The 44,577-nt window shown below is 37.6% G+C and carries 40 protein-coding genes and 1 tRNA gene; 23 read left to right on the top strand and 18 right to left on the bottom strand.

The genetic code is table 11. The features are described 5' to 3' along the window. Positions 1-420 (bottom strand): transposase (locus ACWITO_RS10905; protein ID WP_448530024.1); only part of this gene is annotated, 420 nt, incomplete at its 3' end. A 211-nt stretch (positions 421-631) separates the two neighbouring features. Here ACWITO_RS10905 and ACWITO_RS10900 point away from each other — a divergent pair. From ACWITO_RS10900 to ACWITO_RS10880, 5 genes are all read left to right on the top strand, one after another. Next, complete coding sequence (locus ACWITO_RS10900; protein WP_448530023.1) at positions 632-2,005, top strand: 5-methylcytosine restriction system specificity protein McrC; 1,374 nt, start codon at positions 632-634, stop codon at positions 2,003-2,005. A 177-nt stretch (positions 2,006-2,182) separates the two neighbouring features. Then, complete coding sequence (locus ACWITO_RS10895) at positions 2,183-2,461, top strand: hypothetical protein (protein WP_448530022.1); 279 nt, start codon at positions 2,183-2,185, stop codon at positions 2,459-2,461. Positions 2,462-2,655: 194 nt separating this feature from the next. Further along, positions 2,656-3,033: a DUF1801 domain-containing protein gene (locus ACWITO_RS10890; protein ID WP_448530021.1), complete on the top strand. Its 378-nt coding sequence runs from the start codon at positions 2,656-2,658 to the stop codon at positions 3,031-3,033. A gap of 193 nt (positions 3,034-3,226) precedes the next feature. Then, the gene (locus tag ACWITO_RS10885) at positions 3,227-4,075 is read left to right on the top strand and encodes a DUF4249 family protein (RefSeq protein ID WP_448530020.1); all 849 of its coding nucleotides are present in this window, start codon (positions 3,227-3,229) and stop codon (positions 4,073-4,075) included. Positions 4,076-4,109: 34 nt separating this feature from the next. Continuing rightward, positions 4,110-5,165, top strand: a complete 1,056-nt coding sequence (locus ACWITO_RS10880; protein WP_448530019.1) for a COX15/CtaA family protein — start codon at positions 4,110-4,112, stop codon at positions 5,163-5,165. Here ACWITO_RS10880 and ACWITO_RS10875 read toward each other — a convergent pair. Then, entirely contained in the window at positions 5,155-5,871 is a 717-nt protein-coding gene (locus ACWITO_RS10875) for a hypothetical protein (protein WP_448530018.1), read from the bottom strand. The two genes, ACWITO_RS10880 and ACWITO_RS10875, sit on opposite strands and share 11 nt — an antisense overlap. 96 nt (positions 5,872-5,967) lie before the next feature. On the opposite strand from ACWITO_RS10875, the gene ACWITO_RS10870 reads away from it, so the two are divergent. The 5 genes from ACWITO_RS10870 to ACWITO_RS10850 all read left to right on the top strand — a co-directional run bounded on the left by ACWITO_RS10870 (position 5,968) and on the right by ACWITO_RS10850 (position 13,962). Then, positions 5,968-9,210 carry a ligand-binding sensor domain-containing protein gene (locus tag ACWITO_RS10870; protein ID WP_448530017.1) on the top strand — a complete coding sequence of 1,081 codons (3,243 nt, stop codon included), beginning with the start codon at positions 5,968-5,970 and terminating at the stop codon, positions 9,208-9,210. Further along, the gene (locus tag ACWITO_RS10865; protein WP_448530016.1) at positions 9,207-11,237 is read left to right on the top strand and encodes a sensor histidine kinase; all 2,031 of its coding nucleotides are present in this window, start codon (positions 9,207-9,209) and stop codon (positions 11,235-11,237) included. Before ACWITO_RS10870 ends, ACWITO_RS10865 begins: the two co-directional genes overlap by 4 nt. 138 nt (positions 11,238-11,375) lie before the next feature. After that, positions 11,376-12,338: a helix-hairpin-helix domain-containing protein gene (locus ACWITO_RS10860; RefSeq protein WP_448530015.1), complete on the top strand. Its 963-nt coding sequence runs from the start codon at positions 11,376-11,378 to the stop codon at positions 12,336-12,338. 82 nt (positions 12,339-12,420) lie between these two features. Next, positions 12,421-13,212 carry a M48 family metalloprotease gene (locus ACWITO_RS10855; RefSeq protein ID WP_448530014.1) on the top strand — a complete coding sequence of 264 codons (792 nt, stop codon included), beginning with the start codon at positions 12,421-12,423 and terminating at the stop codon, positions 13,210-13,212. 3 nt (positions 13,213-13,215) lie between these two features. Next, positions 13,216-13,962: a 5'-nucleotidase C-terminal domain-containing protein gene (locus tag ACWITO_RS10850; protein ID WP_448530013.1), complete on the top strand. Its 747-nt coding sequence runs from the start codon at positions 13,216-13,218 to the stop codon at positions 13,960-13,962. 48 nt (positions 13,963-14,010) lie between these two features. Here ACWITO_RS10850 and ACWITO_RS10845 read toward each other — a convergent pair whose 3' ends face one another. Beyond that, a complete protein-coding gene (locus ACWITO_RS10845) occupies positions 14,011-14,280 on the bottom strand; it encodes a hypothetical protein (RefSeq protein ID WP_448530012.1) in 270 nt (89 codons plus the stop codon). 262 nt (positions 14,281-14,542) lie between these two features. Between ACWITO_RS10845 and ACWITO_RS10840 the strand changes: the two genes are divergently transcribed. After that, positions 14,543-15,568 carry a rod shape-determining protein gene (locus tag ACWITO_RS10840; RefSeq protein ID WP_448530011.1) on the top strand — a complete coding sequence of 342 codons (1,026 nt, stop codon included), beginning with the start codon at positions 14,543-14,545 and terminating at the stop codon, positions 15,566-15,568. Positions 15,569-15,599: 31 nt separating this feature from the next. Beyond that, positions 15,600-16,469 (top strand): rod shape-determining protein MreC, encoded by an 870-nt coding sequence (gene mreC, locus ACWITO_RS10835; protein WP_448530010.1) that lies wholly within the window; start codon positions 15,600-15,602, stop codon positions 16,467-16,469. On the opposite strand, the gene bshA is transcribed toward mreC, so the two are convergent. The 5 genes from bshA to ACWITO_RS10810 form a co-directional block, all read right to left on the bottom strand. Beyond that, on the bottom strand, positions 16,462-17,616 hold the full coding sequence (bshA, locus tag ACWITO_RS10830) for an N-acetyl-alpha-D-glucosaminyl L-malate synthase BshA (RefSeq protein WP_448530009.1): 1,155 nt from the start codon (positions 17,614-17,616) through the stop codon (positions 16,462-16,464). The genes mreC and bshA overlap by 8 nt on opposite strands. Before the next feature lie 176 nt (positions 17,617-17,792). Then, a complete protein-coding gene (locus tag ACWITO_RS10825) occupies positions 17,793-18,296 on the bottom strand; it encodes a dihydrofolate reductase (protein ID WP_448530008.1) in 504 nt (167 codons plus the stop codon). Continuing rightward, complete coding sequence (gene fmt, locus ACWITO_RS10820; RefSeq protein ID WP_448530007.1) at positions 18,284-19,198, bottom strand: methionyl-tRNA formyltransferase; 915 nt, start codon at positions 19,196-19,198, stop codon at positions 18,284-18,286. Before fmt ends, ACWITO_RS10825 begins: the two co-directional genes overlap by 13 nt. After that, a complete protein-coding gene (locus ACWITO_RS10815; protein ID WP_448530006.1) occupies positions 19,198-20,535 on the bottom strand; it encodes a tetratricopeptide repeat protein in 1,338 nt (445 codons plus the stop codon). The genes fmt and ACWITO_RS10815 overlap by 1 nt, the downstream gene beginning before the upstream one ends. Before the next feature lie 54 nt (positions 20,536-20,589). Next, positions 20,590-21,837, bottom strand: a complete 1,248-nt coding sequence (locus ACWITO_RS10810; RefSeq protein ID WP_448530025.1) for an aminotransferase class I/II-fold pyridoxal phosphate-dependent enzyme — start codon at positions 21,835-21,837, stop codon at positions 20,590-20,592. Between the two features lie 214 nt (positions 21,838-22,051). On the opposite strand from ACWITO_RS10810, the gene ACWITO_RS10805 reads away from it, so the two are divergent. Beyond that, positions 22,052-22,447: an HIT family protein gene (locus ACWITO_RS10805; protein WP_448530005.1), complete on the top strand. Its 396-nt coding sequence runs from the start codon at positions 22,052-22,054 to the stop codon at positions 22,445-22,447. 14 nt (positions 22,448-22,461) lie between these two features. Continuing rightward, on the top strand, positions 22,462-23,412 hold the full coding sequence (locus tag ACWITO_RS10800; RefSeq protein ID WP_448530004.1) for an acetyl-CoA carboxylase carboxyltransferase subunit alpha: 951 nt from the start codon (positions 22,462-22,464) through the stop codon (positions 23,410-23,412). Between the two features lie 138 nt (positions 23,413-23,550). Here the strand turns inward: ACWITO_RS10800 and ACWITO_RS10795 are convergent, their stop codons facing one another. Then, positions 23,551-23,940, bottom strand: a complete 390-nt coding sequence (locus ACWITO_RS10795; RefSeq protein ID WP_448530003.1) for a hypothetical protein — start codon at positions 23,938-23,940, stop codon at positions 23,551-23,553. A 187-nt stretch (positions 23,941-24,127) separates the two neighbouring features. Between ACWITO_RS10795 and ACWITO_RS10790 the strand changes: the two genes are divergently transcribed. The 4 genes from ACWITO_RS10790 to ACWITO_RS10775 all read left to right on the top strand — a co-directional run bounded on the left by ACWITO_RS10790 (position 24,128) and on the right by ACWITO_RS10775 (position 29,132). Then, positions 24,128-24,994: a YitT family protein gene (locus tag ACWITO_RS10790; protein ID WP_448530002.1), complete on the top strand. Its 867-nt coding sequence runs from the start codon at positions 24,128-24,130 to the stop codon at positions 24,992-24,994. A 101-nt stretch (positions 24,995-25,095) separates the two neighbouring features. Then, entirely contained in the window at positions 25,096-25,722 is a 627-nt protein-coding gene (locus ACWITO_RS10785; RefSeq protein WP_448530001.1) for an RNA polymerase sigma factor, read from the top strand. Positions 25,723-25,730: 8 nt separating this feature from the next. Further along, positions 25,731-26,756: a carboxypeptidase-like regulatory domain-containing protein gene (locus ACWITO_RS10780; protein ID WP_448530000.1), complete on the top strand. Its 1,026-nt coding sequence runs from the start codon at positions 25,731-25,733 to the stop codon at positions 26,754-26,756. Positions 26,757-26,759: 3 nt separating this feature from the next. Further along, positions 26,760-29,132: a tetratricopeptide repeat protein gene (locus ACWITO_RS10775; RefSeq protein ID WP_448529999.1), complete on the top strand. Its 2,373-nt coding sequence runs from the start codon at positions 26,760-26,762 to the stop codon at positions 29,130-29,132. Between the two features lie 31 nt (positions 29,133-29,163). Here the strand turns inward: ACWITO_RS10775 and ACWITO_RS10770 are convergent, their stop codons facing one another. After that, complete coding sequence (locus ACWITO_RS10770; RefSeq protein WP_448529998.1) at positions 29,164-31,263, bottom strand: M1 family metallopeptidase; 2,100 nt, start codon at positions 31,261-31,263, stop codon at positions 29,164-29,166. Between the two features lie 122 nt (positions 31,264-31,385). Here ACWITO_RS10770 and ACWITO_RS10765 point away from each other — a divergent pair, with 122 nt between their 5' ends. Then, positions 31,386-32,531 carry a hypothetical protein gene (locus ACWITO_RS10765; RefSeq protein ID WP_448529997.1) on the top strand — a complete coding sequence of 382 codons (1,146 nt, stop codon included), beginning with the start codon at positions 31,386-31,388 and terminating at the stop codon, positions 32,529-32,531. Between the two features lie 207 nt (positions 32,532-32,738). Beyond that, entirely contained in the window at positions 32,739-34,082 is a 1,344-nt protein-coding gene (locus tag ACWITO_RS10760; protein ID WP_448529996.1) for an alkaline phosphatase D family protein, read from the top strand. Positions 34,083-34,141: 59 nt separating this feature from the next. On the opposite strand, the gene ACWITO_RS10755 is transcribed toward ACWITO_RS10760, so the two are convergent. Then, complete coding sequence (locus tag ACWITO_RS10755) at positions 34,142-35,323, bottom strand: peroxiredoxin family protein (protein ID WP_448529995.1); 1,182 nt, start codon at positions 35,321-35,323, stop codon at positions 34,142-34,144. Positions 35,324-35,459: 136 nt separating this feature from the next. Then, positions 35,460-35,532 (bottom strand) — tRNA-Lys (locus ACWITO_RS10750). Between the two features lie 73 nt (positions 35,533-35,605). Here ACWITO_RS10750 and ACWITO_RS10745 point away from each other — a divergent pair. Then, the gene (locus ACWITO_RS10745) at positions 35,606-36,337 is read left to right on the top strand and encodes a hypothetical protein (RefSeq protein WP_448529994.1); all 732 of its coding nucleotides are present in this window, start codon (positions 35,606-35,608) and stop codon (positions 36,335-36,337) included. Positions 36,338-36,411: 74 nt separating this feature from the next. Then, entirely contained in the window at positions 36,412-37,059 is a 648-nt protein-coding gene (gene plsY / locus ACWITO_RS10740; protein WP_448529993.1) for a glycerol-3-phosphate 1-O-acyltransferase PlsY, read from the top strand. Positions 37,060-37,085: 26 nt separating this feature from the next. Here the strand turns inward: plsY and ACWITO_RS10735 are convergent, their stop codons facing one another. The 3 genes from ACWITO_RS10735 to ACWITO_RS10725 all read right to left on the bottom strand — a co-directional run bounded on the left by ACWITO_RS10735 (position 37,086) and on the right by ACWITO_RS10725 (position 41,166). Continuing rightward, entirely contained in the window at positions 37,086-39,776 is a 2,691-nt protein-coding gene (locus ACWITO_RS10735) for a carboxypeptidase-like regulatory domain-containing protein (RefSeq protein ID WP_448529992.1), read from the bottom strand. 98 nt (positions 39,777-39,874) lie between these two features. Beyond that, a complete protein-coding gene (locus tag ACWITO_RS10730) occupies positions 39,875-40,546 on the bottom strand; it encodes a GLPGLI family protein (protein ID WP_448529991.1) in 672 nt (223 codons plus the stop codon). A 278-nt stretch (positions 40,547-40,824) separates the two neighbouring features. Beyond that, positions 40,825-41,166, bottom strand: coding sequence for a hypothetical protein (locus tag ACWITO_RS10725; RefSeq protein ID WP_448529990.1), 342 nt, complete (start codon positions 41,164-41,166; stop codon positions 40,825-40,827). 271 nt (positions 41,167-41,437) lie between these two features. Between ACWITO_RS10725 and ACWITO_RS10720 the strand changes: the two genes are divergently transcribed. Then, positions 41,438-42,184 (top strand): beta-ketoacyl-ACP reductase, encoded by a 747-nt coding sequence (locus ACWITO_RS10720; protein WP_448529989.1) that lies wholly within the window; start codon positions 41,438-41,440, stop codon positions 42,182-42,184. Here ACWITO_RS10720 and ACWITO_RS10715 read toward each other — a convergent pair. From ACWITO_RS10715 to trpS, 3 genes are all read right to left on the bottom strand, one after another. Continuing rightward, positions 42,181-43,245, bottom strand: coding sequence for a VWA domain-containing protein (locus tag ACWITO_RS10715; protein ID WP_448529988.1), 1,065 nt, complete (start codon positions 43,243-43,245; stop codon positions 42,181-42,183). The genes ACWITO_RS10720 and ACWITO_RS10715 overlap by 4 nt on opposite strands. Then, entirely contained in the window at positions 43,242-43,832 is a 591-nt protein-coding gene (purN, locus tag ACWITO_RS10710) for a phosphoribosylglycinamide formyltransferase (RefSeq protein WP_448529987.1), read from the bottom strand. The genes ACWITO_RS10715 and purN overlap by 4 nt, the downstream gene beginning before the upstream one ends. Positions 43,833-43,844: 12 nt before the next feature. Further along, a partial coding sequence (trpS, locus tag ACWITO_RS10705; protein WP_448529986.1) for a tryptophan--tRNA ligase occupies positions 43,845-44,577 on the bottom strand: 733 nt, incomplete at its 5' end.

Below are 44,577 nucleotides of genomic sequence, written 5' to 3'. Positions count from 1 at the left end.
ACTCTCTTCTACTGCTTCCTTGTGCAACGCTACGCTCTGCTCAAATATCAACTTTATCCCTTCTTGCCCTATCCGGTGACGAAAATGTACCAAATCCGAAGCCGCACAAGGAGCTTGCCAAGAAAAGTATATTCCGCCTGTAAAATACTGATAGTAAGGATTTTCTACCCAAGCCTCTACCACTCGCTCATCGGATAAATTGTACAAGTGTTTCAGTATCAGCAAACCTACCATCAGACGAATAGGTTTGGAAGGTGCCCCCATTGTGGAATAATATCCCTTAAACGATTCCTCTAAAAAATCCCAGTTGATTTCTTTGCCTAATGCTATCAATGAATGATGGGGATTGATAATATCTTGCAGAGGGGATACATACAAATTCAACTGAAATTCCTTTTGATTGGGACTTTTGCCTAACATAGTTTTGCAAGGTTTTTGGCAAATTTAGCAAATTTCTTGCAAATTTGTACCATATTTTTTCACTATTTTTTGATTATATCTATTTGATTAACAATAACTTGGAGACTTTTTAAGGGACGACTAAAGAATATCTGCAAGAAGGACTTTTAAGAAATGCCAAAGAAGAGTTCAATAACTATTTCTCTACAAGAATAAATCTATCTCTTTTCGAATGACAAAACCATTAGATGTTTTTTGCGAAATTCCTTGCCTGACTGAACAATCAAAACAGCTCAGTGGAATTGCTTTGCAAAAAAAGTGGTTCAAATCAGCAGATAAAAGAATTATTGGGCAATACCTACAGAAATTCATTGATTACAACTCTGAACAATTTAAATTCCTTGGTGTTAAACCATATATCATTGGTTCAGACCAAAACATCGCACTTGCATTTCGTACATCTGGCTTCATTGGCACTATTCCTTTGAGGGCTCCTGACACCGGAAAGCAAATTGGTGATTTTGTAGTTATGCCTCGGTTCACTGGGCGTGATAGATTTGAGGACTATATTGAAATTCTAAATATACTGGGCACTGAAATAAGTCCAGAAGTAATTGATAGTTTACCATTGGCATCAGGTAAGAATTTCAGGCCACCGTTGTATTTGGAAGCGGTAAAATTCATAGCAGCTCTTGAAAAACTGACAATGAGACCGTGGAGAAAGTTTGACAATATTGAAAAGGTATCAAGTCAGCCTACTGGTCAAATCAATTGGACAAAATATATAAACAACGAATTCAAAGTCGAAAACAGGTTAAAATTTCCAGCAAGAACAAATGTATTGAGTGAATTTCATTCTGAATATTCCGAAATTAGATATGTCTTTGATATTTGTAAAAGTGAATTACTTTCAGCTAATACACCGCAGAGAATTAAGAATACTTTACGAACCAAATTGAGTTTCCTTGAAGAACGTTTGTATAATCATAAACCAAAAGCAACTAATAAAATCATAATCCGATTTTCCGATAGTCCAACTGTGAAGGTCTGCAAAGAACAGGCGAATAGGATTTTAAACTTTAACCTTGTAGACAGCACAGCTTGGCGAGTGGACTTTTCAGATGTATTCGAGAAATTTATTCAACGTATTTTTAAAGAAACTTCAAAAGAAACAGGCGGACGACTTTATTCAAACTTTAAGTTTCATTCCAGGACTTCAAAACATTATGCCTGGGAATTAAAGCATATCGAGCCGGACGCAATTTTTCAGAAGGAGAATGTTTTGGTTTTCATAGACGCCAAATACAAATCGAATTTATACAACAAGTTTGACCAAAGTGAAGTACTGAAAGAAGATCATAGACACGATTTACATCAAATAATGGCATACTCTTCATTCAGTAACGCAGATTTAAAATATGGTTTTTTGTGTTACCCATCAGACCAAATCGAACTAAAAAGTATTCAATACAAAAACGGCATAAACGAAGCCACAAATACCATATTGATTTTGGGTGTTCCTTTAAGGAAGGACAGCATTAACGAGACAAAAAGGCTTCTGACAAATGAGCTTAACGAAATTGAAAAAAGAACAATGACGCGGTAACAGCCGCTTGCCACAATAGGGGCTGAAGTGGTTAAATCAAGTGCAGTGCTTCTATAAACATTTGTGATTAGTTGACAGTGAAGTAATCCGAAGCACCCTACTACGCCAAACCGCAAACCGTTTGCCGCAAGTAGCAGTAACGTACTCTTTTGTTATTTTTGTATAAAAAAGTTTTGTATGGTAATAAAAACAAAAGGTTTACCAGATGGAAAGGGAAACCCTGATAGGATTTATGAATTTAATATAGATAAAAAACATATATCTATTCCTGGATATTACTATGGGAGAGATATGATGGGAGAACCTTATTTTCCTGAGCAGAAAATGTGGTTAATTAACCTTCCCCCTCTCATAAATATTAAAGAAGTTTGGTATGGCTGGTTTGAATGTGCTACCGATGAAGATATTAGTAAGTTGATTGCAATACTAGAACCTATTGCAATAAAAGAATTGTAGTTTTTAGATAATGTTTTACGAGTTAAAAATTAAATATCAATGCTTTGCAAAGATATTTTCTTTTTACAGATTTCTGCATTTAAGCATACCAAACTTTACGAGCCAAAAGAAAGCTAAATCAAAAATATAATTGTATCTAAATATATATAAGTGCCTTTTTATCAAATACTTGCATTCAAAAAACATTATCTAATATGGAAAAAGAATTAAAAGACTTTTTTGAGCAGTTCACCACCGAAGTTGCAGACATCGGCAAAACCCTTTTTGAACTAACAGAAAAAGTATTGCTTCCAGAAAAGAAAATGTGGATAGACCACGCAGACAAAATGATAACTTTTGGAACAGAAAAAAATATGAAAGGTGAAATCTGTTACATTAAGCCACTCAAAGACTCTGTAAATCTTGGATTTTTTCACGGTACCAACTTAAAAGACCCTAATAAACTACTTCAAGGAACAGGAAAATTTTTAAGACATATAAAGTTCAAAAAGAAAGAAAATATTGATATCAATGCAATAAAGGAACTTTTAGAAATAGCCTTGAAAGAACACAATGACCGACAGAAAAAATGAACGCCGAACCAGCTACAGCCGTTTCACTAAAACTATTTCGCAATACAATTATCTATAAAATTTGTTTCTTTCTCTCGCCAAATCAGATATAGGCAATGACAGATAAGGCTTAAAAACACTTTTAGCAAAGAACAAAAAGCATAGACTCAAAAAACTTTTTCCCTTGCCAAAACGTTATTTTGCAAAAAAATCTATGAAACCTGCTACTTTTCGCTTATGGCAATTTTGGCTTTTGGCTATAATGTTCCTTTCTGCTTGCGGCTTGGAACGTGATATAGACCTCAAACTGCCTGAATATGAAAAAAAATTAGTTGTAGAATGTTACTTAGAACGTGGGAAGCCCATTCGCTTACTTCTTACTGAAAGTCAAGATTTTTTAGATAATAGCTTTCAAATTCCCGAAGTAAAAGACGCCCAGATTGTAGTGAAAAATGGAAGTACCATTTATCCTTTGCACTACGAAGTGCAGTTAGATACACTCTATCGTAAAGCCTATAATTATGTTTCAGATGTATCTTTGCCTGCAAACCCCACAGGAGAATTTCACTTAGAAATTATAGATAGCAAAGGCAGAAAAGTAACAGGGAAAACGCAATTTTTAGAAGAATTACCTATCAAAGAAACGCTTTGGCAGTTTGAAGATGCCGATAAAGAACCTAAAATTGATACTGCCAAGGCATACGTGCTTATTCGGCACAATGTTTCGCCCAGCGGAAACTTTTATCGGTTCATTATCAACAAAAAGAAAGGTAATGAACTTATCAATCAGTTGGATTTTATTTACAGAGGTATTACGGCTACCAATGGAGAGGTAAGCATAGGCACTTCTTATCGCTTCAAAAATAAAGATACTTTGCAAGTATTACTCTTTCACATTGAAAGACAATTTTACAACTATTTGAGAAGTGTAGAAGATGCTCGCGATGCGGCAGGCAACCCATTTGCACAACCTTCGCCTATTATTTCGGGGGTGCAAGGAGGTATAGGCATTTTTACTACTATCCAAAAAGATGAGCAGTGGATTGTAATCAAGAAAAATTGATTTTTTTGTAACTTGCAAGCAAAATTTTCTGCAAATGCGAAAAAATTTTGTTCAGTTTAGCTGGGTAACTATTTTAGCAGTGTATCTGCTCATTTTAGTTGGCGGTATTGTACGAAGTACAGGTTCAGGTATGGGTTGCCCCGATTGGCCCAAATGTTTCGGAAAAATTGTACCTCCCACCGATATAAGGGAACTTCCCGAAAATTACAAAGAAATTTACGCCCAAAAACGCAAAGAAAAAAACTTGCGTTTAGTCGGTTTTCTGAAATCTATTGGAATGAAGGACGCCGCCCAAAGGGTTCAAAATGATGAAACTATTTATATTGAAGAGGATTTTAATGTTCAAAAAACTTGGATTGAGTATCTCAACCGGCTTTTGGGTGTTCTGATTGGCTTGCTTATTTTCGTTACTTTTATCACTTCTTTAAGCTATCTTAAAACCAAACCTATTGTAAGCATTTTATCCTTCGTAGCTTTGCTACTGGTAGGTTTTCAGGGATGGATTGGTTCTATTGTAGTTTCCACCAATCTTTTGGAAGGAATGATAACCCTACATATGTTTTTGGCAGTGGTGCAAGTACTTCTAATGGCTTATACCGTGCATTTGGCTCAAAGCTCTTTACAGGCGGCGGGCAGTCCCAACGACTTTTCTGTGAGCAATTTTACAAAATTTCTACTTATTCTGAATTTGGTGTTTTCTTTGGGGCAAGTGCTTTTGGGTACGCAGGTACGTGAGCAAATTGATACCTTTGCCCGAGAGGTTGCCAATCGGTCTTATTGGATTGAAAAATTAGATATTCGCTTTTACATTCATCGTTCTTATTCGCTTTTTTTACTGGCTCTAAATGTTTTTCTGCTTTATAGGCTCAAAAAGGAAAATACTTTTTCAGTTATCCAAAAACCTTATTTTTTGCTTTTGGGCGTGCTTATTGTTTCTACAATTACGGGAGCAATAATGGCATATTTCGCTATGCCTGCATTCTTACAACCCATTCATTTACTTTTGGCAGTGGCAATGATGGGTTTGGAATGGGAAATTTGGTTACGTTTGAAATCAAAAGGGAAATCATCAGCCCAAACTACATTCTAATTCTGGCTTCTTGATTGAATTTATTTCTTTCAAAAGTGGGTGGCTTTTGTTGAATGATTGGTGTGCTATTTTTGATAGTTTCAACTTTTTCAGGTTTCTTTTTAGGCTGTGGCGGCGGTACATACATTTTTTGAGTAAATTCGGTGATATTTTTTTTCATATCCTCTTCACTACCCAAATCATCATCAGGAGAATGTTTGATAGGAATATCCAAGGCGTGAAAATGGTTTGTCCTATTTTTAGCAATTCTCCCTTCGTACAAATTAGCTCTATTGATAGATTTCGGAGGCTTCACAAAATGAATTTCGTAGGTGAGCATTTTATTCAAAGGCATTCTGAAATAAATACTTGGTTTGCCTATTGATTTGAGAGAGTAAAGTACCAAAGAGTCGCCGATACGAATGTTTTTCATATCAACCATTTCATAAAACTCATTTTCATTTTCAGTGTTTTCCAAGCAATAGGGATAAGCCCCTTGTGGAGCAGGAGCGTGCAATTCAACACTTGTATATTGGCTTACTGCATAATACCTAAAAAACACAACCAAGCTATCTTTGCGATACTCTATTTTATCAATAATGTAATTACGTTGCCATTGCTTGTAAGTTGGTTTGAAATCCGTGTAATAGTGCTTCTTTTTTTGGGCAAAAAGAAAAGAAACCGCAAAGAAACACCAATAAGCACTCAAACCAACAACTTTCCCCATAAATCATTTGATTTTTAGCAATTTACGAAAAAAGATGTGTATTTCCAAGAGAGATAGGAAATTTTTTTTATCTTTGCATAAAAGCTATTCTAAAAGATGATGGTGTTAGCACGATATTGTGTGATGAGTTGTATGCTGGCTCTTCTGGCAATTTCTATGACTTTTGCCCAACAATATCGTTTTGTAACTTACGGCATAGAAAATGGCTTGCCTCAGTCAGAGGTTACAGATATTTTGCAGGATAGTCGTGGAATGATTTGGATAGCTACCAATGGTGGTGGAGTAGCTCGCTTCAATGGTAAATCTTTCAAAGTTATCAACAAAAACAATGGTTTGCTGAACGATAGAGTAAAAAAAATCTACGAAGATAAAAACAAAAACCTATGGTTTTTTACTGAAAAAGGAATTACCATTTACAATGGTAGAACCTTTCAGAAAATAGCTGATGCCGAAGGTTTTGTGATTGGAGAAGGTTATGAAGTAGTAGAAACTAGCGACACGCATCTTTGGGTGCTTGTCAAGACTTTTCAGGGGAAAAAGAAAATTTTGCATTGGAACGGAGAGCGATTTGTGGATTTTACTGCCCAAAACCTCAAACTTTTGCAAAACAATGATGTATGGGCAATAGCCGTAGATAAGCAAAACTCTCTTTTCATACAGACAGAGCAAGGTTTTTTTGAATACGCTCACGAAAAGTTGAAAATTTCTGAAATCAATAAATTTTTACCTCCTCATTCTCAGATACTGCTACTAAATAGCAATTTGCACAAAGAGCCTCGTTTTTTGATAGAGCAAAATAATCAGCTTTTTCTATTTGCTTTCAAAAGTAATAATTTTGAGATTTTACACAAACTTGCCAGCGTACCACTCAACGATTTCCTTTACCTCACCGAAGATGAGCAAGGCAATATTTTCTTTTCTACTCAAAAAAGAGGTTTTTCTATTATTGAAAGCAATGGAAAAATAACCAATTTCAATACATCTAATGGCTTGCCTTCGGCGAATGTATATGTAATTTTCAAAGATAGCCGAAATAATATTTGGCTAAGCTCTTACGGAAAAGGGCTTATTCGGTATATGGGCGAAGATTTTATTCAGTTTCATACCGAAGTAGGGTTTGAAACAGGGATTATCTGGGGGATACACCAAGATAAAGAAGGCAAGCTATGGGTTGCTGAAAATGGTGATAGACCGCTTGGCTTTTTTGAAAATAAAAGTTTTAGAACAATACCCGTAGCAACAGAAAAATATGTAAAAAGAGGCTGTGGAATAACTATCAATGATAAAAACGAAGTATTTATGAGTAGTACCCGAGGCTTGTGGCAAGTGCAAGCAGGCAAACTCGTAAATGTTTCTAAAAAATTTGGCTTACCCGAAGATATTTACACCAACGCCATTCGGCACACTACCAAAGGGCTATGGATAGCGACTTACCAAGATGGTTTATATTTTTATGATTATCAAAGTCAGAAAACAAAATGGCTCAACGCACAAAATAGCAATTTGGTAAGCAATTTAGTCAATGATGTTTTTGAAGACTCCGAAGGTAAAACTTGGATTTGCACCAATCACGGCATATCGGTCTATGACGGCAAGCAAATGCTTAATTATGATAAAAAACACAAATTACACTTGGATTACATTATTTCCGCCGCCGAAGACAAGCAAAAAAACTTGTGGTTTGCTACTTTTGGCGGATTAGTAAAATTCAATAAAAGTACCGAAACCTTTGAAATTTATGATGAAAGAGCGGGAATTAGCTCGGCTACCATTTATTCGGTTTTGGTTGATAGACGAAATTGGGTTTGGTTGGGTACGCAAAATGGTATCAATATTCTGCAACTCAATGAAAAAGGCGAAATCCAAAAAATTAAAACTTACAGCCAAGACAATAATTTTGCCAGTATTGAAGCTAACGAAAGAGCAATTTTTGAAGATAAAGACGGCAACGTGTGGATAGGCACCGTCAAAGGGCTCATTAAATGCCAACCAGATTTTGTGAATTTTGATACCCAAATTCCTGCCGCCCATCTCATAGATTTAGACCTCAATTTGCAAAAAACCGATTGGCTTGCCAAAGATTTACAAAAACATCATCAGGGCTTGCAGGATTGGGAGTTTGTACCAAGAAATCTAAAATTACCTCACAACTACAATTATCTGACTTTTCATTTTGAAACACTGGATTATTCTGACGAAAATCTTTTTTTCCAATGGAAACTTGAAGGCATAGAAAGCGAATGGAGCAAGCCTTCTCGTAAAAATGAAGCCATTTACACCAATCTACCACCCCGAAATTACCGCTTTCTTGTAAGAACTTGTTTGCCTAATGGCAAATGCAGTGAGCAGATAGCTTCTTATAGTTTTACCATAATGCCAGCCTTTTGGCAAACTTGGTGGTTTTCGGTGCTGATTGCTACTTTTATCATTGCTTTTATCGCCTTTGTAATAATGCAACGCATCAAAGCGATTGAAGCACAGAAAAGGCTTTTGGAAGAAAAAGTACAAGAAGCTCGCAAGGCTTTACTTCTGCAAAATCAAGACCTTTTGAAGAAAAATGAAGAAATTGAAAAACAAAAAGCAGAGCTACAACAACTCAATGTTACCAAAGATAAGTTCTTTTCTATTTTAGCTCACGACATCAAAGGACCGCTCAATTCGCTTACAGCTTTTTTAAGCATAATGTCCGAACACTTGGACGCAATGAGCCGTGAAGATATTTTATTTATGAGCGAAAATTTGAGCAAATCCGTAAAAAATCTATACGGATTGCTGGAAAACGTCCTTTCTTGGTCGCGTTCGCAAATGGGCGTTTTGGAGTATAAGCCTGACAAATTGTGCCTGCACACACTAACCGAAGAAAACTTGCAACTACTCGCCATTTCAGCCCAAAATAAAGGCATAGAACTTATCAATTTGGTAGAAAAGGAAACTTTCGCTTACGCAGATGCCAATTCTATCAAGGCTGTTTTGCGTAATCTTATTTCCAATGCCATTAAATTTACTTCCACTGATGGGAAAATCATCATTTCAGCCAAAGCAGATAAAAATGAAATTGTTGTGAGCGTAGAAGATACAGGTGTAGGAATGAACGAAATTGCTTTGAGCAAAATTTTTGATATATCGGCACGTTATTCTACCAAAGGCACTGCCAATGAAGTAGGCACGGGTTTAGGACTTGTGCTTGTAAAAGAATTTGTTGAAAAAAACAAAGGAAAAGTTTTTGTAAAAAGTGAAGAAGGTGTAGGTACTTGTTTTTCTTTTACTTTGCCAAAGTTTGATAGCAACGAAAATCATACAATATCAGAACAAACTATTCAAATGGATTTGGAACAATGAAATTTTTTATTCTGTGGCTTGTTTTAGCTTGCAACCTCGCTTGGGCAAATAATGATGTCCTTGTGCTGGACAAAAAGAACGATAAAAAATTTATCACCTCTTATTTTCAGATGTTTGAGGATAAGAGCAATAAACTTTCTTTACAAGAAATTTTTGAGGAAAATGTAAAATTTGAGCCTATACAAACACGAAACCATTTGCATTTGGGAGTTTCCAATTCAACTTTTTGGCTGAAAAGCAATCTGTATGTGCCTCAAACGCATCAAAGTAGCACCAATTACATTCTAACTATTACCGACCCTTCGGTCAATTTTGTAGATTTTTTTATTGTGGATAGCAATGGGAAAATAATCTCTCAGCAAAAAAGTGGCTCGGCTATCAAACCCATAGAACGCTCTATTAGCAACAACCAAATTGCTTTCAACCTCAACGGCTTGAAAGAAGGTAGACACTGGTTAGTGTTGAAAGTTCGTTCAAGGGCTTTCCTGAATATTCCCATACAATTAGAACTTGATGAAACTTTTCAGAAAGACAGTCTGATTATTTATTTGCTCTTGGGCGGCTTTTATTCTGTGATGCTCTTGCTGATATTCTACAACCTTGCCGCTTTCCTGATAACCCAAGAGAAAATTTTATTTTATTCCTTTGCAAGCTCTGTACTTTTTACGTTTGCTTTATCTACTTATGATGGCATTTTGGGCTTTTATACACCTTTGGTAAGAGTCCTACAGCCTTATATTTCATTAGAAGCCTTATTTTTAAGCTCGGGAATGGTGTTTTTACTGCTTTTCAATAAAAACTTTCTAAAACTTCCCGCCGATGCTTTTCTGACAAAGTTGTTGAATGTGTGTATTATTGGCTTTATTGCCAACTTTGCTCTTTCTTTTGCAGATAATGTTTCTGCGATTTATTTACTCGTAACAATGGTGCCTTTGTGCCTTGTGCCTATTTTGTGGAGTTTCGTTTGGGCATATAAAAATCAAGTACCGATGTCCTCGTATTTGCTTACTGCAAATATATTTCTCACCATTGGCGTAATCATTAGTCTTTTGCCTTCTTTTTCACATATTATTCCTGCGTGGTGGGCGGTTTATGGCTTACACATTGGCTATATTTTGTACGTGCTTACTATTTCTTTGGGGCTTTTGGTACGTTTTCATAAAACACGTTTGGAAGTTGTACGCAAAGAAACGCAAATTTTGAAAGAGAAAGATAAAAAACGAATGGAAGCCGAAAAAAATGCCGCTTTGCAACGCATTATGGAAGAAAAAACAGCCGATTTATTGCGACAAAACGAGGAATTGAAAAAGCTAAATGAAGAATTGGATAGATTTGTGTATAGCATTTCTCACGAATTAAGCTCGCCACTCAAATCGCTCATCGGACTAATACAACTAATGAAGCAAGATAAAAATCAAGATAACCTGATGATGTATTTGGAAATGCAAGAGCGAAGCATCAGAAAATTAGACCTATATACCAAAGAACTCACCGATTTGCTCAGAAATGCCCGTGTAGATGTTTCAAAAGTTCATATCTCTTTCCGAGAACTGCTCAATGAGGTGCTGAACCAGCGAAAAACTGATGTAGGCTACGATAAAGTCAAGAAAATCATTAGTATCCGTCAGGATTTGCCTTTTGTTTCCGATAGAAACAGGATTGCCATTATACTCAACAATATCATTAGCAATAGCATACAATATCATCGCGAAAATGTACAAGCTCACGTAAAAATTCAGGTGGAAGTAAGCAGAGAAAAAGCAAGTATCACTATCTCTGATAATGGACAAGGCATTGGCAAAGACCATTTGGGCAAAGTGTTTAATATGTTTTATAGAGCTACCGAAAAAAGCCAAGGGGCTGGTTTAGGGCTTTTTATTGTGAAAGAAACTATTACCAAACTGCAAGGCTCAATAGATATGCACTCCGAAATAAATGTAGGTACAATTTTTAAGATTGAAATTCCTAATTTGCTGGACGAAACAGAAAAAAACATACACTATCAGACCAACGGACATTCTACCTAATGTGAATGATAAAAGTCAAAAGTTTGAAAGTTCTAAGTTTGAATTTTGGGAGTTCAAAGGTGTAAAATATACATCTGCTTTCTAAAAACCCTTTTTTCTGTTTCAAGTGCAAGTTGTGCCACCAAAATCTCAAATGGTATGCTTTCTTATCTGCAAAAAGTTATCCGAAATGCTTTTGGTTTTTCGCAAAAGGAAACCAATGGCACAATATTACTTTTTGCAATTGTTGGGCTTTTGCTTTTTTTGCCTTTTATGCAAACTTTGCTCATCAGGCAAAGATTTGAAAATTCAGCTAATAAGTTTTTTCAGGATAGCATAGTAGCTTATTTGGAAAACTTACAACCCAACAACGAACCCATTTTCCCTGAAATTGAGCTATCCCCTTTTGACCCCAACAAAATTTCCAAAGAGGAGTGGCTCAAATTGGGTTTGAGCGAAAAGGTTGCCCAACGCATTGAAAATTACCGAAAAAAAGGTGGCAAATTTCGTAAAAAAGAAGATTTACTTCGCGTATATGATTTCCCCGAAGACCTTTACCAAACTCTTGAACCCTTCATTACCATAGAAAATGTAAGTTGGCAGAAAAAAAACGAAAAAAAATCATTTAGGCAATATACAAGAGAAAATAAGCAAGAGTACTCCGAAAGAAAATTCATCTATAAAGACAGCCTCCAAAACAGAAAAGATTTTCAACAAAAAATAAGCAAATTTGACTTGAACCAAGCCGATACCGCCCGCCTGAAAAAACTACGAGGCATCGGCGAAAAAAGAGCTATGAATATCATCAAATACAGAGAAAAATTAGGCGGATTTGCAAGTATGGAGCAAATCGGTGAAGTATGGGGCTTGGATAGTATTTCTATCAGCAGTCTGAAAAAATACGCTTATATCTCGCCTAATTCTTGGAAAAAAATCGCTATCAACACCGCTAGCACAGAGGATTTGAAAAATCACCCTTACATTGGTTTTCGTTTGGCAAATACCATTGTAAATTATCGTCTGCAACACGGCAAATTCAAAGATGAAACAGATTTTGCGAAAATCAAAGCCATTGATGAAACTACACTACAAAAACTCAAACCCTATCTACTTTTTGATTGATTTTCGGAAAGTTTTTTTAACTTTGCCACATAGCACTAAAACGCATAAACCTAACAACATCAACCTCAAAACTCAACCAACAATGAAACGTGCTATTGCCTTGTTCGTTTTTTTGAGCTTTACTTTGCTCATTTTGCAATCTTGCAAAAAGCCGCTTATTTTTGGCATAGAATACCAAAAAAATCTGGGCTTGCAAGTAAGAGACCAAATTTTATCGGACCCGCAAACCTACCCTGTTCTTGATGAAAAACGCTACCCCGAAGCCTATCGGCATATCAACCGCATTACACAAAATATTCTCAATTCAGGAAAAGTAGAACTCAAAGACCGCTTCAATTGGGAAGTGAGAATTATTCAAGACGATAAAACGCTGAATGCTTTTTGTACGCCCGGTGGATACATTTTTGTTTATACGGGGCTTATCAAATATCTGGAAACCGAAGACCAACTTGCAGGCGTTATGGGACACGAAATTGCCCACGCCGACCGCCAACATTCTGCACGACAGCTGGAAAAACAATTTGGTGTAGCTTTACTCGTAGAAATTGCTTTAGGGCAAAGAGGCGGGCAAGACCTGAAAAACCTTGCTAATGCTCTTGCAGGTTTGCGTTTCAGTCGCGACCACGAGTACGAAGCCGATGCCTTTTCGGTAGAATACTTATCGGGTACGCAATATCGTTGCAATGGTGCCGCCGATTTTTTTATTAAACTTACTCAAAGCGGAGCCCAAACGCCCCCCGAATTTTTAAGCACACACCCCAATCCCGGCAACCGAGTAGAGGCTATCAATCAGAAGGCTCAGGCTATCAATTGCCCTACCAATAAACCCGATAGTAAAGCCGAATATCAAAAATTCAAAGCCAGTTTGCCATAAGCTATGAAAAAGTTTGTTTTTCTTTTGTGGGTTTTTCTTGCAGTTGCTTGCAAACCCTCTTTGTATCAAATTTCACAAAGAAATGTTCAATTTACCGAAGTAAATGCCTCGGTAAAAGAAGATGCCCAAACTCTACAAACTATTGAGCCTTACAAAAAGCAGTTAGATGCTCAAATGCAAAGAGTGATTGGCTATGCCGAAACAGAAATTGCGAATGGCAGAAAAGTAAATGAAACCCCTTTGGGTAATCTCGTGGCAGATATGTGCCAACAGCGGGCTAACCGAGAACTTGGTAAAAAAGTAGATTTGGGCTTTGTAACTTTTGGCGGCTTACGAACCAGCATACCCGCAGGAGCTATTAAAGTCAGCGATATTTTTGAGCTAATGCCCTTTGAAAATGAACTTGTTGTTCTGGAAATAGACGGCAAAACAATGCGAAAACTTTTTGAATACTTGGTGGCAGTTCGCAATATTGCTATTTCCAACTCAAAAGTGCTTATTCAGGGTGGAAAGCTCAAAGATGTGCTTATCAATAACGAACCCATTGAAGATAATAAAATCTACCGAGTAGCCACTTCCGATTATTTGGCAAGTGGCGGCGATAGTATGGATTTTCTGAAAGAAGCCAAAAGTATGCACTTTACCAACGTAAAGTACAGAGATATGATAATCCAAGAAATAGAAAACTTACACAAGCAAGGAAAGAAAGTAACAGCAAGTGTGGGGGGAAGAGTAGAAGAAAGACCTTGATTCATCAAAAAACCTATAAGAGTTTCCCCTTATAGGTTTTTTTCTTGCCTAATCCTTGCCTTTGGTTGCCGCCCATTTACGGATTTCAGTACGGAACCACTCATCAGCTTCTTCTGTCCATTTGAAATTCTCGCGAATGTACGCCATTGTGTCTTTTTCAATGTCGGTGTAAGAATTGCCATCTTTCACCTTGTCTAAAAGCACTTGGGCATCTTTCAAAGAAATACGTCCATCGCCCTGACCTTTTACGGCTTCTTCGGCGGCTTTGAGAAGCTCGTCATCATACTTTTTGCCGTCAATAATTCTGTAATAAGACATAATCGTAAGGGGTTTGTTTGAATGAGCAGAAATTTAAGTATAATTTTTGAAGCAAACAAATTTTTGAGGAAAAATCTTACACGTTAAGCTCAGCAGAGCAAAAAGTAAAACATTTTTTTTCACAAATGTTGTTTTGCAAAAAAAACTCTGTATTTTTGCACGAATTTAAGCCTTTTGAGGTTTTCTTATCCTGATTTTGGGTAAAACAAGAAACTTTTTCCACAATATTTCGTAATTCTAATAAAAGCCTTTTTTTGTAACAATGGGAATTTTTGATTTTTTTTCAGGAGATATAGCCATAGATTTAGGCACTGCCAATACACTTATCATTTACAAAGATAAAATTGTGGTAGATGAGCCTTCTATTATTGCCATAGACCGCAAAACAGGCAAAGTGCTTGCCATTGGCAGAATGGCTATGCAAATGCACGAAAAAACGCATAGCGAAATTAAAACCATTCGCCCTCTGAAAGATGGCGTAATTGCCGATTTTACCGCCGCCGAACAGATGATTCGCGGTATGATAAAAATGGTAGATTCTCGCCGAAAACTCTTTCAGCCTTCATACCGAATGGTAATTTGTATCCCTTCGGGTATTACAGAGGTAGAAAAAAGGGCAGTAAAAGACTCTGCCGAACACGCAGGGGCAAAAGAAGTTTATATGATTTATGAGCCTATTGCCGCCGCTATCGGTATAGGCATAGATATTGAGCAACCCGTAGGCTCAATGATTGTAGATATTGGTGGAGGTACTACCGAAATTGCGGTTATTGCCCTTTCGGGAATTGTTTGCGACCAATCTATACGTGTAGCAGGTGATGTATTCACACGCGATATTGCCGACTATATGCGAAGACAGCATAATTTGCTTGTGGGAGAAAGAACTGCCGAAAAAATTAAAATGGAAGTAGGTTCGGCACTTGCCGAGCTGGACAATCCCCCACCCGAATATGAAGTAAGAGGTAGAGATTTGATGACAGGTATTCCCAAAGTAATCAAGGTAAGCTATCAGGAAATAGCTTTCTGCTTGGATAAATCCATTTCTAAGATTGAAGATGCCGTGCTAAATGCTTTGGAAATGTCGCCGCCAGAGCTTTCTTCCGATATTTACCAAAATGGTATTCATTTGACAGGCGGAGGGGCTTTGCTCAAAGGTTTGGATAAGCGTCTTTCTCAAAAAACCAAGTTAGCCGTACACGTTGCCGAAGACCCCTTGCGAGCTGTGGTAAGAGGTACAGGCATTGCCCTAAAAAATCTACAAGCCTATAAAAAGGTACTGATGACCTAAAAGGCTCTTTGAGCCGCTTCAAATTTGAGCAATGCAAGCCATTTTTGATTTCATCTATCGCTTTCGGGCAACTTTCTTGTTTCTGATTTTGCAAATCATTTGCTTTTTGATGATTGTCAGGTTCAACAATTATCAAAAAGCATATTTTTTGAATACGGCTTCTGCTTTCTCAGGAAAGCTCAACGCTTGGGCAAATGAATTAAATAGCTATTTCCATTTGCGACAGGTCAATCAGGCTTTGAGCGAAGAAAATGCCCGCCTCAATAACGAGCTGATGCGTCTGAAGCAAAGTCGCTTTGAAAGCCTCACCCCTATTCGCAACGAAGCAATTATTTCCAAATACCAATTTGAGCCTGCCAAAGTTGTCAATAAAACCATTCACAAACTTCGCAATTTCATAACCATTGAAAAAGGTTCTGCCGACGGCATTCAGAAAGATATGGGTGTTATCACTTCGGAAGGTATTGTGGGTAGAGTAATAGAGGTTTCAGAGCATTATGCAGTGGTTTCTACTATTCTACATAACCAAAGCACTTTTTCTGTAAAAGTAAAGCTCAAAAATTTGCAAGGCGAACCTTATTTGAGCTATATTCAGTGGGATAGTCGTAATTTTCGTTATACCAAGCTCAAAGATATTCCGCTTTCAATTCCAGTGGCAATAGGCGATACCGTAATTACTTCGGGCTATAATGTGTTTTTCCCCGAAAAAATTATGGTGGGCGTGGTAGAACGCATCAACCCACAAAAAACTTCAACTTTTCACGATATTGATGTACGCCTTTCTACCGACTTCAATACACTAAGCTATGTGTATGTAGTAAAAAATAAATTGCAACAAGAACAAACCGAGTTGGAAAAAGACACAACCAATATCCCTCGTAATACCAGAGGCGTTAGATAGATTTTGGCAAACTGCTTTCGGCGTGTATTCTTTCCAAAACTTTTTCGTAATAACTTTCGTACAAAGGTACAATTTTAGAAATTTCAAATTCTTTGGCACGAGCAAAGGCATTGGCACGAAAAGTAGGTAGATTTTCATCTTTCAAAACAAAAAGTGTTTTTTCTACCATATCTTTTACATCACCTACATTGCTCAGAAAGCCTGTAACCCCTTGAATATTCAGTTCGGGTAAGCCCCCAGCGTTAGAAGAAATGACAGGCACTTCGCAAGCCATTGCTTCCAGTGCCGCCAGTCCAAAACTTTCAGTTTCCGAAGGCATCAGAAAAATATCAGCTACCGAAAGCACCTCTTCTACGGCATCTAATTTCCCTAAGAAATGCACACAGCGACTGATTTCCAAATCGCGACACAATTGCTCTATTTTAGGTCTTTCGGGTCCATCGCCCACCAAAAGCAGTTTGGCAGGGATTTGCTTTTTTACTTCTGCAAAAACAGCAATTACATCTTCAATTCGCTTGACTTTACGAAAGTTGGAGGTATGAATAAGCAATTTCTCGTCATTGGGGCAAATAGCTTTTTTGAAATGCTCTTTTTTCTGCCTTTTGAATTTGCTTAAATCTATGAAGTTGGGGATTACTTCAATTTCTTGGGTAACTTCAAAATGGGCATAGGTGTCTTTTTTCAAACTTTCTGAAACAGTAGTTACGCCGTCAGAAAGATTGATGCTATGCGTAACAACAGGCTTAAAAGAAGGATCTTTCCCTACCAATGTTATATCCGTGCCGTGTAAGGTAGTAATTACAGGCAGGCTGATACCTTTGGTAGCCAATATTTGCCTTGCCAAAATACCCGCCGAAGCGTGAGGAATTGCATAATGTACGTGCAGAAGGTCTAACTCAATATTGGTCGCTACATCAACAATTTTACTTGTCAGAGCCAATTCGTAGGGAGCGTGCTGAAAAAGCGGGTAACTCGGGATATATACTTCGTGGTAGTAGATATTTTCGTTGAAAAAATCTAACCTTACAGGTTGCGAATAGGTAATAAAATGTATCTGATGACCTTTTTGAGCCAAAGCCTTGCCCAGTTCCGTAGCTACTACACCACTGCCTCCGAAGGTTGGATAGCAAACAATACCGATTTTCATATCAAAAAATATGTTCCAAGATTGAATTTTACAAGATTTACAGGATTTGCGTTCCTGATTTGTAAAAAAGAAGTTGTGGTAAAAAATGATTAAGCCAAAAACTTCTATTAGCTAAACGCAAGAAAAATTTTTTTGTTTCAAAAATGTACCTTTTTTGAGCGAAGCAATAGAATTTTTTAGCCAACTCTTTCGTATTCAATAATATCAAAGGGAAATTCGTTGTTTTCGTTTTTAGGAAAAGAGGTACGGGTTACTTCTTGCCAATCTTTGGGAGAAATTTCAGGGAAAAAGGTATCGCCTTCAACGTGAGCCTTTACGCGTGTGAGGTAAATTTTATTGACAGCCTTCTTTTTGATAGCTTGTTCGTAAATAGAGCCTCCGCCAATAATAAAAATCTGCTTGCCCAAAAAAGTTCGGGCAAAATCAATGGCTTCATCTAAAATATTGATAACATAGCAATTCTCGTCAGCAACATCATAGTTTTTATCACGCGAAACAATGATATGCACCCGATTGGGAAGCACTTTGGGCAGAGATTCAAAGGTTTTTCTGCCCATAATAAGTACGTGTGAAGTAGTAAGTTTTTTGAAAAACTGCATATCATCTTTCAGACGCCAAGGGAGTTTGCCTTCCTTACCAATCACATTATTTTCCGAAGCCGCAACAATCAAACTAACCATTCCCGAAAACCATTAAGAAATTCTTGTGTGTTCATACGCTTTTTGCCTTCCAGCTGTAATTGCAGAACTTCTATCCAACCTTCTTGGCTCATAAAAGCAAGTTTATTTCCTTGAACGCTGAAAGAACCTATTTCCGCTTTAAGTTCCCAATCTAATACTTTTGGATTGATTTGAAAAATTTTGCAATATTTTTCTTTTAGCAAAGTCCAGGCAGTAGGGTAAGGAGCAAGCCCCCTGACGAAATTATACAATTGTAAGGCTGATTTATTCCAATCAATTTGGCAAGTTTCTTTGAAAATCTTGGGAGCGTGGCTTACCTCTCCCTTCTGCTCATAAGTTTGCAAGTTTCCCTTTTCAATCGCCTGAACGGTTCTAAGCACAAGTTCTGCCCCTTTATGCATAAGCCTTTCGTAGAGCGTTCCTGCGGTATCTTCAAAGTAAATGGGTTCTTTTTCTTGGAAAATGATGTTTCCTGTATCTATTTCGTGTTTGAGAAAAAAAGTGGTAACCCCTGTTTCTGTTTCTCCATTGATAATTGCCCAATTGATAGGAGCGGCACCTCGGTATTTGGGGAGCAAAGAAGCGTGTAAATTAAATGTTCCTAAGGGAGGCATTGCCCACACCACTTCGGGTAGCATACGAAAAGCCACCACTACTTGCAAATCGGCTTGCAAATTTTTTAACTCCTCAATAAATTCAGGACTTTTGAGATTGGTAGGTTGGAGCAAAGGTAAATTTTTGCTCAAAGCATAGGCTTTTACTTCCGACATCTGTAATTGTTTCCCCCTGCCTGCGGGTTTGTCAGGTGCAGTAATCACTCCTACAATAGAATACCGATTTTCTACCAAAATTTTAAGTGAAGGAACAGCAAATTCGGGTGTTCCCATAAAAACAATTTTCATCAAGATGGCTTACTTTGGTTGGCTTGGTTCAATTTCTCTTTCAGTTGGGATTGCCTGTAATAGAAAAACGCCGAAACTACCGCTAAAAATATAACAAAGCCTGCAAAGCCCCAAAAAATTCGGTTTTCTTGCTCTCGGATAGTAGCTTCGTAACGCAATTTATCTATTTCCTTCTGATATTTTTCGCTTTCATATTTGCTAGTAAGGCTATTGATAACTCGCAAATTCTCCAAATCGTTGAGTTGTTTTTCTAAAACATTGGAAGCAAGCAAGTCGGTATAAGCACTCTGAAAATCGCCCTTTTGGGCATAGATTTTTGAACGCTCCCTGAAAATGAGAAATAGCTCTTGCTTGGCTTGGGCTTCATCAGCAATTTCTAAGGCTTTTTCATAAAAACGCAAGGCATCGTTCCATTGTTCTTTTTCGCCATAAAGGCGTGCCAGATTGGCATAAGTATTGGCTAATCCTTGCTTTTCTTTGCAAAGCACAGCACTTTCCAAAGATTTTTCATAATATTTTTGTGCTTTTTCGTAATCTTTTTGGCTTTGAGCCAAAATTCCCAAATTGTTGAGGGTGCGTGAAATGGCAAAATGGTCTTGCAGTTCCTCGCTAATTTTCAAGGAACGATTGTAGTAATCAATAATTTGAGAAAAATCAGGAGTGGCATTTCCAGAGGTTTGCAGTTGTAATTTGAGCGAAGAAGCCAAATTATCTAAAACGCCTGCAATTTCACGCTTTTTTTTGAGTTTTTCGTAAATATTTAGGGCTTTGGTGTATTCTACAACGGCTTGTTTGTAGTCGCCGAGTGCATCATAAATAATCCCTGCGGTATTGTAACAACGAGCTTTGCCGTACTCATCTTGGTATTTTTCACGAATTTTCAAGGATTCCAAATTCAGCAGAGAAGCCTCTTTATACTCGCCCCATTGAAAATAAACATTGGCTAAACCACTTAAAGTTTTTGCTTTGGCTTTTTGGGCTTGCTCCGAACTATTTTTTTCAAGCAAATTGAGAGCTTGTGTATAATTTTTATACGCCTCCTGAATATCTTTGGCTTCACTTCTTTGCAAATAAGCATTGGCAAGATGGGTATGCGAGGAAGCCATTAAAATTTTGTTTTCAAGGGTTTGGGCTTTTTTCAGAGCTTCTTGGGCGTATCGGATAGCCTTTGGGGTATCAAAACCTAAAAATTCATCATTGAGTTGAAGTAAAATCTGGATTTGGCTTTCGGTATGGGCATTGGGTAAAGTATTTTGAAGGCTATCAATTTTGGAAATATCTTGAGCCCAAAGAGAAAAGCTAATCCATTGAAATAAAGCGATAAAGCGTTTTGTCATAGGTATATTTTTTAGCCCTCTTGCCAAAGACACAAGAGGGCTATGAAAGAATATTTAGACCATTGGAACGGCAATCGTATCGCCCGCATAGGCACCATCTTTGAGCTTTACGGCAACTTCTTCAAAAGCGGCAATAGTTTCAGCTACATCTTCCAAAGTATGCACCGCCGTAGGTATCAGGCGAAGCATAATTCTATCTTTGGGAATAACAGGATAAGCTACCACAGAGCAGAAAATATTGTAGTTTTCTCTCAAATCCATAGCCATTTTGGTAGCCTCACCTTTACCACCTTGGAAAAACACAGGAGTAACAGGGGAAACGGTTCTACCAATATTAAAGCCCTTTTCTTTCAGACCGCTTTGCAGAGCATTTACAATTTTCCAAAGATTTTCACGCAATTCGGGACGAGTTTGCAGGAGTTCCAAACGTTTCAAAGCACCTTCTACAAGTACCATAGGCAAGGTTTTAGCAAAAATTTGCGAACGCATATTGTAGCGAAGGAAATCGCAAACTTGGGCATCAGCGGCTAAAAATGCCCCGATACTTGCCATAGATTTAGCAAAAGTAGAAAAATAAATATCAATGCCGTCTTGTACGCCCTGATGCTCGCCTGTACCTGCACCTGTTTTGCCCATTGTACCAAAGCCGTGAGCATCATCAACCATAAGGCGGAACTCGTATTTCTTTTTGAGAGCAACAATTTCTTTCAGATTACCCGTAGTACCTTCCATTCCAAAAACGCCTTCGGTAATTACCAAAATAGAGCCACCTGTTTGCTCAATGATACGAGTAGCTCTTTGGAGTTGCTTTTCCAAAGATTCCATATCGTTGTGAGGATAAACAAAACGCTTACCCAAGTGCAAGCGTACCCCATCAATGATACAAGCGTGAGAAAGTGAATCATATACAATTACATCGTGGCGAGTCATTAGAGCATCAATCGCCGACATAATGCCCTGATAGCCATAATTTAGCAAAACTACATCTTCTTTGCCTACAAATTTGGCAAGACGTTTTTCAAGTTCTTCGTGCAAATCTGAGTTACCCGACATCATTCTTGCTCCCATAGGATAAGCAAGTCCCCATTTGGCGGCAGACTCGGCATCAGCTTTGCGTACTTCGGGGTGATTGGCAAGCCCCAGATAATTGTTCAAACTCCAAGTAAGCACTTCTTTGCCCCTGAATTTCATTCTTGGAGCTATTTCCCCCTCTAATTTGGGAAAAGTAAAATACCCGTGAGCCTCTTTGGAATGTTGTCCGAGAGGTCCTCTATCTTTCAGCAAACGTTCAAATAAATCCACAGCAGTAAAAATTTTTAGTGAAAAACCACGCAAAATTACAAAATTTTTACACAAATAAAGATAGATTGATGATTTTTTGTTAGAAGCCCCCAAATGCTCCAATCGCCATAAGATTTGTTTTTTTTGTGCAAAAGTGCTAATTTGGCGAAAATTTTTGAGTGGCTTTTTTGAGCAAAAGCAATATCTTGTAAAAAATTATCTAAAATCTGAACCAATGGCTTCTATTTTTAGTAAAATCGTTGCAGGCGAAATTCCTTGCCACAAAATTGCCGAAAACGAACATTATCTGGCATTTTTGGATATATTTCCCGTTAGTAAAGGACATACGCTGGTAATTCCTAAAAAAGAAATTGACTATATTTTTGATTTAGATGATGAAACGCTGGCAGGTTTGCACGTTTTCGCTAAAAAAGTAGCTTTAGCCATTCAAAAAGCTGTCCCTTGCGAAAGAATTGGGGTAGCGATAGTGGGTTTGGAAGTTCCTCACGCACACGTACATCTGATTCCCATCAATAGTATGGCAGATATGAATTTTGCCAACAAAAGAGCCGCTTCACAAGAAGAACTTGCCCAAGTGGCTGAAACTATTCGTAAATTTTGGAACAATTAAACTCAAAAAAATCAATGGTACTATTAGATTTTGAGCAACCTATTGCCGAATTGGAGGCAAAAATATTGGAAATGAAGCAACTCGCCGAAAATAGTAAAGTAGATTTGACTTCGGCAATTGCGGCAGTAGAAGAGCAACTCATCAACCTCAAAAAAGAAACCTACCAAAATCTAACACGCTGGCAAAGAGTACAACTTTCTCGCCACCCCGAACGCCCTTATTCGCTGGATTACATTGAAAATATGTGCGAGGAATTTATTGAACTACACGGCGACCGAAACGTAGGTGATGATAAAGCTATGATAGGCGGTTTCGGTAGAATTGGCGAGCAAACTATTATGTTTATAGGGCAACAAAAAGGCAGAAATACCAAACAACGTCAGTACAGAAATTTTGGTATGCCCAATCCCGAAGGTTATCGCAAAGCCTTACGCCTAATGAAACTCGCCGAAAAGTTCAAAAAGCCTATCGTTACGTTCATTGATACACCTGGGGCTTTTCCGGGCATTGAAGCCGAGGAGCGAGGACAAGGCGAAGCCATTGCCCGAAATCTGAAAGAAATGATGATGCTGAAAGTTCCTGTTATTTGCATAATTATTGGCGAAGGAGCTTCGGGGGGAGCATTGGGCATTGGTATTGGCGATAAAGTGCTTATGCTGGAAAATACTTGGTATTCGGTAATTTCTCCTGAAAGTTGCAGTTCTATTCTTTGGCGTAGTTGGGACTACAAAGAGCAAGCCGCCGAAGCATTGAGCCTTACTGCCTCCGATATGCTGAAGCATAAACTCATTGATGGTATCATTGAAGAGCCTTTGGGCGGGGCTCATACAAACCCACAGAAAATGTACGCTACCCTGAAAAAGGTGATTTTAGAAAATATCAAAAAGTTAGAAAAAATTGAACCTGAAAAGCGTATTGAACAACGCATTGAAAAGTTCTGTAAAATGGGAGTTGTGGTAGAGTGATTTTTTTGTAATGATGTAAAATAAAACTCACCCAAAACGCTTACACACCTTTGCCCCTTTTGGATTGGAACTAATCCATAAATATCCTGAAAGGGGCAAAATTTAATAGGCAAGCATAGCTTTTAAGGCTACAAAGTTTTACTGCTTACCAAAACTGATGCGTTTGATAGTTTTGTAAGTTAGAGCAACTCTTGGGGCTTCCGAATCTAAAAAACCTTCTTTGACTTCCAAGAAATTGCCATTTTGCACTACATACAAAGTAGTTTGCAAACCTCCCCAAAAGCCATAGCAGGCGGTGAGTGCATTAGACGGAATTTTGTAGTTTTTATCTTTGTAATTGGATTTGGGTATTTCCTGAAACCCTCCTGAACCATTCTTGATAAAATGTTTTCTACCATTTACTTCCAAAGAGATAGCTGTCTGCAACATTCCTGTATCATTTTCCTTGCTTTCAAATAGCCAAGAAATTTTTTGAGCCTCTACTGCAAAGCCCAAAAGAAAAAACAAAGACGCAAAGATTAGTTTCATTTTGATAAATTTTTAGCCAAAATAATAATTTACCGAAAAATGCGTATTCATTTTTTACAAAATATAGATTTTTCTTTACGAAAAGCCACCAAGAGCCTCAAAAACTTTCTAATGTTTGAACATAAATCAGGCAATTTTTAGTAAAATAGAAAATTATCACTTAATTTTGAATGAAACTCATCAATCAATGAAAACTCGTTTTGCAAACTTTGTCAAAAAAATACTGCTCATTGGTTTGGGAATTATTTCAGCGGGGTTTGGGCTAAAAGGTTTCTTACTACCCAATCAGTTTATTGATGGCGGTGTTACGGGAATTTCAATGCTGACAGCCAAATTTACTCCGCTTTCTTTGCCTATTTTGCTCATACTCATCAACATTCCATTTTTAGTTTTAAGTTTGAAGCAGATTGGGAAAGGTTTTACCATTAGCAGTGTGCTTGCTATTGTAGGTTTGGCACTTGCAGTGGCTTTTTTCCCTTATCCTACCATTACTTCCGACAAATTGCTTGTAGCGGCTTTTGGTGGATTTTTTTTAGGCGGTGGAATTGGCTTGGCAGTGCGAGGCGGGGCAGTTCTGGACGGAACAGAGGTGCTGGCAATTTATTTGAGCAAAAAAACAGGACTTACCGTCGGCGATGTGATTTTGATTTTCAATATTATCATTTTTTCAGTTGCCGCCTACTTGCTTTCTATTGAAACAGCTCTGTATGCCATTCTTACCTACCTTGCCGCTTCACGCACCGTAGATTTCGTTTTGGAAGGTATTGAAGAATACACGGGTGTTACGATTATTTCTAAATTTAGCGAGGAAATTCGTATGATGATCATTCACAAAATGGGCAGAGGTGTAACCATCTATCAGGGGAAACGAGGTTATACCCCCGAAAATACTCCACCTGCCCCGATTGATGTAATTTTCACGGTCATTACACGCTTGGAAGTAGCTCGTTTGCAATCGGAAGTAGAACAAATTGACCCCGAAGCCTTTATCATTATGCACAGCATCAAAGATACACGCGGGGGAATGATAAAAAAACGCCCTCACAAACATTAACGTATTGGAGAGTAGCAACAAGATATTAGACATCACGAACCCAAATTCGTTTTTAGAGGTTTTTTTTGCAAATATTTGAAAGTCAATAAATTTTTGTAGAAGTGGTTTTTCTTAAAACCAAAAAATATGAAAATCTTTCCGATGAAGCACTTTTGACGCAATTTCGTCAGAAGCAAGATATGAATTTGCTTGGCATTTTGTATGAACGCTATATGACACTCCTATACGGCTTGTGCCTCAAATATTTCAAAGACCGTGAGCAAGCCAAAGATATGGTAATGCAAATTTTTGAAAAACTTGCTCAAAAAGCCTCACAAACAGAAGTTAGCAATTTCAAATCTTGGCTTTATGTACTGGCTCGGAATGAGTGCTTAATGGCACTTCGCAAGAAAAATCAAATCTTTTTACAAGAATTTTGGTTAGATAGTGAAGAAGAAAATATGGAAAAACCTGCCTTTTGGCATCTTACGAGTGAAGACCCTGATGAAAGTGAAAATGCCTTGCAAATATTAGAAAAAGGCTTGGAAATGCTTTCTGATGAGCAAAAAATTTGTATCAAGCTATTTTATTTGGAAAAGAAAAGCTATCAGGAAATTTGCCAGCAGACAGGCTACGAAATGAGTAAAGTAAAAAGCTACATACAAAATGGCAAAAGGAACTTACGAATTTTTATGGAAAAAAATGGCTTTCAGTACATTTGGATTGTACTCTTGTGGAATATTTTGTAAGCGAACCAATGGATAAAAGCAAAAAACATATTGATTTTGAACAAAAATTAGAAAAGTTTTGGCAAAAAGGCTTTGATGAGCAAGAAAAAGCCAACTTTGAGCAATTTCTTTCAGAAAACCCTTTTGAACAAGAAGCCTTTGAAGGTTTGCAAAGTCTTGATAAAGCAACTTTCAAGGCAGATATTGCCGAACTTACACAAAAACTGCCTCAATACCAACGTAAAAATGTATCTTGGCGGGCTATTGCCGCTTCGGTTGCTATTTTACTGGGCATTTTAGGCATTATTGTATGGCTTTCCCAAGAAGTGAGCATAGAAACCCCAATTGCCTTAGAGAAAAGCGAACCCAACGTCAATCAGCATCAGCAAGAACCCAAACTAACTCCTCAAACAACAGAAGCACAAAAAAATATTGAAGAAAGGCAAAACTCTACGCAAAGAATGGAAATTCAAACTATTCGCCCTCCCAAAGAAACAAGTTCTGCTCAAAGAAACTACATAGACGGAACAGAGGCTCAGCCTTTGCAAAAGATACAGGAAACTCCACCCGAAATCAAACAAGATGATGCCTCTATTATTGAAAGCAGAAAAGAAACAGAAAAAAATGTAACTCCTAAGCAAGAAACCAGAGAAGTAGAGGAAATTCAGTCTGCTTTTGCAGAAAAAGATGATAAAAAAGTAAAACAAGAGCAAATTGAAAAAAAACAAAGAGCTACAAACCGCCCTCAAAAGTTCAAGGCAGACAAGGAAAGCCGAGCCTTTAATACTGAGCAAGCCGCAGGGCTAAACGCATCAGAAATTTGGCAAGCCCAAGTATTAGATGCCGTTACGGGTAAGCCTTTGCAAGGTGTGGTAGTATTTTTAGAAAAATCGCCACACACACAACTCACCACCGATAAAGAAGGCAATTTTTCTTTACAAGTTCCTTTGAATGAAAAAAATATCTTACATTTGCAGAAAAAGGGCTACAAATCTCTACAAGTAGAAATTCAGGACTTGCTCACTAAAACCTTTTACCTACAACCCGAAAAATAAAGTATGAAGTGGTTTTGGTTACTCTTGTGGAGTAATGTTATCTTTTCGCTTCAAGCACAGACTTTGGCTGAAGTTGAAAAGAAAATCTCAGAAAATACTCAAAAAGATACCAACTGGGTGCTTCTGCTTATCAGGGCGGGGGATTTGCACACCGATAACAGAAACTTCGTGAAAGCTCACGAGTATTTTCAACAGGCTCTTCAACACTCTCAGAAAATCAAATACACCAATGGGCTTATCAGAAGTTATTATTTTGAGGGCTTGGCTTATCGGAATGAAGGGAACTATAAACTTTCAGAAGAAAATCATCTCAAAGCCATAGAGTTTGCCCAAAAACAAAAAAACGAAGACCAATTGATGCGAAGTTATCTAAATTTGGGGAATACCTACCGAAATTTAGGAACTTATGATAAGTCTTTGGATTGCTATCTGAAAAGCCTTGAACTCTCTAAAAAACTCGGAAATAAACGTATTGAAGCCGCTAACTACAACAATATCGGTGAAATTTATCGTTTTCAAAACAATAGCTCTTGGGCATTGGAATTTTATGAGAAAGCCCTGAAAATTAGTCGTGAAATTAAAGATGAAAGGCAAATAGCTTCTAATCTGAACAACATCGGAATTATTTATTTCAAAGAAAAAGAACTCTTGAAAGCAGAAGAGTATTTGAAAGAAAGTTTGGCTTTGAGTGGAAAAATCAATAACAAGCGTCTGCAAATGCTCAATTATATCAACTTGGGCAATATTTTTCTTAAAAAATCAAAAGGCGATGAAGGTATAGAAATAACTATGAAGTATTTGAATAATGCCATTCTGCTTGCAGAAGAGCTGAAAGACCAGTACAATCTCTCTATTGCCAAACGTAATTTGGCAAGGTGTTATATGTTGCAAAAAGATTACAATAAAGCCGAAGAACTTATACAAGAAGCCTTATCAATTGCTGAAAAAATAGGTGCCCGAAACGAAAAAGTTGGTGGCTACTACGATATGATTTTACTAAAAATACAGCGAGGTGCAAGTATCAGAGATATAGTTGAGTATGAAATGCGTTACCAAGACGAACTTAACCAAATACAAAACGAGGAGCTAACAGCCAATATGGCAAAACTTCAAAACACTTACGAGTACAAACAAAAAGAGATAGAAAATAATCTGCTACGCAAAGAAAATGAAATCAAAAAATTGCAGATGTTGGAGGCTCAAATGCTTCAAAAACAGCAAAAACAAGAAAATGAGTTATTAGCTTCGCAGAACAATCTGCTTGTAATGGAGAATAAAATCAAAGAAAATGCTTTGGAAAAAGAGCGAATACTAAAAGAAGAAGCACGCATCAAGGCTGAAAAAGAACGCAAAGAAAAAGAACTTTTTGAAAAAGATGCTTTACTAAAAAAACAAACCCTTGAAAAACAGAGTTACCTGATTATTGGAATAGCCCTTATTGCAATTCTTACTGCTTTGCTTGCCTTTGGCTTGGGACGGGCTTACCTCAATAGAAAACGCTTTGCTCAAACGCTCCAACTCAAAAATAAAGAAATAGAACAACAAAAAGAAGAAATTCTTACCCAAAGAGATTTGCTTGATGAGCAAAATAAGCTACTTGCCTACCAAAAAGATGAAATTTTGGCAAGTATTCGTTATGCTAAAAATATACAGACCGCTCTTTTGCCTTACAAAAAAAGAGTTTTAAGTTTTTTCAAAGGTTTTTGGGTGTTTTATCAGCCACGTGATATTGTGAGCGGCGATTTTTACTATTTCATTGAACGGAATGGTAAAGCCTTTTTGGCACTTGCCGATTGTACAGGGCACGGCGTTCCTGGGGCATTTATGAGCAGTTTAGGAATATCTATTTTGGAAAATACGATTGTAGCTAAAAATATTACCCAAGCGGCTCAAATTTTACAAGAATTGGATTATACACTCTACAAATCTTTGAACCAAGAAGGAACAAACCAACAACAAGACGGAATGGAAATAGCTTTGTGCGTAATTGATAAAAATGAAAAAACAATTGAGTTTGCAGGAGCTAATCGTCCTGCATTTTTGGTAATAGATGACCAAAAAGTTCAGGAAATCAGCCCAAATAAGCAAGGCATAGGCGGAGAAAGAGCAAATGAATTACAATCTTTTGGTAGTCAGATAATTCATTTTGAGAAAAATTGCAAGATTTACCTTTTTTCCGATGGCTATCAAGACCAGTTTGGCGGCGAAAAAAACAAAAAAATGGGTAAAAGAGCTTTTCAAGATATTCTACTGCAAGCCATTCAGTTGCCTTTTGAAGAGCAAGAAAAGTTTTTACAAGAAAAATTTGAGTCTTGGAAAGGTAAAAATGAGCAGATTGATGATGTTTCTGTATTAGGTGCTTGGGTAGAAGCATAAAAAAGCCCTCGGAATGAGGGCTTTGGCATTTCTATTTTTTTCTTTTTCTTTTTTTATCCTTACCGCTTTCGTTTTCTTCGGCAGGTTGCTCTTTTTTAATCAAAAGTTCTTCTAATATTTTTTCTCTTTCTTCCTGCTTGCGTTTTTCTTCTCTCATTTGCTTTTCTTTGGCTTCTTCCTCTGCCTTACGTTTTGCTCCTATTTCGGGTGTCCATACATCATTATCTCCCGCTATATCAGGAAGTTTTTTATCAGGATCTATTTCGGCTTTAATTACTTTTTTGGTAGTATAAGTACGGATAGCTTTGATATTGGTTTTTTGCCAGATTTCCACAGGCAGGTTCATACGCGTTTTTTTACCGTCTTCTTCGGTTACCTCTAAAACAAGGGGCATTACATCACCATTATTTTTAATAACTACCACAGCTCCATTCTTGAAATCATCTTTGAAAGGGGCGACATTGGTAACTTCAAAATCTATGGTACCTGTGCCATAGAACCAAGCCTTCCAGAACCAGCCAAGCTCTTCGCCTGCGGCATTGTTCATAAAATTGAAAAAATCAAAAGGTTGAGGGTGTTTGAAAGCCCAAGTTTTGATGTAACTACGGAAAGCATAATCAAAACGCTCAGGTCCTAAAATGTATTCACGAAGCAAATACATACCAATACCCGGTTTGTAATAAGCTGTTATCCCCAAATTTCTGTCTTGTACTACATCAGGATACGTGCTGATAGCTTCCCTACGTGGATTGGTGAATAGCATTACAAGTTGGCGTAAATTATCAAAATCCCTTTCATTAAACTCTCCGTTATTGAACTCACGAGTGCTGTAAATATTGATAAAGGTATTAAAACCTTCGTCCATCCAAGGGTAAAGTCTTTCATTATTGCCCACAATCATTGGAAACCAGTTATGCCCAAATTCGTGGTCAGTTACGCCCCAAAGACTTGCCCCTTTGGAACGATAACTGCAAAAACTTAGTCCGGGATATTCCATTCCACCGATATTACCCGCAATATTTACTGCGGTAGGATAAGGGAACTCATACCACATTTTGGAATAATGCTCAATAGCGGCTTTGGTGTATTCGGTAGAGCGTTCCCAACCGCCACCTTTGGCATTTCTATCAACACTTTCTTGGGTATAACCTGAAATAGCAAGAATTTTTTTGCCGCTGGGCAAATTGATACGAGCCGCATCTACAATAAAGGCTTCAGAAGCACCAAAAGCCGCATCGCGGGTGTTTTCTATTTTATAGTGCCAAGTAATTTTGCTCTTACCCGCAGGACGCGAAGCTGGTGTTCCAACTTCATTTTCGGCAATAATATCTACGGTTTTGTCGCTATTGCGAGCTTGCTCCCAACGTTTAAGCTGTTCGGCAGTCCAACATTCAGCAGGGTTTTGCAAAGCTCCTGAACCTAAAACTACTACACTGGCAGGAGCAGTAACTTTGTATTCAATATTTCCATATTCCAAATAAAACTCTCCTGAACCTAAATAAGGCTCAACGTTCCAGCCTTTGATGTCGTCATACACACACATACGAGGAAACCATTGGGCGATGTTGTAAATCCAGCCTTTTGCCATTTTGATACGTCCTGTGCGGTCGGCACCGTATTCGGGTATTTCAAAGGAATAAGAGCCTTCAATATCAATTTTTCCACCTTTAGCTTTCAAAGGAGCATCTAAACGGATTTGCATACGCGAGTCGTCAACGATAAATTTCACAGGTTTGCCTGCGGCACGCAAGTTTTCAATTTTGTACCCTTCGGTGGCATCGGCACGGTTTCTGCTACCTTCTAAGGCTTGTACCAAAGTACCACGCGAATCGGCTTTGAATTTGTTTTGGTCTAATTGTACCCACAAGAAAGGCAGATTATCGGGTGAGTTGTTGGTATAAGTGATTTTGAAAGTGCCTTTGATTTGGTGTTTTTCAATATCCAACTCTACATTCAAAACGTAATCGGCACGATTTTGCCAATAGGCTTCGCCGGGCATACCGCTTGCCGAACGGGTAGGAGTAGCTCGAAAATCAAATACAGGCTCAAATTTTGACTGATTGTTTTGTAATTGAGCCATTGAAACTGCCGCCCAAAGGCTCAAAAACAGACTGCACACTATTTTTTTCATTGCTTCTTGGATTTTGTTTCAGAAAAATTAAACGCAATAATAACGCTTTTCTTGCAAATTCATTGCAAAAATGAATTTTTTTTCGTCTTTTTTCGTATCTTGCCAAAAAATCCTATATTTTTATGAAAAAACTTTTGTATGTAATCGCCATATTTTCTTCTTTACACGCCTCTGGGCAAAATGAGGTAGTTTTGAAAAAGTATTTTGACCTCACCAAAAACACTTACGACTCGCTTCAAATTTTGCAAAAACAATATTTCCAAATAAAATTGGAAACAGAAAAAGAAGCACGTACTTTATACGAAAAAAATACCGAAAGTTTGCGAAAAACTGCGGGGGCTGTTGATGCTCTGAACAAAAGTCTTTCGGCTCTGAAAGCATCTCTTTCGGCTACGGAGTATTTTTCGGCAGTTGCCGCCCTCAACAACCCCACCAACGAAGACTTAGGCTTTCGTTTGGAAAGTGAAATTTTGAAGGTGATAGATGAAAAAGTGTTGAAAAAAGCCAAATTAGGTACTAAAAAAATATCGCGTTTTCGTCAGATAGTTTCCAATATCATCAACAACCCCATTACCAATCTGATTACCAGCAATATCCCTGTGGTAAATTCCATTACTTCGGTAGTCAATTTGGTCAATCACACCATTATTGATGAAGACAGCGTTACACCAGACGACTTGAAGATTTTTAATCAAGAAATCAAGAAATATGTAGCTCATTACGAAAATTTGGCTCGTATTTCGTCAGAGCTTGAAAAGCAAAGTCAAGAGTTCCATATCAAAATTGAGGCAGTAGAAAGCTTGCTCAACGATTTTGTAAAAAATGCTACCTCCGACCTTTTTCCCGAAGCTAAAAATTTAGACAATCAAAGCACCAACGACCTGATACGTAGCTATTTCAATTATGCCAAAATTGATGCGACTATCAAAAACATTGAAAAAAAATACACCCAAGCAGGTAAAATTGATTATGTAAAAATTTTTGAAGACGGCAGGGTGCATTATTCCATAGTAGGCAGACAGAAATTAGACTTTCTGGGAGATGAAATTAGCCGAATAGCAGGCGAATATCTCAATTCTTTGGAAAATTATCACAAAAACCTGATAGAAACTTTGCAGAAAGCCAATGAACTTTCGCCCGACAAAACAAAAATTTCTCAAAAAATAGAGAGCCTCAACAAGCAATACAAAAATTTACGTAGCAGTTTTGAGCAAAACTTAGACCTCAAAACGATGCGTAGCCGTATTGCAGAAGTGCCAAAATACTAAAAATCAGCAATTTCTTTTAAGTTCAATTTTCAGAAAAGAAACAAGATTTTTTGAACAATTGATGTCAGATGCAAAAAAAATCCTTAAAGTCTTGAACGCCATACCTGAATTTTTGGAGCGTAAATAATTACAAAAACCAAAAAAATCATCTTGAATTAACACTTGCTTGATGTGTTTTGCTATTTTTGCAGGCAAACAAACGTTTATATGGTTATGCTGAAAAACTATTTCACCATTTTGCTCTCTTGCTTATGGATACAAGGAGTTTTTGCTCAGGCAAACCTTTTGCAATCGGGTCCTATGGTAGGATATTCGGAAATGAAAGAAGTTTTGCTATGGGTACAAACCAAAAGCAGTGCAAAAGTTAAATTTGCCTATTGGGAAAAAGGTAATGCAAGTCAAAAGAAATTTACAGACGAAGTAAGCACCAAAGCCGATGAGGCTTTCACGGCTCGGCTCGTTGCCAACCAAGTAGAACCGGGCAAGCGTTACGAATACGAGCTTTACATCAATAACCAAAAAGTAAGCCGTTCTTATCCTTTGGAGTTTCAGACACAAGTTTTATGGCAATATCGTACTGAGCCACCCAATTTCAAATTTGCTACGGGCAGTTGCTTGTACATCAACGATACCCCCTACGACCGTCCAGGCAAACCTTATGGAAGTAATTACGAAATCCTAACACGTATCTATGAGCAAAAGCCCGATTTTATGCTTTGGCTCGGCGATAATATCTATTTGCGTGAAGTAGATTGGGGAACAAAAACAGGCATTTTCTATCGTAATACGCATACACGCTCAACCCCCGAACTACAAGCTCTTTTAGGTTCGGTGCATCATTATGCCATTTGGGACGACCACGACTACGGACCCAATGACTCCGACAAAAGCTATCCACATAAAGATTTGACTTTGGAAGCTTTTAAGCTATTCTGGGGTAATCCGAATTATGGAATAGCCAATCCGCAAGGAAAGGGCATTACAGGTACTTTTGTTTGGGGTGATGTCCAATTTTTCTTACTTGACGACCGATATTTCCGTACCGCCAACAACAATTTCGCAGGAAATAGATGTATTCTCTGCGAAGAGCAAGTAGAGTGGCTCATCAATGCTTTGGCTTCCAGTCAGGCTTCTTTCAAGATAATTGCCGTAGGTAGCCAGTTTTTGAGCTTATCCAAAACCAAAGAAAACTTTATCAATTTCCCCGAAGAGCGTCAGAAAATTCTTGATGCCATTGTAAAAAATAAAATTTCAGGAGTTGTTTTCCTAACAGGCGACCGCCATTTCACAGAACTTTCCAAAACGAATACCAATCCGCCCATTTACGATTTGACCGTTTCGCCACTCACTTCGGGTACTTTCAACCCCGAAAAAGAACAAAACGAATTGCGTGTGCCAAATACATTGGTTACAGAACACAATTTTGCTTTGATAGAAGTAACTGGCAAACGCAAAGAACGTGTGATGAGTATCAAAATTTTCAATAAAGACGGCAAAGAGCTTTGGAAGCAGGAAATTCAGGAAAAAGAGTTGCTGTATTCAAGAAATTGAGTTACTCTCTCATCGTTCAAAAAAAGCCCTTATTGGATAAGGGCTTTTTTTGTGAAAAATTATTTAGAAGCAAATACTTCGTTTAGTGCTTGTTCTAATGCAGGTCCTCGTAGATTTTTAGCCAAAATTCTGCCGTCTTTGTCCAAAAGAAAGTTCATTGGAATTGCATTGATTTCATAAATAGGCAGAATCGCCGAATCCCACATTTTAAGGTCGGAAACGTGTGTCCAGGTAAGTTCATCTTTTTCAATGGCTTTGAGCCATTTTTCTTTGTCATCATCAAGCGAAACGCCTAAAATATCAAATCCTTTATGCTTAAATTTTTTGTAAGCGGCAACTACATTCGGATTTTCCATTCGGCAAGGACGACACCAAGCCGCCCAAAAATCTATCAGCAACACTTTCCCTCGGAAAGATGCCAAAGAAATAGGTTTGCCTTCGGGAGTGGGTAGCGTAAAATCGGGAGCAATATCACCAACATTCAGTCCTATTTTAGCAGGACGCAACTTATCCAATTCAGGAGAATGAAGACGACCAATAAACTCTATGAAACGCTCTCCGTGTTTATCTTCGGGCATTTGCTGGGCAACTTTATCAGCAAATTCTTTCAAGAAAACATAATCTTTTAGCAAATCTAAATGCTCTGCAAAAGCAATGGCTGTAAGAGAAGGCATACTGGCATTGAGCAAAGGATAATTTTTTTCACTCAAGTCTTTGTAAATCACCCAATCACGTTGTTGCAACAGCCCTTTCAATGAGTCTTTGGCTTTTTCATTGCTTTCTGCTTGCCAAAGTTTTTCCAAATTTACGTAAAGGCTATCTGTTTTGAGGTTTTGCTTGTAAGTGGTAAAAAAGCCCCAAAAGGTTTTGAAAAGTTCTTTATCTTTATCATCAGCTCCTTCCAAGAGCATTTCGGTAAGTTTTTCAGGATTGATTTTCTTGATTGTAAGATTTTTTTCCCCTGCTACCACCCACAAGGGCAAATCTTTACGTTCTGCAAAAAATATTCTGTAAATTCTTTTTTCTTTGGGTACTTGAAAGCTAAAAGTATTCTGTTGAATTTCGGTACTATCCAGCAAAATGGCACTATCCCAAAAATTTTCGTTGTGTTTTTCGGCATAGGCTAAATAAACTTTACCTTTAAGGTTTTCTGTTTCACCTGAAAGCGTAATTTTCTCATTTTTACAAGCCTGAAAGGCTATCAAAGAAACAATCAGAGCTATTGTTATGTAACGTTTCATTGGTTATATTTTTTTGTGCAAAATTACACAATTTTCAAAATAAATCAGGACTAAAATGAGATTTTCAGGATTTAGGATTTGATTTTCAGGTATTTTTGCAATAAAAAAAGCCCCAACATTGGGGCTTTTGGATAAGTGATCCCGCTGGGGCTCGAACCCAGGACCCCATCCTTAAAAGGGATGTGCTCTACCTGCTGAGCTACGGAATCTTTTGCTTTTTAAGAGGGTGTTTCCTAAATTGCAGTGCAAAGATAACACAACTTTAACAAATACTCCAAACAAATGTTGAAAAAAATTTTCTTTTTTTTAGTTTGCATCAATGGGCTACTTACTGAAAGCATTTATTGTCAGGATTTTAAGCAAAAAAATTTTCTTGCCGATTCGCTTTTTGCCGTGGGCAAATACAGCGAGGCAGAAGCCGTGTATGCCCAAATTTTAGGGGAAGGAGTATTTTCGGAGCAAAATGTTCTAAAGCAGGCTTTCATTGCCTCCCAACAGAAAAACTATGTAGCCTATTTGCACTATCTTAATTTGCTTTTACAAAACGAACCCAAACTTTCTACCGCCCAAAAAATCTACAATATTGCTACGGCATACGAATTGGAAGGCTACGAGGTGAGTGATAGCAAATGGATTTTACTGCTTTATTACGCCTATCATAGGTGGATTATTTTAGGGCTTTGCCTGCTTTTTTTATTGTGGTCTATTAGCTTTTTACGCAGAAAATATACGACTTGGGGAGCTTTTCAACGAAATGGTATTATTTTGCTTTTGGGTTTGGCTTTTAGCATTTTTTTTGTCAATTTTATTCCGAATATTAATGAGGCGATAGTAGCTTACAATCATACATATTTGATGAAAAGTCCTTCGGCGGCTTCCGAAAAAGTTGTAGTGCTATCCAAAGGGCAAAAACTGAATGTTATTGGCGAAAAAGATGTTTGGCTGGAAGTAATCTGGGGAAAAGAAAAGGCTTTTGTACGAAAAACACAAGTTTATTTTCACCCATTATTTTGATTTCAGGAAAAATTGATTTAACTTGCCATTCACTTTTTGTTCAAATTGGTTTAATATTAAACAACAAAGCAAGAATGGATACACTCGCAATTATTATCGCAGGTATTTTGGCTTATCTGGTAGGCTCTATTCCTACGGCAGTTTGGGTAGGTAAGCGTTTCTATGGCATTGATGTTCGTGAGTATGGAAGCAAAAACGCAGGAGCTACTAATACTTTTAGGATTTTGGGTAAAAAAGCTGGCATTTTTGTACTGACCATTGATATTTTGAAAGGTTTTGTAGCAACGCACCTTGCTACATTGCTTTTAGATTTAGACCATATCATTGCCTACGATTTGATTTATTATCAAATTGCTTTTGGCATTTTGGCTGTTATTGGGCATATTTTCCCGATTTATGTAAATTTCAAAGGTGGCAAAGGGGTGGCTACTATTCTTGGAATGGTCATTGCTTTGCACCCACAGGTAGCATTGCTTTCAATACTTGTATTTTTGCTGGTGCTGATAGCTACGCATTACGTTTCATTAGGCTCTATCATTGCAGGCTTTTCTTTTCCCACTTTCTTGATAACTATACCTGTTTTCAGGCAGAATAATCCTACTTTGGTGATTTTTAGCAGTATATTAGCGTTTTTGCTAATTATCACACATCGCAAAAACATAAAGCGTCTGCTATCAGGTAGCGAAAGTAAAATTTATTTGTTCAGAAGAAGAAAGGTATAGTGAAATGAAAATCCTGAAACTCTCTTTCACCACTTAAACTTCACCCTGCCCATTATCCAACGTCCTTGAAACAGTTGTGAAGAGCTTTGTACAGAAATATTAAAGGTATTGAGTTGAAAGAGCGTATCGTTATCCAAAAGATTGTAGATTTCCAAGCCTAATTGCAATTTTTTCAGTTGGTAAGTCAGTTCAGTATCAAAAAAGTAAAGTGATTGCTGTGCTTGTTGAGAGCGAAAATCTAATCTTTCAGCAGAGCAAGTCCAATGTAGTTTTTTCTGCAATCCCTGAAATACCCCCGAAATACGGTACGTAATGTTCCAATTTTCAGTAGAAGTTACTTCGGTAAGTAGCTTATTTTCCAAAATATTGTAAGAAACTTGTGCAAATGCTTCTAAATTAAAATATCCTTCAAATAAACTCCTGTACTGCAACTTACTAAATACCGACCTAAAAATATTATTCCCCAAAACAAAGTTATTAACTTGGTTATTATAATTCTGATACGTAAAAGCATTGAGCCAACGAAAACCCGAAAGCCAAGAATGTACGTACTTATCTAATGTAAGGCTCAATGTCGCCATTTCATTTTTAGGGAAAATTTGGTTTTGCATTATGGTAAAATCTTGTTCTACCCGAGAAGCTATGCCGTAATAATTGCTTTGCCTATTGTAAGAGCCATACAAAACCATACTTTGCAAGTGTTGTAAATCATCAAAGTTGAAAATAAAGGTTACACGATGCGTAGGAACAAAACGCACCTCCTCGCCCCCACTACGAAAATTCCTGTAACCTACAAGCCAGTAACCATTGAGCAGGTTTTGCAAAGTTGGGTTTTGCCAAGTGAAATTATATGAAATTTGGGAAAGAATTTTTTTAACTTTCCAAGAAAAACTTACGTTAGGCTCAATAAACGAAACCATACTTTTCTTTTCCTCTAAACCTATCCACTTATGTTTCCAGAACCAACTTGTGGCAATTGTATTAAAAGACGTAGGAAAATAGGATAGCGTTGTTCCAAAGGCATTTTCAGCCGTATGCAAATTGATTTGATTGCGGTAAGCAGGGTCAGCAAGTTCCTGTTCATCACCCCAAAGTTGATATAAAATTTTAGTAAAGCCCTCAATTTGCTGAAAATTACTCTCTGCCGTGAGTTTCAAAGTTACTTTGGGAACAATTTTTTCAATGTATTCCCCTGCAAATTGCAAAGAATTGCCTGGCAAGCGGTTGCTTTGGCGTACAAGATTGGTGTTTGTATCCACCTGCAAAAATGTATTAAAACGCTTGCTATAAAACGACTGCAAGCCCTCAATTTTTTGATTAGCCCAATGGAAATTCATCAAAAAAGCCTTTTTCTCACTGATACGACAGCTATATTTTAGTTCATTTTCTATGAGGCGATTAGTTTCCGAAGAAAGTTCTTGCAAGGGATCTGAACGTGGCGAAGTAGTAACATTGTACGTCAAAGCATTTTCATAGTCCCTTTTCAGAAAAGTTACTTGCAAAGTATTTTCCCAACGAGAGTAACCATTAGGCGTATGCAATAAGTACAGAGTAGTATGATGTTGTTGCGGCTTGAGAGTAGCTCCTTGATTTTCTTGTAAAACAAAACTATCCTCACTCAAACCAAACGTGGTAGAAGAATTTCTGAAAAGTTGGTTGCGGTCTGTGTAGAACTGGTAAATCAGCCGATAGGTGAGTTTATCTTTCCATTTACCGTAGTAAGTAAAATTGCTAAACAAGGTATTGTTCAAGTTAGAGCGTTGCTCTAAATTTTGTAACCAATTGAAACGTTGCGGAATGCCCGTGAAAGAAGGTATGAAAAAGTTTTTTTCCGATTTAGAAAGATTAGCCAAATTGACATTACTCATTGAAGTTACACTTTGCGAAAGCGTAAAAGGCGAGTTCCCGATGTTGTTTCCCTGCACAAGCCAAACCCATTTCTGTTTACTTTGCAGTTGAAACATATTATTATGCAGATGCCACTTCTCCTTTACACCTGCTCCGAGTGTAGTCTCACCGAAAGGACGGCTTTTCTTATTGTTGAGTTTGATGTTCAAGACGGTTTCTTTTTTTTCGGATAAGCCTTTCAGAGTTGGGTTATCAGAGTAGTTTTCAATGCCTTCTATTTCGCTGACCATATCGGCAGAGATATTCTTTGTACCGACTTTGTAGTCTTTATCAAAAACATTATCGCCTTCAATGAGCAATTTTTGGATTTGTTTTCCTTTGAAAAAAACATCTCCCTCTTCGGTTACCGATATGCCAGGCAGTTTTTTGAGTACATCTTCTAAGGTTTTTTCAGTGCCACTCCGAAATTGATCGGCTTTGTAGATAGTAGTGTCACCCTTTTGCTGAATGACAGGAATTTTTGTTGTAATAGTAATTTCTTGAATGCTATTATCATCTTTAAGCGTAATCTGAAAGTATTTTTCTTGTTCATTAGGCTCAATAAATTGCTCAAAAGGCTTATAGCCTACCATACGTACCGAAAGCGTATAGCCTTCGGGATGGGTAGGGGAGGTAATTTCAAAAACGCCATTTTCGTTTGTGCTTGTAAATTTGAGGATTGCCTTTTTATTGCCTGCATAAAGAATTACTTGTGCCCCTGCAACGCTATTTTGCAAGCTATCTTTTACGTCTCCTTTTATTTTGATTTCTTGCGAATAGAGATGATGCACGATTGCGAAAGCAAAAAATAAAATTTGCCCGAGCCTCATAACACTAAAAATATTGAGATTTGAAAAGCTAAAAGAAAGTAGTCGTTATAGCAAACGACTACCCATTTTTCCAAAAAAGCATTTGATGCTTTGGCGGTTTAATCCTCAAATTCTTCCAGTTCAAGTTTCATTTTTATATCTCCAAGGTTGATACCTTTGGATTTATAGTAGTTTTTCCTTTTGGTATTTTCTTCCTTATGTTTGTTCTTGAACTCCTCCCAAGTGAGTACGGGATAGCCTGTTGTCAGAAGTTTATTTTCTACTTTGAAGTTTTGAGTTTGCAGTTCAACTTTTTGGGCAATAAATTTTACCTCACCTTTTTCGTCCTGTGCTTCAAGGATAAGTCCGGGCAAACCGCACAGCTTCCAAGGACCATCAGGTATGGGTATTTCAGGGCAAAACCAAGCAATGTAAGTCCTACCTCTGAATGGTTTAGAAATTGCTTTGAAACATTCGTAGCCTTCTATTTTCTTTTTCTCTTGGGTTATTTGCCAACCAAAGTCGGGTAGTTTTTCTTTTACAACCATAGGTTGTACTTCAACACCCAAACTGCCACCATTCACTGCCGTTTCAATATCGCTAAAACCAAGAATGAAATTAGGTGAGTAAAGTTCTTTTTTCTTGAAATCTTTGAAAAAACTATACTTATCTTTGAATAAATCATCTTTCTTAACAGTCTGCTGAACACGAATATTTTTCTTAATTACCTCATTGCCTTGTGCATCTATTTCTCTGCCTGTTTCTTTCTCTTGTCTTGTTTCTTGTGGCATTTGTTTGGGCTCTTCCGATTTTATTCCCTTCACATCTGCTATTGAACAATCATTATCCCAAAATAGCGTGATTGTCCTTTGGCTTGATACATTCATATTCATAACTTGTAAATAAACTACCTTCCCTTTCTTAACCTGGTTTTGTGAAAAAATAGAAAAGGGAAGAAAAGATAAAAAAAAGAGAATAAAGTTTCTTTTCATATTTTTTTAGTTTTTAGTTTTACCTTACAAGGATAGGAAGCTATAAACTCAAATGAGTCTATAGCTCTTTTTTTATTCTAGCAACCTATTTCTATGATAACTGTTATAGGAATCAGCACTGGAAACGTTATCTCCATATCACCTATCACTATAATAACCTGAGCCTCTATTACCGCTTCAATTATTATTACAACACAGTTTGATGAATTGTCGCTCTTTCGCTTTTCTAACTTTTCGCTTATTATTTTTATAGAATTCACATCACTGATGTTGTAATTTGAATTTGAGACAGCATATTCTGTTACTATTTGTGCTAATTTTTCCCGAGAATAGGTTGGATTTACTCCTGAATTCGCAAACGCATCAATGCCTACCACAAGCATCAACGCAACAAGCAAAGAAAAAATTTTGTGTTTCATAAATTTTTCTAATTTTTTAAGGTGAAACCATTGTTTTAGATTAAGCGTAACGTTACGGCAAATCTTACACTGCCGGGGCTAATTGTAAGATTGCGTCAGCAAGTAAAAAAAAAAATACAAGTCAAGAAAAAAGTGAAAAAACTACAAGAATATGTTTCGCAAAACCTTCAACAATATACTTGCCTTTATAGTATTTTTGAATTAAATTTGCCCTCAATGGGGGGGGTACTTTGCAAGTACCTTTTTTTGTGAAACAAAAAAATCTGTTTGTATGCGTTTGAAAGACAAAGTTGCAGTGGTTACGGGAGGGGCAAAAGGTATTGGTAAGGCAATACTTGCTAAACTCTTGCAAGAAGGAGCCAAAGGTGTAATCTGGGACATCAATCCGCTTGCCGAAAAAACCGCCCAAGAACTGAATGGAACACCCGAAAAAGTCGTAAAGGCTTTTACAGGGGTAAATGTGAGTAATTTGCAAAGCGTAGAAAAGGCTTGCGAGGCTACTTTGAAAGAGTTTGGCAGAATTGATATTCTCATCAATAATGCAGGCATTATACGCGATAATAGCCTTCGCAAAATGACTGCCGAAGAATGGCAAGCTGTTATTGACGTAAATCTGACGGGGGTATTTAACTGCACAAGGGTAGTAAGCCCTGTAATGATTGAACAAAAATATGGCAAAATTGTCAGTATTTCGTCTATTGTAGGCTTTACAGGCAATTTCGGACAAAGTAATTACGTAGCGGCAAAGGCGGCTATCATTGGGCTTACCAAAACTTGGGCAAGAGAACTCGGTAAATATCAAATCAATGTAAATGCCGTGGCTCCGGGGGTGATTGATACCGATATGTTTGCCACCGTAAAAGAAGAGTATCGCCAGGAATTTATCAAAAAAATACCTGTGGGTAGAATAGGCAAACCCGAAGATATTGCCAATGCCTGTGCTTTTTTGGTTTCTGATGAGGCTAATTTTGTTACAGGGCAAACCCTTATTGTAGATGGAGGTGGTACGCTGGGTTAGTCTTTTAGTGCATTGTTCATAAAAGTAAGTTTCAGAGCAAGCCAAAGAAGCCAGAAAATCATTGCCCAAAGCAAGTAGATGCGGTAAAAATCTTTGGCTTGCGAATAGCGTATTTCTAAAACTTCCGATTTTTCTTTGGCAGAAATTTCGTTGAGCGTTTTTTCCAAACTTTGAGCATTTTCGGCTCTAAAAAATTCGCCTTGCGTATTTTGAGCAATTTTTCGCATAATTTGCTCATCTATGGCATTTTCGTACATTTGCGGCTTGCCGAAAGCATCTTTCCCAAAAGGCACTTGTGCCGCATAACTTGCCGTGATAATGCTATAAACCTTAATTTGCTCTTTTTGAGCAATTTGTGAAGCCTCAATAGGTGAAATTTTACCTGTATTGTTATCGCCATCGCTAACGAGTATCACTACTTTGGATTTGGCTTTGCTTTGGGAAAGTCGGTTTATACATACCGCCAAAGCATCGCCGAGAGCTGTTCCTTCGGCTTCTGTCATTTTGCCCTGAACTTCCTGCGTGAGCAACTTTTCCAAAAGTTCGTAATCGGTGGTGAGTGGCACAAGCGTAAAAGCCTCTCCCGAAAAAACCACTATACCAATTCTATCCTCATACAAACGACTTTTAATAAAATTTTTGGCTACTTGCAAAGCCGCTTGCAAACGATTGGGGCTATAATCCTCATAAAGCATTGATTCCGAAACATCAAGAGCTATCATCACATCAATACCTTCGGAATAGCGTTGTATTTTTTCATTTACTTTTTGTGGGCGAGCCAAGGCAAGCATCACGAGCCAAAGCACTATCAGCAAAACCGCATCAGGGATAAAACGAAAAAAAGTCCCTTTTTGTAAATTTTGCGTATTTGCAGGCAAAGTTACTGCCAACTTTTGCCGAGTAGGCAATGCCAAAAACCAACGCAGTAAAAAAAGTAGCAGGGCAAAAGGCATTGCAAAGAGCCAAAATGGATTTTCCCATACGTACTCGCGAAAGGTTTGAGGCAAAAAATGCTCCAAACGATACCAGCCTTCGGTTTCTATGAGAAAAAGGAAAATCATACGCTTTGGCTTGCCAAAATAGTTTGCTCAATCACCTTTGGAAAATGCTCATATTCTAAACTATGTACTTTTTGAGCTATGCTTTCGGGGGTATCTTCGGGTAAAACAGATGTTTTTGCCTGAAAAATAACTTTCCCCTCATCGTAGTGGGCATTGGCAAAATGAATAGTTATCCCTGTTTCCGTTTCTTTATTTTCCCAAACTGCTTGATGCACTCGGTTGCCATACATTCCTTTTCCGCCGTATTTGGGAAGCAAAGCAGGGTGAATGTTGATAATTTTGTTTGGAAAAGCCTCTAAAATGTTTTCTGGCACAAGCCATAAAAATCCTGCAAGTATTATCCAATGAATACGCTCCTTTTGTAAAATTTCCAAAATCTTGCCGTTTTCGTAAAAATCTGCCTTTCCAAATGTATAAGAAGGAACTTGGTATTTTTTGGCTCTTTCCAAAACGAAAGCATCAGCTTTATTAGAAAGGACACAGGCTACTTCAATAGTAGCGTGATTTTGAAAATAAAGAATGACATTTTCGGCATTTGTGCCGTTTCCTGATGCAAAAATCGCTATGCGTTGTTTGGTTGCTTTCATTTTTGCTTAATTTTAGGCAAAACCCATTACTTTTCTTACTCTTTGCAACGTCTGATGAGCCACTTCACGAGCTTTGGCTTCACCCTTTTGCAAGGTTTTTTCTAATAGTTCAGGGTTTTGGATAAATTCGTTAAAACGTTCTCTTTCGTTTTGAAATTTACTTTCAATAAGTTCTTGGAGAGCTTGTTTGGCGTGTCCGTAGCCATAACCGCCTTTCAGATAGTTCTGACGCATCTGTTCAATTTCAGCGGGAGAAGCTAACAGACTATAAATTTTGAAAACATTGCAGGTATCGGGGTTTTTAGGTTCTTCCAAAGGGGTGGCATCTGTTACAATTTTAGCAATTTGCTTTTTGAGTTCTTTGCTTGGCAAGAAAATATCAATGTAATTGTTGTACGATTTGCTCATCTTTCTGCCGTCTGTACCCGGTATAGTCATTACAGATTCGTTGATTTGAGCTTCGGGAATAACAAAAATCTCTTCTTGATAATGAAAATTAACTTTTTGAGCAATATCGCGAGTAATTTCCAAATGTTGTTGTTGGTCTTTGCCAACGGGTACAAACTCGGCATCATAGAGTAAAATATCCGCCGCCATTAGTACGGGATAATCAAAAAGACCTGCATTGACATCTGCAAGGTTTTCGGATTTATCTTTGAAAGAATGAGCATTGGCGAGCATCGGATAGGGTGTAAAACAATTCAAATACCAAGTCAGTTCGCAAACTTCGGGGATACGCGATTGG

The sequence above is a fragment of the Raineya sp. genome, from assembly GCF_053497555.1.
The sequence above is the reverse complement of the archived record's forward strand: the minus strand, read 5'-3'. Positions and strand labels throughout refer to the sequence as shown.

What these genes read in the sequence shown, in the direction of transcription:
- ACWITO_RS10895 (WP_448530022.1), top strand. Translation starts at nt 2,183, where the DNA reads ATGGTAATAAAAACAAAAGGTTTACCAGATGGAAAGGGAAACCCTGAT.
- ACWITO_RS10775 (WP_448529999.1), top strand. Translation starts at nt 26,760, where the DNA reads ATGAAGTGGTTTTGGTTACTCTTGTGGAGTAATGTTATCTTTTCGCTT.
- ACWITO_RS10795 (WP_448530003.1), bottom strand. Translation starts at nt 23,940, where the DNA reads ATGAAACTAATCTTTGCGTCTTTGTTTTTTCTTTTGGGCTTTGCAGTA.
- ACWITO_RS10825 (WP_448530008.1), bottom strand. Translation starts at nt 18,296, where the DNA reads ATGGTTAGTTTGATTGTTGCGGCTTCGGAAAATAATGTGATTGGTAAG.
- ACWITO_RS10900 (WP_448530023.1), top strand. Translation starts at nt 632, where the DNA reads ATGACAAAACCATTAGATGTTTTTTGCGAAATTCCTTGCCTGACTGAA.
- fmt (WP_448530007.1), bottom strand. Translation starts at nt 19,198, where the DNA reads ATGAAAATTGTTTTTATGGGAACACCCGAATTTGCTGTTCCTTCACTT.
- ACWITO_RS10730 (WP_448529991.1), bottom strand. Translation starts at nt 40,546, where the DNA reads ATGCCACAAGAAACAAGACAAGAGAAAGAAACAGGCAGAGAAATAGAT.
- ACWITO_RS10735 (WP_448529992.1), bottom strand. Translation starts at nt 39,776, where the DNA reads ATGAGGCTCGGGCAAATTTTATTTTTTGCTTTCGCAATCGTGCATCAT.
- ACWITO_RS10840 (WP_448530011.1), top strand. Translation starts at nt 14,543, where the DNA reads ATGGGAATTTTTGATTTTTTTTCAGGAGATATAGCCATAGATTTAGGC.
- bshA (WP_448530009.1), bottom strand. Translation starts at nt 17,616, where the DNA reads ATGAAAATCGGTATTGTTTGCTATCCAACCTTCGGAGGCAGTGGTGTA.
- ACWITO_RS10715 (WP_448529988.1), bottom strand. Translation starts at nt 43,245, where the DNA reads ATGATTTTCCTTTTTCTCATAGAAACCGAAGGCTGGTATCGTTTGGAG.
- ACWITO_RS10875 (WP_448530018.1), bottom strand. Translation starts at nt 5,871, where the DNA reads ATGGGGAAAGTTGTTGGTTTGAGTGCTTATTGGTGTTTCTTTGCGGTT.
- ACWITO_RS10855 (WP_448530014.1), top strand. Translation starts at nt 12,421, where the DNA reads ATGAAACGTGCTATTGCCTTGTTCGTTTTTTTGAGCTTTACTTTGCTC.
- ACWITO_RS10845 (WP_448530012.1), bottom strand. Translation starts at nt 14,280, where the DNA reads ATGTCTTATTACAGAATTATTGACGGCAAAAAGTATGATGACGAGCTT.
- plsY (WP_448529993.1), top strand. Translation starts at nt 36,412, where the DNA reads ATGGATACACTCGCAATTATTATCGCAGGTATTTTGGCTTATCTGGTA.
- mreC (WP_448530010.1), top strand. Translation starts at nt 15,600, where the DNA reads ATGCAAGCCATTTTTGATTTCATCTATCGCTTTCGGGCAACTTTCTTG.
- ACWITO_RS10815 (WP_448530006.1), bottom strand. Translation starts at nt 20,535, where the DNA reads ATGACAAAACGCTTTATCGCTTTATTTCAATGGATTAGCTTTTCTCTT.
- ACWITO_RS10745 (WP_448529994.1), top strand. Translation starts at nt 35,606, where the DNA reads ATGTTGAAAAAAATTTTCTTTTTTTTAGTTTGCATCAATGGGCTACTT.
- purN (WP_448529987.1), bottom strand. Translation starts at nt 43,832, where the DNA reads ATGAAAGCAACCAAACAACGCATAGCGATTTTTGCATCAGGAAACGGC.
- ACWITO_RS10860 (WP_448530015.1), top strand. Translation starts at nt 11,376, where the DNA reads ATGCTTTCTTATCTGCAAAAAGTTATCCGAAATGCTTTTGGTTTTTCG.
- ACWITO_RS10725 (WP_448529990.1), bottom strand. Translation starts at nt 41,166, where the DNA reads ATGAAACACAAAATTTTTTCTTTGCTTGTTGCGTTGATGCTTGTGGTA.
- ACWITO_RS10760 (WP_448529996.1), top strand. Translation starts at nt 32,739, where the DNA reads ATGGTTATGCTGAAAAACTATTTCACCATTTTGCTCTCTTGCTTATGG.
- ACWITO_RS10755 (WP_448529995.1), bottom strand. Translation starts at nt 35,323, where the DNA reads ATGAAACGTTACATAACAATAGCTCTGATTGTTTCTTTGATAGCCTTT.
- ACWITO_RS10865 (WP_448530016.1), top strand. Translation starts at nt 9,207, where the DNA reads ATGAAATTTTTTATTCTGTGGCTTGTTTTAGCTTGCAACCTCGCTTGG.
- ACWITO_RS10720 (WP_448529989.1), top strand. Translation starts at nt 41,438, where the DNA reads ATGCGTTTGAAAGACAAAGTTGCAGTGGTTACGGGAGGGGCAAAAGGT.
- ACWITO_RS10850 (WP_448530013.1), top strand. Translation starts at nt 13,216, where the DNA reads ATGAAAAAGTTTGTTTTTCTTTTGTGGGTTTTTCTTGCAGTTGCTTGC.
- ACWITO_RS10770 (WP_448529998.1), bottom strand. Translation starts at nt 31,263, where the DNA reads ATGAAAAAAATAGTGTGCAGTCTGTTTTTGAGCCTTTGGGCGGCAGTT.
- ACWITO_RS10890 (WP_448530021.1), top strand. Translation starts at nt 2,656, where the DNA reads ATGGAAAAAGAATTAAAAGACTTTTTTGAGCAGTTCACCACCGAAGTT.
- ACWITO_RS10800 (WP_448530004.1), top strand. Translation starts at nt 22,462, where the DNA reads ATGGTACTATTAGATTTTGAGCAACCTATTGCCGAATTGGAGGCAAAA.
- ACWITO_RS10780 (WP_448530000.1), top strand. Translation starts at nt 25,731, where the DNA reads ATGGATAAAAGCAAAAAACATATTGATTTTGAACAAAAATTAGAAAAG.
- ACWITO_RS10805 (WP_448530005.1), top strand. Translation starts at nt 22,052, where the DNA reads ATGGCTTCTATTTTTAGTAAAATCGTTGCAGGCGAAATTCCTTGCCAC.
- ACWITO_RS10790 (WP_448530002.1), top strand. Translation starts at nt 24,128, where the DNA reads ATGAAAACTCGTTTTGCAAACTTTGTCAAAAAAATACTGCTCATTGGT.
- ACWITO_RS10870 (WP_448530017.1), top strand. Translation starts at nt 5,968, where the DNA reads ATGATGGTGTTAGCACGATATTGTGTGATGAGTTGTATGCTGGCTCTT.
- ACWITO_RS10880 (WP_448530019.1), top strand. Translation starts at nt 4,110, where the DNA reads ATGCGAAAAAATTTTGTTCAGTTTAGCTGGGTAACTATTTTAGCAGTG.
- ACWITO_RS10885 (WP_448530020.1), top strand. Translation starts at nt 3,227, where the DNA reads ATGAAACCTGCTACTTTTCGCTTATGGCAATTTTGGCTTTTGGCTATA.
- ACWITO_RS10765 (WP_448529997.1), top strand. Translation starts at nt 31,386, where the DNA reads ATGAAAAAACTTTTGTATGTAATCGCCATATTTTCTTCTTTACACGCC.